The organism is Streptomyces sp. 5K101 (assembly GCF_046506645.1).
Lineage (GTDB): Bacteria > Actinomycetota > Actinomycetes > Streptomycetales > Streptomycetaceae > Streptomyces.
The window spans coordinates 229,794-286,736 of record NZ_JBKFFO010000011.1 but is presented as its reverse complement, the minus strand read 5'-3'; the positions used below and the strand labels follow the sequence as shown (position 1 = coordinate 286,736).

The window sequence follows — 56,943 nt, the reverse complement described above, 5'->3', positions numbered from 1 at the left end:
GAGAACGGCCTGAACGGCTGGAACATGCCGTGGTCGGAGTGGATCGCGTAACGCGGACATCCGCGGGGCCCGGCGCTGTGAGGCTGTGCTTTTTGGGGGATCCCCCCAAACCCTCATGCGCCGGGCCCCGCGCCGTTAACGGCGGCTAACCTTCCCTCCATGACCGTTTCCCTCGAAGTCTCCGAAGGCGTCGGCACCATCCGCCTGGACCGGCCCCCGATGAACGCCCTCGACATCGCCGTGCAGGACCGGCTGCGGGAGCTCGCCGAAGAGGCGACCCGCCGCGAGGACGTCCGCGCCGTCATCCTCTACGGCGGTGAGAAGGTGTTCGCGGCCGGCGCGGACATCAAGGAGATGCAGGCGATGGACCACACGGCGATGATCGTGCGCTCCCGTGCCCTGCAGGACTCCTTCACCGCCGTCGCCCGCATCCCCAAGCCCGTCGTCGCCGCGGTCACCGGATACGCGCTCGGCGGCGGCTGCGAACTCGCGCTCTGCGCCGACTACCGGATCGCCGCCGACAACGCCAAGCTCGGCCAGCCCGAGATCCTGCTCGGCCTGATCCCGGGCGCGGGCGGCACCCAGCGGCTGTCCCGGCTGATCGGCCCGTCCCGGGCCAAGGACCTGATCTTCACCGGCCGGATGGTCGCGGCGGACGAGGCGCTCACGGTCGGCCTGGTCGACCGTGTCGTCCCGGCCGCCGAGGTCTACGAGCAGGCTCGCGCATGGGCGGCGAAGCTGGCCAAGGGCCCGGCGCTGGCGCTGCGCGCCGCGAAGGAGTCGGTGGACGCGGGCCTGGAGACGGACATCGAGACGGGCCTCGCCGTCGAACGGAACTGGTTCGCGGGCCTGTTCGCGACCGAGGACCGCGAGCGCGGCATGCGCAGCTTCGTCGAGGAGGGCCCGGGAAAGGCCAAGTTCCTCTGAACCGCCAGCAGTTGAGATCCGTGGCACGCCCGCGTCAATCGCGTGCCCGGATCGTCCCGGCCGGGGGAGGGAATCCGTGAGGATGCCCGGCCGAGTGCGCCGAACACCTTCACAGAAGTGCCATCGGTGCAGGTCACGCCGGGTATGGAGAGCTGGATGACGTCAGTGGCATATGCCGGGCCGGCCCCCTGGAACCGAGTGTTCCGGGGGGCCTGTTCCCCGGGAGCGGCCACGTGAACGTCTCATTGCGGCCATGATGGAGACATGGCGGGCCTGGAGGGTGTGGGACAACCGCGGCAGCGCGCCGGCGCGACCGCCGCGCGGTGGATGCCGGCCGTGGACGACGAACAGGCGCTCAAGGCGCTGGAGTTGTACGGCAATCCGACGGAGGAGGAAGTCCGGCTGCCGTCGCGCCCGGAATCCGCGGGCACGGCGCGTCGGCTCACCCAGTGCGTGGTGCTGCGCCAGTGGGCGCTGCCGGCCCAGACCTGTGAGCACGCGGTGCTGCTCGTCTCGGAGTTGGTGGGCAACGCGGTCCGTCACACCGGGGCGCGCGTCTTCGGCCTGCGGATGCTGCGCCGCCGGGGCTGGGTCCGGGTGGAGGTGCGCGACCCGTCGCGCGGACTGCCCTGTCTCATGCCGGTCCACGACCTCGACACCAGCGGCCGCGGCCTGTTCCTCGTCGACACCCTCTCCGACCGCTGGGGCGTCGATCTGCTGCCGCGCGGCAAGACCACGTGGTTCGAGATGCGCGTCGTCGACCGCTGAGGCGTGCCTGCGGCCGATGGTCCGGCCGCGAGAACGCACAGAAGCCCCCGTGCGCCGTCGTGCGGCGCGTCGGGGGCTTCCGTGGGGAGCGCCGTGGATCGGGGGGGTGTCATCCACGGCGGCTGGTGACGACCTGGCCCGGGTCAATGGGGGTCGTGTCGTCGACTATGACAGACGGACGCCTCGTCGCCAAAACTCCAGATGCCGTCAAAAACAGTAATTAATCGGATGTTCCGCGCGTGAATCGTAGGTGAAACAGGGCGCCGTCCTTGTGATGGCCGTATAGATATCGACATCAGGGCGTATTTCATCGGCCGTCGCCGCTACTGGTGGGCGTGTGCCCCGCGACCCGTGGTGCGAGTGAATTGGGTCAATCATTACCTTTTGCCTCATCCACCCCTACTGTGCATCTCCGTGACCCCGAACCGCCGCGGATCGCCTGCGGTGATCACCACGGAGCTGCCGATGCATCCGACGACCTCCCTCACCCAGCGGACCACGGCGCTCCTCGTCGGCGCCCTCCTCCTTCTGCTCGCCGGCTGCGGCTCGGGCGGCGAGAAGGCCGGGGCACGCGGCACCGAGCAGGCCGCCCCGCCCGTCGAGCAGAAGAAGATCGCGGCCACCCCGGCCGGGCTGCCCGGCATGCCACCGGTCCAGGACCCCGAGGACATCTACGCCGCCGACCGGCCCGGCATGCTCTCGCCGGTCGTCAAGGGCTTCCCCTCGCGGGTGTACGTCCCCAACACCAACTCCAACACGGTCTCGGTCATCGACCCCGCGACGTACGAGGTCATCGACACCATCCCGGTCGGCGTGCAGCCGCAGCACGTCGTCCCCTCCTGGGATCTGAAGACGCTGTGGGTCAACAACAACCGCGGCCACACGCTCACGCCGATCGACCCCGCCACGGGGAAGGCGGGCAAGCCGGTCGACGTCCACGACCCGTACAACCTGTACTTCACACCCAACGGCAAGTACGCCGTCGTCATGGCCTCCCTCGACCGCGAACTCGTCTTCCGCGATCCGCACACCATGGCGACCAGGCACACCGAGCCCGTCTCCTGCTACGGCGTCAACCACGCGGACTTCTCCGCCGACGGCCGGTACTTCATCGTCTCCTGCGAGTTCTCCGCCGAACTGCTCAAGGTCGACACGGAGAAGATGAAGGTCGTCGGCCAGCAGCGGCTGCCCTACGAGGGCGCCATGCCGCAGGACGTCAAGCTCTCCCCGGACGGCAAGACCTTCTACATCGCCGACATGGTGGCGCACGGCGTGTGGGTCCTCGACGGAGAGAAGTTCACCGAGCCCGCGCTGCTGCCCACCGGCAAGGGCGCCCACGGCCTCTACGTCAGCCGCGACTCCAAGGAGATGTACATCTCCAACCGCGGCGAGGGCTCGATCTCCGTCTTCGACTTCGCCCGCAACAAGGTGACGAAGAAGTGGCAGTTGCCGGACGGCGGCAGCCCGGACATGGGCGGCGTGTCCGCCGACGGCAAGGTGCTGTGGCTCTCGGGGCGTTACGACGCCGAGGTGTACGCCATCGACACGAGGACCGGCGAGCAGCTCGCCCGCATCCCCGTCGGCAGCGGCCCCCACGGGCTCGCCGTCTACCCGCAGCCCGGCCGCTACTCCCTCGGCCACACCGGCGTCTTCCGGTAGGCCCGCGAACTCGGCCACGGGCGGGTGACGTTGCACGGGCGGTGCCACGGGGACCATGAGCAGCCGGGGCGGGGCTGCGTCCCCGCTCAGTACGCCGCGAGGACCGCCTCCGAGCCGACGGGCCGGTACCCGGCCGCCTGGAACGCCCGTACGCTGCGGGCGTTGCCCGGCGCCTGCTGCGACCACACCACCGGCCCCGGCACCAGATGACGGGCGGCACGGGCCAGTGCCTGGCCGAGGCCCTTGCCGCGCGCCTCCTCGTCGACCTCGACCGACACCTCCCAGCGGTCCGCCACCCCGCGGCCGAGGATCAGCACTCCCGCGTCGGCGGCCCACACCCGCACGTCCCGGCGGCGCTTGAGGGCACTCGCCACGCGGGGATGGTCCGGGTCCACCAGCTCACGCAGCCGGAGGCCGGGGTCGCCGGGCAGCGAGCCGGCGACGGTCACCAGGTCGATGGTGTCCATACGGCGGCCCGTTCGGGCCATCAGGGCCCACAGGAACCCCGGATTCATCGCCGCCGCGAGCGGATCGGCCGCCGTCGCCGCCAACTGCTCCCGTACCCATGCCGGATCCTCGTCGGTGAAGACCACCGAGTGGGCGGTGAAGGCCACCACGCCCGCGTCCCGGGCGTCCGGTTGCCCGACCACCGTCACCGATCCGTCCGGCGGCGGAAACCGTCCCTCCGCCGCGGCTTTGAGAATCTCCGCCAGTGTCCCGCTCATCGCACGCCTCCCCGTGCCCGTGGTCCCGGGCTCCCCTCCATGATCACCCGAACGGGCCGATAATCTGACCCCCGTCAGTAATGCACCAAGAAGGGGTGGACTGTGGCGGACATCGAGGAAGCACGCAAGGCGTTCGACCGTTACGACGCGGACGGCGACGGCTTCATCACTGCGGCCGAGTACAAGACGGCGATGGCTCAGATGGGTGACTGGAACGTCACCGAGTCGGTCGCCGAGGCCGTGATCGCCGCGCAGGACACCGACAAGGACAAGCTCCTGTCGTTCGACGAGTTCTGGGACCACCTGAACAAGGCCTGAGGCTGCGGCGCGGGGCCCGTCGGCGGCACCCGCGCGTAGGTCCGCAGAAACGACGAGGCGCCCCCCGGGATCCCGGGGGGCGCCTCGCCCGTGTCGGACGCTCAGCACTCGATGATGTTCACCGCGAGACCGCCGCGCGCCGTCTCCTTGTACTTCACCGACATGTCCGCGCCGGTGTCCTTCATGGTCTTGATGACCTTGTCCAGGGACACCTTGTGGGTGCCGTCGCCGCGCATGGCCATCCGGGCGGCGGTGACGGCCTTGACCGCCGCCATGCCGTTGCGCTCGATGCACGGGATCTGGACGAGGCCGCCGACCGGGTCGCAGGTCAGGCCCAGGTTGTGCTCCATGCCGATCTCCGCGGCGTTCTCGACCTGCTCCGGAGAGCCGCCGAGCACCTCCGCGAACGCGCCCGCGGCCATCGAGCAGGCGGAGCCGACCTCGCCCTGGCAGCCGACCTCGGCGCCGGAGATGGAGGCGTTCTCCTTGAAGAGCATGCCGATCGCGCCCGCCGCGAGCAGGAAGCGGACCACACCCTCCTCGTCGGCGCCGGGCACGAAGTTCACGTAGTAGTGCAGGACCGCCGGGATGATGCCGGCCGCGCCGTTCGTCGGGGCGGTGACGACCCGGCCGCCGGCCGCGTTCTCCTCGTTCACGGCCATCGCGTACAGCGTGATCCACTCCATGGCGAGCGCCTGCGGGTCGCCCTCGGAGCGCAGCTTGCGGGCCGTGGTGGCCGCGCGGCGGCGGACCTTGAGGCCGCCGGGCAGGATGCCCTCGCGGGACATGCCGCGCGCCACGCACGCCTCCATGACCCGCCAGATGTCCAGCAGTCCGGTGCGGATCTCCTCCTCGGTGCGCCAGGCCTTCTCGTTCTCCAGCATCAGCGCGGAGATCGACAGGCCGGTCTCCCTGGTGAGGCGCAGCAGCTCGTCACCGGTGCGGAAGGGGTACTTCAGCACGGTGTCGTCGAGCTTGATCCGGTCCTCGCCGACCGCGTCCTCGTCGACCACGAAACCGCCGCCGACCGAGTAGTACGTCTTCTCCAGCAGCGTCGTGCCCTCGGCGTCGTGGGCCCGCAGCGTCATGCCGTTGGCGTGGTAGGGCAGGGCCTTGCGGCGGTGCAGGACCAGGTCCTTGCCGAAGTCGAAGCCGATCTCGTGCATGCCCAGCAGAGAGATCCGCTTGTCGTGCTTGATCCGCTCGACCCGGTCGTCGGCGGTCTCGACGTCGACCGTGCGCGGCGAGTCGCCCTCCAGGCCCAGCAGGACGGCCTTGGGCGTGCCGTGGCCGTGGCCGGTCGCGCCGAGGGAGCCGTACAGCTCGGCGCGTATCGAGGCGGTCGGGGCCAGCAGGCCCTCGTTCTTCAGCCGCCGGGCGAACATCCGGGCGGCACGCATCGGGCCCACCGTGTGGGAGCTGGAGGGGCCGATGCCGATCGAGAACAGGTCGAAGACCGAAAGGGCCACGGAAAACTCCTTGTGGGGTGGTAGACGCCGGTGTCTGCCAGGTGGTGCAGAGCGATGCGGTGGAAACGTGGTGCGGGGCACCGCGCTCACTGTCCAGTGTGCGCGGTGCCCCATTTGTTTGGCTCCGGGCCGTTACGGGAGATCCGTCACAGTCCGGGGTAGAGGGGGTGCTTGTCGGCGAGGGCGGTGACCCGGGCGCGCAGGGCCTGCGCGTCGTAGGTGGGCTTGAGGGCCTCGGCGATGATGTCGGCGACCTCGCGGAAGTCCTCGGCCGCGAAGCCGCGGGTGGCGAGGGCCGGGGTGCCGATCCGCAGGCCCGAGGTGACCATCGGGGGCCTCGGGTCGTTCGGGACGGCGTTGCGGTTGACGGTGATGCCGACCTCGTGGAGGCGGTCCTCGGCCTGCTGTCCGTCGAGCTCGCTGTTGCGCAGGTCGACCAGGACGAGGTGCACGTCGGTGCCGCCGGACAGGACGGAGACGCCGTGCTCGGTGACGTCCGCCCGGACCAGGCGCTCGGCGAGGATCCTGGCGCCTTCGAGGGTGCGCTGCTGGCGCTCCTTGAACTCGTCGCTCGCGGCGACCTTGAAGGAGACGGCCTTGGCGGCGATGACGTGCTCCAGCGGGCCGCCCTGCTGGCCGGGGAAGACCGCGGAGTTGATCTTCTTGGCGAGCTCGGCGGTGGACAGGATGACGCCGCCGCGGGGGCCGCCGAGGGTCTTGTGCGTCGTGGTGGTGACCACGTGGGCGTGCGGCACCGGGTTGGGGTGCAGACCCGCGGCGACCAGGCCCGCGAAGTGGGCCATGTCGACCATGAGGTAGGCGCCGACCTCGTCCGCGATCCGGCGGAAGGCGGCGAAGTCGAGCTGCCGGGGGTACGCGGACCAGCCGGCGACGATGAGCTTGGGCTTGGACTCCTTGGCCAGGCGCTCGACCTCGGCCATGTCGACCTGCCCGGTGGCGTCGTCGACGTGGTAGGCGACCACGTTGTAGAGCTTGCCGGAGAAGTTGATCTTCATGCCGTGGGTCAGGTGACCGCCGTGGGCCAGGTTCAGACCCATGATCGTGTCGCCCGGCTTGAGCAGCGCGAACATGGCGGCGGCGTTGGCCTGCGCGCCGGAGTGGGGCTGCACGTTGGCGTGCTCGGCGCCGAACAGCTCCTTGATGCGGTCGATCGCGATCTGCTCGACCACGTCGACGTGCTCGCAGCCGCCGTAGTAGCGGCGGCCGGGGTAGCCCTCGGCGTACTTGTTGGTCAGGACGGAGCCCTGGGCCTCCATGACCGCGACCGGGGCGAAGTTCTCCGACGCGATCATTTCCAGGGTGGACTGCTGACGGTGGAGCTCGGCGTCGACAGCGGCGGCGACATCCGGGTCCAGCTCGTGAAGAGGGGTGTTGAGAAGCGACATCACTCGGTCCCTAACGTCGTGGGTCAGCCCGCGAAATCGGTGTACTCGTCGGCGGAGAGCAGGTCCTTCGGCTCCTCGGCGACGCGCACCTTGAAGAGCCAACCGCCCTCGAAGGGCGCGGAGTTCACCAGCGACGGGTCGTTGACGACATCCTCGTTGGTCTCGGTGACCTCACCGCTGACCGGCGAGTACAGGTCGCTGACCGACTTGGTGGACTCCAGCTCGCCGCAGGTCTCGCCCGCGGTCACCGTGTCACCCACCTCGGGGAGCTGGACGTACACCACGTCGCCGAGCGCGTTCGCCGCGTGCTCCGTGATGCCGACCGTCGACACGCCGTCCTCGGCGGCCGACAGCCACTCGTGCTCCTTGCTGTAGCGCAGCTGCTGGGGGTTGCTCATGACCTGAATTCTCCTGTACGCGGGGGAGTGGTGGTGAACGAAGAGGGGGTGCGGACGATCACTTCTGGCGCTTGTAGAAGGGCAGCGCCACGACCTCGTACGGCTCGTGCGTGCCGCGGATGTCGACGCCGACGCCCGGCGTGCCCGGCGCGGCATGGGCAGCGTCCACGTACGCCATGGCGATCGGCTTGCCGAGGGTCGGGCTCGGCGCGCCCGAGGTGACCGTGCCGATGACCTTGCCCTCGGCGACCACGTCCATGCCGGCCCGCGGCACCCGGCGGCCCTCGGCGACCAGGCCGACGAGCTTGCGCGGCGGCGCCGTCTGGGCGCGCTCGGCGGCGGCCGCGAGCGCCTCGCGGCCGACGAAGTCGCCGTCCTTCTCGAACTTCACGACCCGGCCGAGACCCGCGTCGAACGGGGTGAGCGCCGTGGTCAGCTCGTGCCCGTACAGCGGCATGCCCGCCTCCAGGCGCAGCGTGTCGCGGCAGGACAGGCCGCAGGGGATCAGCCCGGCCGGGGCACCCGCCTCGGTCAGCGCCTGCCACAGCTTCTCGGCGTGCTGCGGCTCGACGAACAGCTCGAAGCCGTCCTCGCCGGTGTAGCCCGTACGGGCGATGAGCGCCGGGACGCCCGCGACGGTGCCCGGCAGGCCCGCGTAGTACTTCAGGCCGTCGAGGTCGGCGTCGGTGAGCGAGGCGAGGATGCCGGGGGACTGGGGACCCTGGACCGCGATCAGCGCGTACGCGTCGCGGTCGTCGCGCACCTGCGCGTCGAAGCCGGCCGCGCGCTCGGTGAGCGCGTCGAGGACGATCTGGGCGTTGCCGGCGTTGGCCACGACCATGTACTCGGTGTCACCGAGGCGGTAGACGATCAGGTCGTCGACGATGCCGCCGTTCTCCTGGCAGATCATCGTGTAGCGGGCCCGGCCGGGGCCCACCGTGTCGATGTTGCCGACGAGCGCGTAGTTCAGCACGTCGACGGCCTGCGGGCCCGTGACGGTGATCTCGCCCATGTGCGAGAGGTCGAAAAGACCGGCGGTCGTGCGGACGGCGTGGTGCTCGTCGCGCTCGCTGGCGTAACGCAGCGGCATGTCCCAGCCGGCGAAGTCGGTCATGGTCGCGCCCAGCGAACGATGCAGGGCATCGAGCGCTGTACGACGGGGGGCGTTGCTCATAGGTAGGGCTCCCAGGGCATGGCTGCGAGGACAATCCTCCCCATCTGTCATCGGAACCTGAGAGGTTCGCCGCGACCCCGCGTATGGATGGTCGTGGCTTGCACCTTGGGTGGAGCCGTCCGGGCGACTCTCTTTTCAGATCTGCCTCATCGCACGCGGTACGGGGCCTGAGAGATTCAAGGGAGGAACTTGCTCCTTCGGCGCCCCGCCACACCAGGTGGCCGGGACTCTCCCGCGCGGATTCAAGCGGCCGGTATGCAGTTGGCGCGCACATCATTGCACGCCTGCGGCGGGAGTGGGGCGCGCGGACCGTGGCAAAGTCGGTTGTCCTGTATTACCAGTTCTTTACACTTCATGGGCAAGGGTGGGGTGACCCGACTTGGGGGAGCGTGATGATGTTGCAGCGGTCCGGCGCATACGCCGCCACAGCTGCGGGGATGCCCGTCCAGCAGGGCGCCTCCGTCAGTGGCCTGCTCGGGGCGCCCGCGCCCGTCCTGCGCGACCTGCGGGCCCGCGCGGGCCGCGGCCCGCGCGCCCTGGAGTTCGCGGCCGGTGACGTGGTGGTCGTCTCGGGGCTGCCCGGGAGCGGCAAGACGACGATGATGAAGCGCGCGGTGACCGGGCGCGGGATCGACTCGCAGGACACCCGTGACCGGTGGGACGCGCGCACGCCCCGCCTTCTGCCCTACGCCGTCTACCGCCCCCTCGTGCGCCTCGCGCACTACGCGGGCCTGTGGCGCGCCCTGCGCTCGGGCGAGAGCGTGGTGGTGCACGACTGCGGCACCCAGGCCTGGGTGCGGCGCTGGCTGGCGCGGGAGGCGCGGCGGCGCGGGGCGTCGCTGCATCTGGTGCTGCTGGACGTGCCGCCGCGGGTGGCGCGACAGGGCCAGCGGGAGCGGGGGCGCGGGGTGTCGGGGTACGCCTTCGCCCGCCACCGCCGGGCGGTGGGCCGCCTGATCGCCGACGCCGAGTCGGGCCGCCTGCCGCGAGGCTGCACGTCGGCGGTCCTTCTGGACCGGGAGGCTGCGGGCCGCCTCCACGTCCTCGGCTTCACGTCCCGCTGACCCTGGGGGCGGGTGAGGTCGGGGGCTCCGCCCCCACGGGTCGCCGGCGGCGCCGGTCGGCAGGGGCCGACGGCCCCGTGAGGTGCGCGCCTGTCGGGGCCCTGCCCCGCGCCCCCATGGCGCGCTTGTCGGGGCACTGCCCCGGGCCCCCATGGCGTGGGCTTGTCGGGGCGCTGCCCCGAGTCTCAAGCGCCGGCGGGGCTGGTTGTGGCGGGCGGCGCCGGTTGACCGTGCGGGCCCGGGCGCAGTACGCGGCAGGGGCGGACGGCCATGAGGCCCGGCGCACTCACCGGGGCTCCGGCCCCCGTGCCCCGCGGGTCGGGGCGGACGGCCCGGTGTGGTGGGCGCGCTTGTCGGGGCGCTGCCCCGAGCCCCGCGCCTCAATCGCCGGCGGGGCTGGTTTGTGGTCGGCGGCGCCGGTTGGCCGTGCGCGGCGGGGGCCGACGGCCCGGTGAGATGAGCGCGCTCATCGGGGACCCGCCCCCGGGCCCTCGTGGGGCATCGACGGCCCTCGCGCCCGCAGCGCGCATTCCCGGGCGCTGCCCCGACCCCCGCGCCTCAAGCGCCGGCGGGCAACGGGGGCCGGGGCGGAGGCCCGGGGTCGGGGAGGGGCGGGGTGGGGGAGGCCCCGCGCAGCGGTCCCGAGGCCCGGCCACTATCGTCGACGCCGCGAACACGCACGGCGCCGGGGCGCGCGCCCCGGGGAGGAAGAGACGAGCGCATGGAGAATCCGTACCGCGGCTGGCCCGGGAACGAGCTGGAGGAGGTCCTCGGCGCATCCGTCGGCACCCCCTCCGCCGGAGCCCGCATCGTCGAGGTGCTCGGCCGCAGCAGTGTCTGGGTCCCCCTGCCCAACGGCGGCGGGCCCGACAGCCTCGATCTCGACCTGCCCACCATGGAGATCGAGGGCGCCGCCTACGTACCCGTCTTCAGCTCCGAGCACCAGTTCCTGACCGTCGTGGGCTCCCACATGTCGTTCACCGTCGCCCCCGCGCGCGAGTTCGCCCGCGGGCTGCCCCCGCAGCTCGGCATCGCCGTGAACCCCGGCGGCACCGTCGGCGTCCCCCTGCCGCCCCCCGCCGTCGCCGAGCTGTGCCGCGTGGGGCGCACCCCGCTGGATGGTGCCGCGTCCGGCGGGCGGGTGCGGCTCTTCGAGCCGGACTGGCAGGAGGAGCCCGTCGACTTCCTCGCCGCCGCGGCCGGCGAGTTCGAGGCCACCGGCGTCGTGCTCACGGCGCGCCGGGCGCTCGCCTCCGTCGAGGGCGAGGCGCCGGTCCTCTTCGTGGGCGTCCAGCTCTCCTCGTGGGAGGGCGACCGCAACGCCCCCATGGACGCGCTCGGTCGCGCGCTCAGTCGCGTCCACGTCCCCTGGCCGGTGAATCTCGTCCTGCTGGACGTCGCGCAGGATCCCGTGGGCGACTGGATGCTGGAGCGCGTACGCCCCTTCTATCAACGACATCACGCGTAGAAGTCAAGCCGGTGCCAGGACGGCCGCTTAAGCTGGTTTGATGGCCTGGCCGGAGGTCCCCTGACACAGGGACGGACCACTCGGGCACGGGTACGGATCGAAGAGGGGCGGAATCCAGGGTGAGCGCGTCAGGCACCGCGGCGACCGGGCAGGTCGAGCACATGCTGCGCCAGGTGACTCCCGGGCGCTACGACGCGTACGAGGCACTGCTGCACGCCCTCGCCGACCCCGCCGGTGGCCGGATCTGGATGCTGCTGTGGCACGGGCAGCCCGGTTCCCCCGACGCGCAGTACGGGCACATGGAGGTCGACGGCGTCGGCTACGCCCCGTGCGTGACCTCGGCGCAGGAGCTCGCCGTCTCCGGCTGGAGCCGCGCGTACGAGGTCGTCACCGGCCGGGACATCGCCCGCGCCCTGTATCCCGAGCGCTGCGGCATCTGGCTCAATCCGCACGCCCAGGGCGGCGGCGTCGGCATCCCGTGGCTGGACCTGCGCCGTATCGCCACCGGCCTCGACCGGATGCCCGCGGGACCGCTGCGGCTGTCGGACCCGGCCGTCGAGATCCCCCAGTTCTACGCGCTGCTCACGCAGAACGCGCACCGCACGCCGGCCGTGCGCTCACTGCGCCGCGCCTGGGTGCAGCCCACCGTCGGTCCCGCGTACCTCGCCATCGGGCTCGATCTGTACGACACCGGACCGCAGGCGGTCGACGCGGCGCGGGCGATGATGCAGCAGTCGATCGGCGCGGTCCCGGACGGGCTGCCGGTCTCCACGGTCGCGCTGTCGGACGAGTACGACCCGGTGACGATGTGGATGCGGGCGAACGCCCGGCCCTTCTACGACCGGGAGGCGCACGGCGGGGCCCAGCCGGCCGGCGGTTACGGCTACCCGCCGGTGGGCGCTCGCTGACCGTTCGTCGACTGCCGCGGATGCCGGGGAGGTTCGGCCCCCGGCGTGGGGATGCCCCGTATCAGTCCGGTTTGTTGAGCGTCCGGGTCTCGACTAGGTATCACCGTTATCCGGACCGTTCTCCCTGGTGTCTCCCGTCTGTAGTGTTCGGCCGGTCAAGACTCCACATGGTGAACCAGGGGTGGACCCATGCGAATTTTCAAGTCCGGGCCTGTCCGGGCGATCACGGCGGCGGTCGCCGTCGGGCTGATCGCGACAGGTTGCGCCAGCGAGCGGGACAAGGGCGGTGACAAGACGGCGAAGGACACCTTCGTCTTCGCCGGCGCCGGCGACCCTGGTTCTCTGGATCCCGCTCTCGCGAGTGACGGTGAGACCTTCCGCGTCACGCGCCAGGCCTTCGAGGCGCTGCTCGAGCACGAGTCGGGCGGCAGCAAGCTCGTCGGCGGGCTCGCGGAGAAGTGGTCCAGCAACCCGGCCGGCACCGTATGGACGTTCAACCTCCGGAAGAACGTGAAGTTCCACGACGGCGAGGCGTTCAACGCCGCCGCCGTCTGCGCGAACTACGACCACTGGTTCAACTGGAAGGGCACGTACCAGTCCAGCGCGGTCTCCTACTACTGGCAGACCATCATGGGCGGGTTCGCGAAGAACGAGGACCCCGAGGCTCCGAAGGCGAACTACAAGTCCTGCACCGCCAAGGACGAGAACACCGCCGTCATCGAGGTCAACGAGCCCTCCGCCAACCTGCCCGGCGGCTTCTCCCTCCAGGCCCTGGCGATCCACTCGCCGAAGGCGATCAAGGAGTACGCGAAGCAGGACGCGACCGCCAAGGGCGACGCGATCACGTACCCGAAGTACAGCCAGGAGGCCGGCACGGTCGCCGGCACCGGCCCGTACAAGATCGTGAAGTGGAACAAGGGCAACAAGGAAGTATCCCTCGAGCGCTTCGACGACTACTGGGGCGAGAAGGCCAAGATCAAGAACCTGGTCTTCCGCACGATCGACACCGAGGAAGGCCGTCGCCAGGCCCTGCAGGCCGGTGACATCAACGGCTACGACCTCGTCGCCCCGGCCGATGTGAAGACCCTGGAGGGCGAGGGCTACCAGGTCCCGACCCGTGACGTCTTCAACATCTTCTACGTCGGCATGACGCAGTCGAAGAACCCGGCGCTGAAGAAGCCCGAGGTCCGCCAGGCCCTCACGCACGCCATCGACCGCGAGCACCTGGTCAAGACGCAGCTGCCCGAGGGCGGCAAGGCCGCGTCCCAGTTCATGCCCGACACGGTCGCCGGCTTCTCGGACAAGGTGAAGACCTACCCGTTCGACACCAACAAGGCCAAGGAGCTCCTCAAGAAGGCGGGCGAGGAGAACCTCAAGATCGAGTTCTGCTACCCGACCGAGGTCACCCGCCCGTACATGCCCGCCCCGCAGGACATGTTCGAGCTGATGAAGGCCGACCTGGAGAAGGCCGGCATCACCGTCACCCCGAAGGCCATGAAGTGGGCCCCGGACTACCTGGACGCCACCGAGGCGGGCTCCTGCGCCCTGCACATGCTCGGCTGGACCGGTGACTTCAACGACGGCTTCAACTTCATCGGCACCTGGTTCGCCGGGCCCGACAAGCAGTGGGGCTTCGAGGACAAGAAGGTCTTCGACGCGGTCAACGCCGCCTCGAAGGTCACCGACCCCGCCGGCCGCGTCGACGCGTACAAGAAGGCCAACGAGGCGATCATGGAGTACGTCCCGGGCATCCCGATCTCGTCCTCCCCGCCGGCCATCGCCTTCGGCAAGAACATCAACCCGCCGAACGTCTCCCCGCTGACGCAGGAGAACTTCGCCGAGACCTCGTTCAAGTAATCGCACACCAGCGGGTCCGCCCGGCCACCGCTCCAGGTGGCCGGGCGGAGTCGCATCGACGCACGTAAGAAAGGGGCATGCGGGGTGCTGCGACTTGTCATACGACGACTGCTTCAGCTCATTCCCACCCTGCTCGGCCTGTCGGTTCTCCTCTTCCTCTGGCTGAACCGGCTGCCCGGCGGACCCGCCTCAGCGATCCTGGGCGAGCGGGCGACCGAAGCCGAAGTGGCACGCATCAACCGGGCGCTGGGACTCGACGAGCCCGTCCACATCCAGTACTGGCGCTTCCTCAAGCGCATCGTCGAACTGGACCTCGGCACCTCCACCCAGACCGGCCAGCCGGTGTGGGAGGAATTCACCCTGCGCTTCCCGGCCACGGTGGAACTCAGCATCGCCGCGATCCTCATCGCGGTCGCCGTCGGCATCCCGCTCGGCTACCTGGCGGCCAAGCGCCGCGGAGGCTGGCTCGACGTCGCCTCGGTGTCGGGATCGCTGGTCGGCATCTGTATCCCGGTGTTCTTCCTCGCCCTGCTCCTCAAGGGCGTCTTCGCCGTCCAACTGGGCATCTTCCCGAGCTACGGGCGGCTGTCGACGGGTATCGACGCCACGGACGTCACCGGATTCGCGGTTCTCGACGGTCTGCTGACCGGCGAACTCGACGCCAGCTGGGACGCGATCATGCACCTGGTGCTCCCCGCCGTCGCGCTCGCCTCCATCCCGCTCGCCGTCATCGTGCGCATGACCCGCGCCAGCGTCCTGGAGGTCCTCGGCGAGGACTACATCCGCACCGCCGAGTCCAAGGGTCTGGACAAGCGCGTCGTGCGCGGCCGGCACGTCCTGCGCAACGCGATGCTGCCGGTGGTCACCGCCGTCGGTCTGCTGACCGGCAGCCTGCTGTCGGGTGCGGTGCTGACCGAGTCGGTGTTCTCCTTCGGCGGCATCGGCTCCTTCATCCGCACCTCTATCGACGCCCGGGACTACCCGGTGCTCGTCGGGTTCATCCTCTTCATCGCGATGGTGTACGTCCTCATCAACCTGCTGGTCGACCTCGCGTACAGCATCATCGACCCGAGAGTGCGGGTGCACTGACGTGACGACCATGACCAAGAAAGTCGACAAGATCGACCGGCTCGCCGAGTTGATGCAGCAGACCGAGGTCACCTCGGGCGCCAGTCTCTGGCGCGAGGCGATGCGGCGCCTGAAGTCCAGCAAGATGGCCGTCATCGGTGTGGTCATCATCGCCGCGTTCGTCGTCCTGGCGGTCATCGGCCCGTGGATCGCCCCGCACGCTCCCACTGCCCAAACCTGGCGCGACGAAGTCCTGACCAACCAGGGCAAGTTCGTCGGCATGCGCGGCGAGAACTGGTTCGGCCTGGACCACCTCGGCCGTGACATGTTCTCCCGCATGCTCGTCGGAGCCCGGCAGACCCTGCTCGTCGGCGTCGTCTCGATGCTCATCGGCCTCGTCGTCGGCGCTGTCGTGGGTGTGCTGTCCGGTGCCGCGGCGACCCTCGGCGGCAGGCCCGGCCAGCGCCTCGACACCGTGATCATGCGGATCACCGACATCATGCTGTCGCTGCCGTCGCTGCTGCTCGCGGTCTCCATCGCCGCGGTGATGGGTCAGTCCCTGACGACCGTGATGATCGCCGTGGGTGTTGTCCAGATCCCCATCTTCGCCCGTCTGCTGCGTGGTTCGATGCTCGCCCAGGGCGGCGCCGACTACGTCCTCGCGGCGAAGGCGCTCGGCGTACGCCGCAAGCGGATCGTCCTCACCCAGATCCTGCCGAACTCGCTGAGCCCGGTCATCGTCCAGGCGACGCTCAGCCTCGCCACCGCGATCATCGAGGCCGCGGCCCTGTCGTACCTGGGCCTCGGCAACCCCGACCCGGCGATCCCGGAGTGGGGCGTCATGCTCTCGCAGGCGCAGCGCTTCTTCGACAACGAGCCGATGATGGCGGTCTATCCGGCGGTCGGCATCATCATCACCGCCCTTGGCTTCACCCTGCTCGGCGAGGCCATGCGCGAAGCCCTCGACCCGAAGCTGCGAGGCTGAAGTCCCATGGCACTGCTTACTGTTGACGAACTCAGCGTCACCTTCGGCGGCCGCGGCCGCAAGGAGTCCACGGCGGTCGACGGCGTCTCCTTCGACGTCGACCAGGGCCAGGTCGTGGGGCTGGTCGGCGAGTCGGGCTGCGGCAAGTCCGTGACCTCGCTCGCGCTGATGGGCCTGCTGCCGGCCAAGGGCGTGAAGATCGGCGGACGTGCCGACTTCGACGGCGAGAACCTGCTCACCATGAGCCCGCGCAAGCTGCGCGACATGCGCGGCAGCCGGCTGGCGATGATCTTCCAGGACCCGTTGTCCTCGCTGAACCCGGTGGTTCCCATCGGCGTCCAGGTCACCGAGATCCTCCAGCGCCACCGCGGACTGAAGGGGGAGGCCGCCCGCAAGGAGGCCGCTCACCTGCTGGACAGGGTCGGCATCCCCGACCCGAACCGGCGGCTGAAGGAGTACCCGCACCAGCTCTCCGGAGGCATGCGCCAGCGCGCGCTCATCGCCATGGCGGTGGCCTGCGCGCCCCGGCTGCTCATCGCCGACGAGCCGACGACCGCGCTCGACGTGACCATCCAGGCGCAGATCCTCGAACTGCTCAAGGAACTGGTCGACCAGGAGGGCACCGCCCTGCTGATGATCACCCACGACCTGGGTGTCGTCGCCGGCCTCTGCGACCAGGTCAACGTGCTGTACGCGGGCCGGGCGGTGGAGTCGGCGGGCCGCCGCGAGCTGTTCGCGCACCCCACCCACCCGTACGCGCACGGTCTGCTCGGCTCCATCCCGCGGCTCGACGCGCCGCGCGGCGAGCCGCTCAACCCGATCCGCGGATCCATCAACGACAGGATCGCCTGGGCCGACGGCTGCGCCTTCGCGCCCCGCTGCGACTTCTACACGATGGAGTGCCTGACCGGCACACCCGAACTGACCGAACCACGCGCGGCCGGCCACCAGGTGCGCTGCGTCAACCCGGTCCTTCCCAAGCCCAAGGCGGAGGTCTCGGCATGAGCTTGCTCGAACTCGACGATGTGAAGGTCCACTTCCCGGTCAGGAAGGGCGTCTTCTTCGACCGCACCGTGGGCCACGTGTACGCCGTCGACGGTGTCTCGCTCAAGGTCGAGGCGGGGCAGACGTACGGTCTGGTGGGCGAGTCGGGCTGCGGCAAGACGACGCTGGGCAGGGCGGTCCTGCGGCTGGTGGACATCACCGACGGCGAGGTCGTCTTCGACGGCACGGATCTGGCGAAGCTGCCGAACGAGGAGATGCGCGGCTTCCGCCGCCGGCTGCAGATGGTCTTCCAGGACCCGCTCGGCAGCCTCAACCCGCGGCAGAACATCGAGTCGATCCTGAGCGAGGGCATGGCCGCGCACGGGATCGGCAAGGACCAGAAGGAACGCCGCGAGAAGATCAAGGAGATCCTGGCCCAGGTCGGTCTCCCGGCCAACGCGCTCTCCCGTTACCCGCACGAGTTCTCCGGCGGCCAGCGCCAGCGCATCGGCATCGCGCGTGCGCTGGTCCTCGAACCGGACCTGATCATCTGCGACGAGCCGGTGTCGGCGCTGGACGTCTCCATCCAGGCGCAGGTCATCAACCTGCTGGAGGAACTGCAGGAGTCGCTCGGGCTGACGTACCTCGTCATCGCCCACGACCTCGCCGTCGTCCGGCACATCTCGGACGTCATCGGGGTCATGTACCTGGGCGGCCTGGTGGAGGAGGCGCCGAGCGACGCCCTCTACGCGGGACCCAAGCACCCGTACACCAAGGCGCTGATGTCCGCGGTGCCGGTGCCGGACCCGGAGGTGGAGGACCGGCGGGAGCGGATCCTGCTCCACGGCGACCTGCCCTCGCCCGCGAACCCGCCGGCCGGCTGCCGCTTCCACACGCGGTGCCCGTGGGCGCAGGACACGCTCTGCGCCACGGACCGGCCGAAGCTGACGGACCTGGGCGACGGGCACAAGGTGGCCTGCCACTTCGCGAAGGAGATCGAGGAGGGAACGGTCGCACAGACCCGCGCGACCGGGATCGAGGCGGTCGTGGGCACGGAGTCGGTCGCCGCCGAGGGCCCCGACGCGGTGGCCTCCGAGGAGGACGCTGCGCCGGAGCAGGCAGCGGCGGAGAAGCCGGCGACGACGCCGGGTGCCGTCGCCGTCGCCGCGTCCGACGAGGCGGCCGGTACCGAGCCGGTGGCCGGAGAGCCGGACGACGAGCCAGCCGCGGAGGCGGTGGGCGCGGAGGCGGACGACGAGCCGGCCGCTGAGGCGGTGGGCGCGGAGGCGGAGGGCTCTGCGGGCGAGGCGCCCGCGGAGCAGAAGCCGGTTGGGGACGAGCCCGCGGCGGATGACGCGGCCGCGCCCGCGGACGCGGTATTGCTCCCGGAACAGCCCGCGGACGACGACACGACCGCGCCCGCCGGTGACGACACGACCGCGCCCGCCGGGACCGCGGCGAAGGGGGCCAGCGCGTCCGACTGACGGGCGGGACCACCGGACACGGCACAATCGTCCGGTGTTCCAAGAACTGTTCACGCCCTCCGTCCAGCATGCTCTCGACCTCGCGGGGATCTTCGTCTTCGCGATCTCCGGGGCGCTGCTCGCCGTACGCAAGAACTTCGACGTGTTCGGCATCGCCGTGCTCGCCGAGGTCACGGCGCTGGGCGGAGGGCTGCTGCGTGACCTGATCATCGGGGCCGTTCCGCCCGCGGCCTTCACCGATCTCGGGTACTTCGTGATGCCGCTCGTGGCCACGGTCATCGTCTTCTTCCTGCATCCGCACGTGGAGCGTATCCAGGCCGGCGTCAACGTCTTCGACGCGGCGGGCCTCGGGCTGTTCTGCGTGTCCGGGGCGACCAAGGCGTACGAGTACGGTCTCGGCCTGACGTTCTCCGCGGCCCTCGGGCTGGCCACGGCGGTCGGCGGCGGTGTGCTGCGCGACGTGCTCGCCAACGAGGTTCCGTCGCTGCTGCGCTGGGACCGGGACCTGTACGCCGTGCCCGCGATGGTCGGGGCGACGATGGTCGTCGTGTGCATCGAGTTCAACGCCCTGAACGCGGTGACGAGCGGACTGGCGGCGGCGACCGCGTTCGTGCTGCGGCTGCTGGCGATGCGCTTCCACTGGCGGGCGCCACGCGCCTGGAACCGGCGGTCCGAGGCGACCGAGGAAAAAGCTACCGCTCAGTAATTGTTTGTTGTACGGTACCGCCATGGCTGAGGCAGTACAGACGGCGCGCGCGACCGTCGGGGACAGCGAGTTCGACCGCGACACCGCGGTCACCCTGCGCGAGACCGGTGTCTACGACGCCGAGCTCTCGGCGGGCTGGACGATCATCCACGCGGTGAACGGCGGCTACCTGCTGGCGATGCTGGGGCGGGCGCTCGGTGACGCGCTGCCGCACCCGGACCCGTTCACGGTGTCCGCGCACTACCTGACGGCGTCCCGGCCGGGCCCGGCGGTCATCCGTACCGAGGTGATCCGCGCCGGCCGCACGCTCTCCACCGGTCAGGCGTCGCTCTTCCAGTTCGAGGAGGACGGCACGGAGGTCGAGCGGATCCGGGTGCTCGCCTCGTACGGCGACCTGGACGCGCTCCCGGACGATGTACGCACCTCGGCGAAGCCGCCGGCGATCCCGCCGATGGAGCACTGCCTCGGCCCGTCGGACGGCCCTGCGCCCATCCCCGGCAGCTCGGCGATCACCGAGCGCCTGGACATCAGGCTGGACCCGGCGACGGTCGGCTGGGCGATCGGCGCGCCGTCGGGCAAGGGCGAGATGCGGGGCTGGTTCGGGCTGGCGGACGGGCGCGACGCGGACCCGCTGTCGCTGCTGCTGACGGTGGACGCGCTGCCGCCGACGTCGTTCGAGCTGGGTCTGACGGGCTGGACGCCGACTGTGGAACTGACGACGCACGTCCGCTGCCGCCCGGCCCCGGGCCCGCTCCGCGTGTCGATCACGACGCGCAACCTGGCGGGCGGGTTCCTGGAGGAGGACGCGGAGGTCTGGGACACCTCGGACCGCTTGGTGGCCCAATCCCGCCAACTGGCCAAGGCCCCGCGCGCCTGACGTCCCCGTCGTGCTGACTGGGCGCTGCGGCGCTCCGGGGCCGGGGCGCAGGCCCCCGGGGGCGCAACCGCGGCGCGGAGCTGCCGCTTGGGGGTGTAGGGGCGTCAGCCCCCACGTCCCACGGGGCCCGGGGCGGAGCCCCGGTTTCGGGAAGGGGCGGGGTGGGGGGAAAGCCACCCCCGCCAGCCGCACCGCACGCAGGAGCCCCGCACCCCCGCAACGCCTCGTAGAATCGAGGCCACCATGGCATACCTCGACCACGCCGCGACCACTCCGATGCTTCCGGAGGCGGTCGAGGCGATGACCGCCCACCTCGCCGTCACCGGCAACGCCTCCGCTCTGCACGCCGCCGGGCGACGAGCCCGCCGCACCGTCGAGGAGGCCCGCGAGACGCTCGCCGAAGCCCTCGGCGCACGGCCCAGCGAAGTCGTCTTCACCTCCGGCGGCACCGAGGCCGACAACCTCGCCGTCAAGGGCCTGTACTGGTCGAGGCGCGACACCGACCCGGCGCGGACCCGCGTGCTCGCCAGCCCCGTCGAGCACCACGCCGTCCTCGACGCCGTCGACTGGCTCGCCGAACACGAGGGCGCGACCGTCGAGTATCTGCCGGTCGACACGTACGGCAGGGTCCACCCCGAGGCACTGCGCGAGGCGATCGCGCGCAACCCGGACGACGTCGCGCTGGCCACCGTGATGTGGGCCAACAACGAGATCGGCACGGTCTTCCCCGTCGCCGAACTGGCCGAGGTGGCCGGTGAGTTCGACATCCCGCTGCACGCCGACGCCGTACAGGCAGTCGGCCAGCTCGACGTCGACTTCGCCGCCTCCGGGCTCGCCGCCATGACCGTCTCCGCCCACAAGATCGGCGGCCCGTACGGCATCGGGGCGCTGCTGCTGGGCCGCGAGTACAGCCCCGTTCCCGTCCTGCACGGCGGCGGCCAGGAGCGGCACGTGCGCTCCGGCACGCTCGACGCCCCCGCCATCGCGTCGTTCGCCGTCGCCGCACGGCTGGCCGCCGAGCGCCGCGAGGACTTCGCCCGGGACATCGGCGCGCTGCGCGACGAGCTGGTCCGCGCGGTGCGCGCGGCCGTGCCGGACGCGATCCTCGGCGGCGACCCGGTCGACCGGCTGCCCGCCAACGCCCACTTCACCTTCCCCGGTTGCGAGGGCGACTCCCTGCTCCTGCTCCTCGACGCGCAGGGCATCGCATGCTCCACGGGCTCGGCCTGCACGGCGGGCATCGCCCAGCCCAGCCACGTACTGCTGGCCGCCGGCATTGATCCGGACCTGGCCCGCGGGACGCTGCGCTTCAGCCTCGGCCACACCTCCACGAAGGCCGACGTGGACGCGGTGGCGGAGGCGATCGGACCGGCGGTCGAACGGGCCCGTACGGCGGGACTCAGCTAGCGGACCCAGCTGGCGTGACCCGACCGACGCGCGCCGGCGCGGGCGAACAGCGGGGCGCGCACGCTTCAAGCCGCGCTCCCGTCAGCCCGCGCACCCCTCAAGCCGCGCACCCCGCAGCCCGCGTACCCCTCACGCCGCGCCCTGCCCGGCCGCCGCCTCCCGCACCAGCTTCATGTAGCGCTTCCAGTCCCAGTGCGGGCCAGGGTCCGTGTGGTCGGTGCCCGGGACCTCGACGTGGCCGATGATGTGCTCGCGGTCGACAGGGATCCCGTACCGCGCGCAGATGCCCGCCGTCAGCCGGGCGGACCCCCGGTACATCGCGTCCGTGAAATCCTGCGGGCGGTCCACGAAGCCCTCGTGCTCGATGCCTATGCTGCGCTCGTTGAACGAGCGGTTGCCCGCGTGGTAGGCGACGTCCAGCTCGCGGATCATCTGCGCCACATGGCCGTCCTTGCGGACCACGTAGTGCGTCGCCGCCCCGTGCAGCGGATCCTTGAACACCTTCAGCGCCGTCGGATAGCTGCCCTGGACGACATGGATGATCACGCGGTCGATCGTGTAGTCGTCGGGGCGGTCGGCCAGCCGCCAGTTCGCCGCGTTGGCCGCGATCCACTGCGCCCCGGCGTGGTCGATCTCGCCCGGCTTGCGCGGCGTGCGCACCCACGGCATACCGCGCCAGATACGGCGAATCTCCTCGCCGGCCACCACGCCGCCGCCGACGATCACCGCCCCGCCCCCGATCAGCACGGCCCGCCGGCTCACGCTGCCCTTGCGCTTGCCGTGCTTCTTCTCACTCCCCATGACGACCACAACGCATACTCAGCAGTCATCGGTTCCCGGGGCCCGTACCCTGGTAGGGCTATGACTGAGACTTCCCCGCGCCCCCTCCGTGTGCTCGCCGCCATGTCCGGCGGTGTGGACTCCGCTGTCGCCGCCGCCCGCGCCGCCGAGGCCGGGCACGACGTCACCGGGGTCCACCTGGCGCTCTCCGCGAACCCGCAGTCGTTCCGCACGGGCGCACGCGGCTGCTGCACCATCGAGGACTCGCGCGACGCCCGCCGCGCCGCGGACGTGATCGGGATCCCGTTCTACGTGTGGGACCTCGCCGAGCGCTTCCGCGAGGACGTGGTCGAGGACTTCATCGCCGAGTACGAGGCGGGCCGGACGCCCAACCCGTGCCTGCGGTGCAACGAGAAGATCAAGTTTGCCGCGCTGCTCGACAAGGCGCTCGCGCTCGGCTTCGACGCGGTGTGCACGGGCCACTACGCGACCGTGGTGGTCAAGGAGGACGGCACCCGCGAGCTGCACCGCGCCAGTGACATGGCCAAGGACCAGTCGTATGTGCTCGGCGTCCTCGACGAGAAGCAGCTCGCCCACGCGATGTTCCCGCTCGGCGACACGCTCACCACCAAGGACGAGATCCGCGCCGAGGCCGAGCGGCGCGGGCTCGCGGTCGCGAAGAAGCCCGACAGCCACGACATCTGCTTCATCGCCGACGGCGACACCCAGGGCTTCCTGGCGGACCGCCTGGGCGCGGCGGAGGGCGACATCGTCGACGAGGCGGGCAACAGGCTGGGCAGCCACGACGGCGCGTTCGGCTTCACGATCGGCCAGCGCAAGGGCCTGCGCATCGGCCGGCCGGCCCCGGACGGCAAGCCGCGCTACGTGCTGGACATCTCCCCGGTGAACAATACGGTGACGGTCGGCCCGGCCGAGGCCCTGGACGTCACCGCCCTCACGGCGATCAAGCCCCGCTGGTGCGGAGCGGCCCCGTCCGGACCGGGCACGTACACGGCGCAGCTGCGGGCTCACGGCGGCGAGACGGAGGCGACGGCGGAGCTGGTGGACGGCGAGCTGCACGTCACCTTCACCGAGCCGGTCCGCGCGGTCGCGCCGGGCCAGGCGATCGTGCTCTACGACGGGACACGCGTGGTCGGCTCGGCAACGATCGCAACGACGCGCCGAGCGACAGCGGCCGCCTGACGCGGCGGCCGGCCGGCCCTGAGTATCCGGGACACCGCGGCTGAGTACGCGGACCCGTGTGCCCGGCCGGGCGGCGTTGTTGGATCAAGGGCATGAACCGGACTGATCCCCTGCCGCAGCCCGATACCACCGGAGCCACGGACCGCACCCGCTTCTGGTCCGTACTGGCCGCCGTTCTCTTCGTGCCGGCGGCGTTGCGGTCGGCGTCCTGACCCTTGCATCCGAAGGGGCGTCTCGCTGCCTGACGTACGGCGAGCAGTGCGGCACGCCGCTGCCGGGCCGGCTCTTCGGCTGGGGCATCGGCCTGGCGTTTGCGGCGTGGGTCGTCGCGCTGGCGGCACCTGCGGTACGCGTGCGGCGGATGGCGTTCGCCGTGCAGCTCCTGGCGGAGTGCGCGCCGCTGGCGGTGATCCTCAGCCACGCGTGACGCGCGGGGGGGCGCGAGATCAGCGCGCCGAATGAACCCGGCAGGTAAGGGTGTCAGGCGCCGGAGCGTGCTGGCCCGCCGCTGCGCCCCGTGCTCGCGACGAAGGCCGCGAAGGCACGGCGGCCGATGGTGAACATGCGGTGCGGGAACACGCTGTCCCGGATGGCTATGTCGGCGTCGGAGACGGCGACCTCGACGCAGTTGTTGCCGCCGCCACCGCAATAGGATGAGCGCTTCCAGTCGAGTGGCCCGTTCACCCGCAGTCCCCTCACAGTTCGCTTGCGATGGACCGGATGAGCTCCTGGGAATCGTCCGAAGAGAGCGCCGATGCTTCCATCAGGTCCAGCAGGGAACGATAGTTGGCCAGCGGAGTAGGCGCATCCACGAAGTTCGCGCCGAGTGCGGTGTCCAGCTGGACGGTGTCCAACTGGGGGACGGCACCTTCCGCGTACAGGACCGACTGCCCTGCGCCATGGAACCCTCCGACACTGAACGGGATGACGAGCAACGTGATGTGCGGCTGGTCCGCGGCATCCGCAAGACGCTCCAGTTGGGCGCGTGCGACGGAGCGACCACCGAACCTCAATCGAAGCGCTGCTTCATGGATGATGCCGACGTACGGCGTGGGATTCGGCCCCGTGAGTACGCTCTGCCGCTGCATCCGGTGCGCCACGCGCAGCTCGACCTCCAGGCGAGGCAGCTTGGGTACGGTGAGTTCGAAGATCGCTCGCGCGTGTTCCTCGGTTTGCAGGAGGCCGGGCAAGTGCACGGTCTGGGCCGTCCGGATGCGCGTGGCGTAGTGCTCCAACTCTGAAACGTCCAGGTGTCCTTCGGGGAGTTTTTCTCGGTACTCCGTCCACCAGTGACGTGCTCTCCGCCCGCCGGCAATGGCGGCGAGTGCATCCACAAGGGCTTCATCAGGACACCTGTAGTGACATGCGAGCTGCCGAACCCGGTCCTCGCTGACGCTCGTTCGTCCTGCCTCGATGTTGGACACCATGGTCCGGTCTGCGCCGAGCATCGCGGCCGCTTCCTGAATGGAGACGCCGGCGTGTTCACGCATGCGGCGCAGCTCTGTTGCCAGACGGCGCTGGCGACCGGTGGGGGCGCTCCGTGGGGCCATAAGTCCTCTCTCGTGGGCGCGCACATCTTGGCAGATGCGTTTTGGGCGGTCTACTGAGTCGACAGTTGGTTCACTCATTCGTGAAATGTGACTCACGTGTGAGTCAATATGCCCTACGGTGTGAGCTGAGCCACTCGCTGACCGGCCTCGTTAAAGCGCAGGAAGCGCACCGTCGCCCAAATGGGCCACCGTTACGGGCGAATCGGCAGGCCACCCGCATAAGAACGGCCCGACCCGGCGCGTGTCACCACAAGACCAACCCACACGCCGCACAAGGAGGTGCCCGCGTGAAGTCCGAACCACCCACCACCGCGCAGGACACGCAGAGCAGGTCCGTCCCTGCTCCGATTCCCTTCACCGACCCCTGGGAGTACGAACTCTGCTTTCCCCGCGACCCTCGCGGTCCCGGGATTGCCCGGACGACCTTGCGTACGATCCTCACCGCTCATGGACTCGACGAACTCACCGACCGGGCCGAGCTGTTGGCCTGCGAGCTGGCAACCAACTCCATCCGCTACACACCCGGCCCCGCGTCCGTCCGGCTGTGCTGGACGCACCCTGTGCTACGCGTGAGCGTCATGGACCCCAGTCCTGTCTTCCCCGTCCAACTCGTGCCGCCGGGGCCCGAGGACGACGGCGGGCGGGGGCTCCTGATCCTCGACATGGTCGCCGACCACTGGGGTGGCTGCTGCCTGGACGATACGCTGTTCGGCGAGGGCGGCAAGGTCATCTGGTTCGAGCTGTGCCTGGGGGCAGGCCCGCCGACACCGACCACGGCCACGCTGGTGGCCTGAGTCCCAGCCGCCCCCGCGCCTGGCGGCGTTCGCCCCCGTCACTGCCCAGGCGGGGAAGGGGCCGGCCGCCGGGCTCTGCCAGGCAATCTGGCTGAATGCGCGTGCACTTTGGCCGCGTTGTTCCTGTGAACCCTCATCGGCCCTCGGCTTAGAATGATCGCTGGGGTTTTGGCCGTACGGGGAGGGCGCTGTGGCGCACGGGGGAGACGGGCGGCTGCGTCGCCGGACACGGGGAAGTCGTTCGACAGTCTGTACGCGGTGAATCCGCAGCAGGCGCTGGCGATCGAAGCCCAGAAAATGAAGACCTTCAAGAAGAGGGTCGACGACCTGCTCGTCGTGCTCGACGGCTCGGAGGCCGCTCCGTCCCGGATGGGCAACGATCGTATGACACGAGGGCAGTTGGGATCGGCCGACTTCGGTGAGGCGCAGTTCCTGTACGACTCGTACACGATCGTGCATGACGAGCTGGAGAAGCTGTCGAAGGCGCTGGGAGCCCAGATCGAGGGCATGGGCCTGGCAGTGCACTCCTCCCAAGTGGGCTACGAGAACGTCGACCAGGACATCCGCGACCGCATGAAGGCGGTCAACGCCGAGGTGGAGTCGTACTACGACCGTGAGCGCGATCCGTTCGTGGAGGACGCACCGAAGGAGAAGAAGGCGGACAAGGAAGCCGGCTTCTGATGGGTGGGAAGAAGCCGCAGCCCCAGCACACGGACTTCGAGTCGATGTCGCATCAGCAGCTCGTCGCGCTGATCGCGTCGGCCAGCCCGGCAGGCGCGTCGACCCTGTCGACGAAGTTGTCCCAGGCCTCCTCGGCGATCACGAAGATCGGCGAGGACCTGAAGGAGTACGTGACGGGCCTGCCCTGGCACGGCGAGGGCGGCGACGCGTTCCGCGAGTGGGGCGGGCAGACGGCGAGCGCGACGCTGCACCTGGGGGAGTACAGCAAGGGTGCGTCGCGCTGGATGGAGCTGGTCGCGGAGGCGATCACCGAGGCGAAGGCGGCGATGCCGCCGGTCTCGGAGACGACGCGGGCGCAGGCGGACCTGCGCAAGGCGGAGTCGGCGTACGGGGTCGCCACGGACCCGGCCAACCGCAACGACCCGGACGCCCGCGGCGCAGCGCAGTCGGCGCAGTCCGACGCGGCGGCGGCACAGGGCCGGATCGACGCAGCGCGGTACGAGGCGGCGCAGCGGTTGCGGAAGCTGGCGCAGACGTACGAGTTCAGCGCGCAGCAGGTGAACGCGACGCCGCCGCCGACGTTTCCGCCGCCGGCGAAGTTCATGGGGGAGGGGTGGGTCAAAGAGGATTCGTACAAGTCGGTTCCGGGTGAGGGCGCGCCGGCGCCCGCGAGGCTGGTGACTGGCGTGGAATCCCCGACTCCCTCCGCCACTCCTGTACGCCCCGACACGGCGGCTGGTGTTCCGCAGCCAGGTTTGAGCACAACTCCGGCGCAGCCCCCGAGGGCAGAACCTCCAACGCGTATGGAGATTGACGGCCTCTCGGCCTTGCCGCCTTCCTCGCCATCGCCTCCGGCCGCGCCCCCGGTCGGTCCGCCGTTGGGCGGCAACCCTGATCCCCGGGGCATGCCGCCCGCGATGATCCCTCCTGCGTTTGGCAAGGGTGAGGTCAAGCCTTCCCTGCCGTCTGCGCCTCCCGTGACGGGGCGTCCGGGCCAGGGTGGCGTGCGGCCACCGGCGCTGCCCAATCAGGGGTTGCCGGGGTCCGGTGGCCCAGGGCACCTGCCGCGTGACAGCGGAATCATCGGCGGACGACCGGTCCCGCCGAGCACGACAGCGCCTGCGCGTGGGATCTCGCGTGGTCTGGTCGTGGGCGGGGAAGGGACGCCGACCGCCCGGGGCCCGATGGGCCACCAGCCTGCGATGGGGACAGGAAACGGCACCTCACGACCGGGTGCAGCTGCTGGTCGCCGTTACGCCGCCGAGGGGGGCGGAATCGTCGGGGGTAATCCCCAAGCCGGCCGGCCGGGTGCCCGTCCGATCGCACCGGGCGGTTCCGGCCCCGTACCCGGCTCCTCATCCCGGCCCGGTACGCCTGGTGCCGCTGCGAGTCGGGGAGGAGCGGCCACCATGCCCGCGGGCTCGAACCCGTCGGGAGGCCGCCATGACAGGCAGGCCGGCGACCGGCCCGACTACCTCGCCGAGGACGAGGACACCTGGAAGCAGAACGGACGCCGTATCGTCCCCCCGGTCGTCGAGTGACATCCATGCACCGAATCCGTAAGAGGTACGAGATGCACGCCAGCAGGCAGCCCGCCAGACTCCGGCACGCCCTGACGGCCGCCATGAGCCTGCTACTGGTAGGCATTGCGACGGTCCCCGCGCATGCCGAAACGGTCCGGGAACAGCAGTGGCACCTCGACGCGATGCACGCCGAGGAGATGTGGAAGGCCAGCACCGGAGAGGGCGTGACGGTCGCTGTGATCGACTCTGGCGTCGACAAGAGCATTGCTGACCTTCGTGGCCAGGTCCTGGACGGCGTGGACTACTCCGGCAAGGAAGGCGACGAACACACGGACCAGGAGGGACACGGCACCGGCATGGCCGCGCTGATCGCGGCAACTGGAGCCCGTGGCGAGAGCAGTGGATCTCACGGGTTGGCTCCCGGCACCAAGATCCTTCCCATCAAAATGCCATACGGGAAGCCGGGAACGCTGTGGACCAAGAGCCAGGCGAAGAAGTATGCAGCGGACATGGCCAAGGCTATCCGCTTCGCTGCTGGCTCCGACGCGAAGGTCATCAACATCTCCATGGCGAATCCGGATGCGGACTATCCAGAGTTGACCGCTGCCGTGAAGCACGCACTGGAGAAGGGTAAGTTGATCTTCGCGGGGGTTGGCAACAAGGGTGACGTCCACAACGAGAAGGAGTATCCGGCCGCGACCTCGGGTGTCGTCGGCGTATCGGGAGTGGACCAGGATGCCAAGCCGATCAAGGAGTCCCAGTGGGGTCCCCAAGTCGACATCGCTGCTCCTGCCAAGGACATCGTCAATGCCTGCTCCGGCGGGACGCAGCTCTGTGAAGGAACGGGCACCAGCGCGGCAACCGCCCTCGCCTCTGCCTCCGCCGCCCTCCTCTGGTCGAAGCACCCCGACTGGACCAACAACCAAGTCCTCCGCGTCCTGTTGCAGACGGCCAGCGGCAACGAGAAGGGCCTCAGCCGCGACGACGTCATCGGCTACGGCGTCGTGCGCCCCCGGATCGCGCTGAAGGACCCGGGCGATCCCGGCCCGGCCGACGAGTACCCGATCCCGGACTTCAGCTACGAGGATGCCGAGCCCGTGCAGCCTTCACCGACGCAGCCTGCGCCTTCAGCGGCAGAGGCGGCCCCTGCTGCATCTGGGAGTGAGGACTTGACCTCAGCCACTCTCTGGGGCGGAATCGGCGTTGCGTCTGCTGTGGTGGCCGGAGTGATCGCCACACTCTTCGTGTTCCGCCGTCGACGGCAGACATCTGCGTAGCCACTCGTGCCGCCGCTCGCGGTGACACAGCGTCAGGCGGTAGTCGGCGGTGCTGATGTACTCAAGAGGATCTGAGTACATCAGCACTCCTGTGGTCCGGGCAGGGTGACTTGGATGGTCACCATGCCTACGACACCCGCACCGGAGTGCCCGGCTCGCGCCCAGTCCCGTCACGACAGTCGAGCTGCGTTCCTGACGTTCACCGCCCTGGTCCTGGCCGTTGGGTGCATAGCCCTGCTCGCACGGGGATGTGAATCGATGGCCGGTGGTCCGGTGATGTCGGCTTCCGAGTACCGGCAGCACGTGAGCAAGACCCGGGAGTCGGGGGAGCAGGCGGTCGTTCAGCTGGGATTCCTGCCGGATGAGACGGCAGTGGGGGAGGACGAGGACACCTCGTCGTGCAAGGACGGGTTCGGCTTCGACGACGAGGGCATCACCCGTGATCAGCCCAGTGCCACGTGGCGGCTGCACTTCGACAGCCGCGCCGACTACAGGGCTTCGGTCGAGGACCTGCGGAGGGCATGGACGGCGAGCGGGCTGACAGTCGAGGACATTCCGGCACCGGGGAAGGGGGAACCGGGCGAGGGCATGCCCGGAATCAAGACCTCCGACGACGCCGGCATCGAGCTGTCGTTCGGGCCGGCCTGGCTCTCGGGTGACCCTGAGCTGGTCGCGGACGGGGGGTGCGTGCGGCACAGGTATTACTGAAGGCCGCAACGCTGAGGCCGGAATGATCCCGTAACCGCGGCACCTGACGCACGTTTTGATATCGCTTGCCGGGGAGGGGATCACGGCGGCGCCTCGGCTGAGGGGCGGCCGGAGAACACAGGCGCGGGGTTACGGACTTACGGGGTCAACGGGGAGGACACACGGGATGGCGTGGGACGAGTGGGAGCAGCTCAAGACCGAGGCTGCTGAGCGGCATTCGACGCAGATGCAGTTGAACCAGTACCCCGCCGAACAAGGTGGGGGCGAGCTAGGTGCGACTTCGGAAAATCTGAAGTCGGACAAGAGGGCCTGGGTGAAGGCGGGCGACGGCATCAAGCGTCTGGATGAGCCGATTGGTGGTGCACTGACCAAGCTGCAGGACGGACAAATGGGGCTGGGTGAGACTACCGGATGTCAGAGCGCAGCAGCTCAGCTGGAGTTGTACGACTCCTGGAGCAAGTACGTGAAGAACGTGCGCGGGCGCTGCAGGTCCCTGGGCGGAGCACTGGAGTCCTCGGGGCATGATCTGGCGAAGACCGACGAGTCGCTGAAGACCGAGTTGGACGCGCTCAAGGGTACGTACAAGGACACCGAGGCCGTTGGCGGCCAGGCGAAGGAGCGCTGATCCGGGGCATGGATCTTGCGACGTTAAAGACTTTCAAGCCGACGGAGTTCGAGGACGCCGCGGACGGGTACCGGGCGACGGGTGACATGGCCAGTGCGGCCAAGGACACGATCGACAATGTGATCTGCTCCGGGATCCGCAACCAGCTAAAAGGTGAGGCTGCGGACGCCGCGCTGCGCGAGCTGGAGGAGGTGTCGAAGAACTTCCACTACGTGCAGACCGAGTGCGGCCTGATCAGTACAGCGCTGAACGGTTTCGCCTTCGACATGGCGGTGGCCAAGAGGAAGCTGGACGCGGCCATCGCGGACGCGCAGGCGAACCACTGCACTGTGAATGCCAACGGCTCGGTCAACTACCCAGCAGGCAGAAAGCCCGGTGCCGAGAAGGATGCCGATGGCGGCACGGTGACCGGGAGCGCCGGCGGGAGCGCGACGTCCGACGCCTTGGAACGCCAGGCCGTGAACATCCATCCGAATCCGTACTACGGCGCGGCACTGGAATACGCCAACCGGATCGCGGACGCCGTTCAGGCGGCCACAGAGGCCGACGCGAAGTGGGCTCCGAAACTGCGGGCGCTGAAGGCGGACGACGACCTCGTGGTCTCCGGCCGGGACTGGTCCGATGCGCAGTCCGACATGCACGGTGTGCGTGACGCCGGCAAAGGTTATATGGATTCGCTGCCGGAGCTGCCCAAGAGCGGAAGCCCGGCGGACAACGCTGCCTGGTGGAAGGAACTCAGTCCGGAGGAACAGGCAGCGTGGGTCTCCCTCCACCCCGATGTCGTGGGCGCACTCGACGGAGTTCCATCCACGATCAGGGACGAGGCCAACCGCATCGTATTCAACGAGAAGCGGGGCCAGCTTCAGATGGAACTGGACTCCATCCCGAAGGCACCTGCCAACGAGTGGACGTGGATCACCGCAGGTATGTACCCGTCCAAGGTGCACACCGACGAATGGATGGAGTGGCACAACAAGTACGGCGACCGGTACGAGCAGCTCGACAAGTCCCTCAAGGGCATGCAGAGCATTCAGGACCGCTTCGACAGGACTGGTGTGCAAGGCCTGCCAGAGGCATATCTGCTGGGGTTCAACGCGGAGGGGAACGGCCGGGCGATCGTCGCCAACGGGAATCCGGACACGGCCGATCACCAGGCGGTCTATGTGCCGGGTACGACGTCGAACCTGGGCAGCATCGGTGAAAACATCGGCCGGATGGAGAATATGTGGCGCGTGGCCACCGACGAGGCGGATGGTAAGTCGGTTTCCACGATCACCTGGCTCGGGTACGACGCTCCGCAGGACATCGTCAAGGATTCACCGTTCAGCCACTACGCAGATGACGGCGCGCCCGCCTACAACCGGTTCATGGACGGACTCGAAGCATCGCACTCGGGTGAGGCGGACCCACACCGCACAGCGATCGGCCACTCATACGGCACGACCCTCATCGGCTCCGCCGCCCGGCAGGGGGACCTGAACGCCGACGACGTGATCCTGGCGGGCAGCCCGGGCGTGCAAGTGCCCAAGGCCGAGGACCTGGACTTGCCCAAGGGACATGTCTGGAATCTGGAGGCGGAGGGGGACGTCGTTCCGGACGTCGGCCGATTCGGTCACGGCGGAACCGACTGGGACGGCCCCTGGACGATCCCGAGCGACGAACGCTTCGGCGCCAATCAGATGGCCACTGGCAAGATCGAGGGCCACAGCGATTACTGGAAGATGGACACCAACAACACCAGCCTGCTGAATCAGGGCCTGGTCGTAGCGGGGCATGGCGACGAGGCGCAGCTGGAACAGCGGCGCCCCGCATACGAAAGGACGCGATAGCGGTGTCGACGGTCTCCGATGTGTGTCAGAGTCACCGGTCCACGAGACGCCCTGGTGACTGATCCAGTGAACGCCAGAAGAATTGACCGGCTCATGTCCCGGTCCGACCTATCGAGGCTCCTCGACTTGAAGATCAAAATCGGCGCACAGGCACTCTTCGTGTCCCTCGCTCTCACACTCACCGGATGCAGCATGACTGATTCGAGCAACAGCGACGAGATCCCCTCGGCAGGCACCAGCACCTCGCAGGACGCCGCCGATGAAGCGGAGAAGGTCTCCAGCGAGATCTATGACCTGATCGGCATCAAGGGGAAGGCTTCCGACACTGGCCCAGGGGTCAAGGAATGTGGGGACAAGGACCCGGAGAAGTACTTCCAGATCTTTCACAAATGGAGCTTCTACCCCGCGTCGGCGAGCCAGCTCAGTGGGGTCATGGAACGGCTCAAGGAGGTACTACCCAAGCACGGATGGAAGGTCGTCGACTACGGGCCTGACACGAGTAAGAACCAGAACCTCAACCTCACGGCGGACAACGACGAAAAGAAGCACAGCGTCAACATCGCCCACTTTGCCAAGCGAAATCCGCCGAAGTTGAGCCTGATGGTCGTTTCCGGCTGCTACCAGGTGCCGGAAGGCCAGAAGGTCGAGCGCTTCTGAACCTTACGCTCCGGGGGTTCCGGTGACGACCTGGACGTTGTGTCCAGGGCCTCCAGCCCGGGCGGAGGCGACATCCAGCGAAGGGGATCGTCAGGTCCGGCGGCGCCGGCGTTCTCCATGAGAGGGCAGACCGGACCCGCCGGGCACCGCTCATCGGTCGCGGCAAAGGAATTCCGGGAGACCTCCCGCGGCCCGTACGGTGGGGCGCATGAACATCTGCGTCTTCCTCTCCGCCGCCGATCTTGACGACCGCTACACGCGACCCGCCCGCGAGTTCGCCGAGCTCATCGGTAAGGGCGGCCACACCCTGGTGTGGGGCGGCTCCGACGTGGGGCTGATGAAGGTCGTCGCGGACGGCGTGGAGGAGGCGGGGGGCCGGCTGGTCGGTGTGTCCGTGGAGTTCCTGCAGTCCAAGGCGCGGGCCACCGCCGACGGGATGGTCGTCGCCAAGGACCTCGCCGAGCGCAAGGCGTTGCTTCTGGCCAAGTCCGACGCCGTCGTGATCATGGTCGGCGGCACCGGGACGCTGGACGAGGCCACCGAGATCCTGGAGCTCAAGAAGCACGGTCACCACACGAAGCCCGTGGTCCTGCTCAACGCGGCCGGCTTCTACGACGGGCTGAAGCAGCAGTTCCAGCGGATGGAGGACGAGGGTTTCCTGCCGCTGCCCCTGACCGACCTGGTGTTCTTCGCCGAGGATGGAGTGGCTGCCATGGCCTACCTGGAGGAGAGCCTGGGCATCCGCTAGTGCGAGCATGGCGGGCATGGCTACACATCTGATCACCGGCGCGGGATCCGGCATCGGCGCGGCGGTCACCCGCAGGCTGCACGAGCGGGGCGACGAGGTCATCCTCGTGGCACGGGACGCGGGCCGCGCCAAGGAGCTCACGGCGCGGTTCCCCCGTGCCCGCACCCTCGTCGCGGACCTGGCCGAGCCCGACCGCATCTCCTGGGCGCTCGGCCACCAGACCCTGCCCGAACGCATCGACTCACTGCTGCACATCGCCGGCGTCGTCGACCTCGGCCCGGTCGGGGAGCTGACCACCAAGACGTGGCGCCACCAGCTGAACGTCAACCTGATCGCGCCCGCCGAGCTGACCCGCCTCTTCCTGCCCCAGCTGCGCGTGGCCCGGGGCCACGTCGTCTTCGTCAACTCCGGCGCCGGCCTCAACGCCCACGCCCAATGGGGCGCCTACGCGGCCTCCAAGCACGGCCTCAAGGCGCTCGCCGACTCGCTGCGGCACGAGGAGCACGCGGCCGGGGTGCGGGTGACCTCGGTGTACCCGGGACGCACGGCGAGCCCGATGCAGGCCAAGGTCCACGCCCAGGAGGGCAAGGAGTACGACCCGGAGCGCTGGATCGACCCGGAGTCGGTCGCCACGACGATCCTCACGGCCCTCGACCTGCCGCGCGACGCCGAGATCAACGACCTGACCGTGCGGCCGGGCCGCTGACGGGGGCGGGCTTGCGCTCAGGCAGGGCCGCTGACGGGGGCGGGTCCGCGCCAGAAGCAAGCCGGGCCGCTGAGGGGACGGGGCCGCGCCGGGGTCCGGCCGGGCCACGTACGCTTCCCGGGTGAGCGAGAAACAGCACTTCACCTGGGGAGCGGCGACCGGCGTCGGGTCCATGCCCGGCTCGGACGCCCGCGAGAGCGCGCGGACCGTCACCGGGTCCTTCGAGGACTTCCCGTACCTCGCCGAGCTGCCCGCCCGCGGGCCCGGTGCCGACATGATCGGGCGCACCATCGGGCTGCTGGTCGAGATGTACGCCCATGTCGAGCCCAGCGGGTGGCGGGTCAGCGACCGGCCGGGGCGGGACACCCGCCGCGCGCACTCCTGGCTCGGCGAGGACCTGGACGCGCTGGAGGAGTTCACGCAGGGGTACGAAGGTCCGCTCAAGGTCCAGGCCGTCGGCCCCTGGACGCTCGCCGCCTCCCTCGAACTCCGCGGCGGCGAGGCCGCGCTGGGCGACCCCGGTGCCTGCCGCGATCTCGCGGCCTCGCTCGCCGAGGGACTGCGCGGGCACCTGGCCGACGTCCGCCGCAGGGTGCCCGGCGCGCAGGTCGTGCTCCAGCTCGACGAGCCGTCCCTGACCGCCGTGCTGCGCGGGCAGATCCGCACCGCGAGCGGCTACCGCACCCACCGCGCGGTGGACCGCCAGATCGTCGAGAGCGCGCTGCGCGACGTCGTCGCCGTCACGGACGGTCCGGTGGTCGTGCACTCCTGCGCCCCCGAGGTGCCGTTCGCGCTGCTGCGCCGCGCAGGGGTGCAGGGGATCTCGTTCGATTTCGGGCTGCTCACCGAGCGTGAGGAGGAGGCGATCGGCGAGGCCGTCGAGGGCGGCACCACGCTCCTCGCGGGCGTCGTCCCGTCCACCGATGCCGCGTCGGCCGCGTTGTCAGTGGGCGCCGATATCGTCAAGGGTGTACGGACACTGTGGCGCAGGCTGGGGCTGAATCCGGGGACTCTCGCCGAGTCGGTCGTGATCACCCCCGCCTGCGGCCTCGCAGGCGCGTCCCCCGCGTACGCACGCGCGGCGCTCGCCCACTGCGTCCGGGCCGCGAGATCGCTCGCGGACAACCCTGAGTAACGGGCGCACGGCAGACGGAAGGACGAAACGGTGGCTGGCGAACAGCAGACGGCACTGCCCGCCGATGTGCGGGAGCAGCACGCGGGGCTCGCCGAGCAGATCGAGGAGCACCGCTTCCGGTACTACGTGAAGGACGCCCCGATCGTCTCCGACGCGGAGTTCGACCGGCTCATGCGCGAGCTGGAGGCGATCGAGGAGCAGTATCCGGCGCTGCGCACCCCCGAGTCGCCGACCCAGAAGGTCGCGGGGGCCTATGAGACGGAGTTCACGGCCGTCCAGCACCGCGAGCGGATGCTGTCGCTGGACAACGCCTTCGACGACGAGGAGCTGGCCGCCTGGGCGGACCGCGTCGCCAAGGACGTCGGCACCTCGGCGTACCACTTCCTGTGCGAGCTCAAGGTCGACGGCCTCGCCGTCAACCTGACGTACGAGAAGGGGCGCCTCACGCGCGCGGCCACGCGCGGCGACGGCCGCACGGGCGAGGACATCACGCCGAACATCCGCACCATCTCGGACGTGCCCGACCGGCTGAAGGGCGACCGCATCCCGGACCTCGTCGAGGTCCGCGGCGAGGTCTACTTCCCGATGGAGAAGTTCGAGGAGCTCAACGCCCGCCTGGTGGAGGCCGGTGACAAGCCGTTCGCCAACCCGCGCAACGCGGCGGCCGGTTCGCTGCGCCAGAAGGACCCGAAGATCACCGCCACCCGACCGCTGCACATGGTGGTGCACGGCATCGGCGCGCGCGAGGGACTGGAGATCAGCCGGCTGTCGGAGGCGTACGGGCTGCTGCGCGAGTGGGGCCTGCCGACCGCCCGGCACAACAAAGTGGTCGACGGCATCGACGACGTACGGGAGTTCATCGCGTATTTCGGCGAGCACCGGCACTCGGTGGAGCACGAGATCGACGGCGTGGTCGTCAAGCTCGACGAGATCCCGCTCCAGGGCCGGCTCGGCTCCACCTCGCGGGCGCCGCGCTGGGCGATCGCGTGGAAGTACGCGCCGGAGGAGGTCAACACCAAGCTGGTCAACATCCGGGTGGGCGTGGGCCGGACGGGCCGGGTGACGCCCTACGCGCAGGTGGAGCCGGTCACGGTCGCGGGCTCGGAGGTCGAGTTCGCCACGCTGCACAACCAGGACGTGGTCAAGGCCAAGGGCGTCCTCATCGGGGACACCGTCGTGCTGCGCAAGGCCGGCGACGTCATCCCGGAGATCCTCGGGCCGGTCGCGGACCTGCGGGACGGCACGGAGCGGGAGTTCGTGATGCCCGCCGAGTGCCCCGAGTGCGGGACGCCGCTGCGGCCGATGAAGGAGGGCGACGTCGACCTGCGCTGCCCGAACGGCCGCACCTGCCCGGCGCAGCTGCGTGAACGTCTCTTCTACCTCGGCGGGCGCAAGTGCCTGGACATCGAGAATTTCGGCTATGTGGCCGCGGCCGCGCTGACCAAGCCCCTGGAGCCGGCGGAGCCGCCGCTGGTGGACGAGGGCGACCTCTTCGATCTCACCATCGAGCAGCTGCTGCCCATCAAGGCGTACGTCCTGGACCAGGACAGCGGCCTGCCCAAGCGTGACCCCAAGACGGGCGAGGAGAAGATCGCCACCGTCTTCGCCAACCAGCAGGGCGAGCCGCGCAAGAACGCCCTGTCCATGCTGGAGAACATCGCGGCGGCCAAGCAGCGGCCGCTCGCCCGGATCATCACCGGCCTGTCCATCCGGCATGTCGGCCCGGTGGCGGCGGAGGCGCTCGCGCGCGAGTTCCGCTCGATCGACCGCATCGAGCAGGCGAGCGAGGAGGAGCTGGCGGCGGTCGAGGGCGTCGGCCCGACCATCGCGGCCTCGCTCAAGCAGTGGTTCGAGGAAGACTGGCACCGCGAGATCCTGCGCAAGTGGCGTGCGGCGGGCGTCCGGCTGGAGGCGGAGACGACCGGCGAGGACGAAGGCCCGCGCCCGCTGGAGGGGTTGACGGTCGTCGTCACCGGCACTCTGGAGCACCACACGAGGGATGGCGCAAAAGAGGCGCTCCAGAGCCTCGGTGCGAAAGTGGCCGGTTCCGTTTCCAAGAAGACCAGCTTCGTCGTGGTCGGTGACAATCCCGGGTCGAAGTACGACAAGGCCGTGCAGCTGAAGGTGCCCGTGCTGGACGAAGCGGGCTTCGCGGTCCTCCTCGAACAGGGCCCGGATGCGGCCCGTGAGGCGGCTGTGACCCAAGTGGCGTGACACGCGGGGAAACGGGCGGTTTCTCCCGGGGGCGCACGAGGAGCCCGAAAGGGGCGCGCGGGGCCGGAAAGCGACGCGTGAAGCGCCGGTGGAACAGCCAGTACAGGTCACCCGTTCAGCGCATACCAGAGGGATGAGGATGGCCGGGTCTCATTCGGGCAAGAGCTGTAGAGCGCTGCCCGTTGGAGCCTCCTGCGGCCTACTGTTGAGATGTGCGCCTGTCGTGCACGGCTGCGTGGTGGGATTTCGGTCGTGGTGGCATGTCAACGGGAGCCATCGCCCGGCCCCGTCCTGTTCGAGCAGGCCCGGCAGGATCGACGGGGCAGGACCGCATCGGCACGCCGGCTGTGAGAGGGACGGGAATGAAACCGACCGAGAGCGCCGCCCCGGCCCCGCGTCCGCGTGCGTTCGCGGCCCTGGTGGGCCGGACTCCCGGGCTGCCCGCGGCCGTCGTCGCCGGCGCCGCGCTCGTGCTCGTCACCGGAGTCGTCACTACCGTACGAGAAGGACACGCCCTGTTCCCCGGTTCCACCGGGGGCTGGTCCCTCGCGCTGCTCACCGGGATCATCGTCGGCCATCTCGTCGCGCTCGGCCGCGACCGCTGGTGGGGCGGGACCGGCTCGGGCGCCGCGCTCACCCTGGCCGTCCTGCTCCTGTTCGGCTGGGTCCCCGCCGGGCTCGTCAGCCTCTCGGTCGTCGCCCTCGTCGGCGCCGCCTGCCGGGGCCGATGGCGCCAGGGCCTGGTGCACGGCGCCGTCGACATCCTGGGGATCGGCGCCGCGGCGCTCGCCCTCGCCGCCTTCGGGGTCGTCCCCACCGTCGAGGAGCCATGGGATCCGCTGGCCTGGGAGCTCGAGGCAGCGCCCGAGGTCATGCTCGCCGCCACCGCGTATCTCGCCGTCACCCGGCTGCTGTTGTGGTACGTGCTCGCCCCGCAGGGCGGCGGACTGCCCGCCGTCGCACGCACCGCCCTGCTTCGGCAGGGCCTGGTCGCGCTCGCCCTCGTCGGCATCGCCCCGCTCATCAGCGTCGTCACCGTGGCCATGCCGGTGCTGCTGCCGCTGTTCGCCGTGCCGCTGATCGCCCTCGACTACACCCTGTGGATCGCCAGGGCCCGGGCCGAGGAACAACTGCGGGACCCGCTCACCGGGCTGCCCAACCGTCAGTGGCTGCTGGAGCGCACCTGGTCCGCGCTGGAGGACGCCGAGAGCTCCGGAGCGCGCTCCGCCCTCGTCCTCATCGACCTCGACCGCTTCCGGGCGGTCAACGACACCCTCGGCCATCTAGCGGGGGACCGGCTGCTGCTCCAGATCGCCGAGCGGCTGCGGCTGGCGCTGCCGCGCGGGGCCGAGGCGGCACGGCTCGGCGGCGACGAGTTCGCCGTCCTGCTGCCCACGGCCGACTCCACGACCAGTGCCCAGCGCGTCGCCCGTCATCTCGTCGCCGAGCTGTCCTCGCCGCTCGACCTGGACGGGCTCACCCTCGTGCTGGAGGCGAGCGCCGGCCTCGCCGTCTTCCCCGACCACGCCCTCGACGCCGAGGGACTGCTGCGCCGCGCGGATGTCGCGATGTACCAGGCGAAGCGGGACCGGACGGGCGTCGAGGTGTACGAGTCCAAGCGCGACAGCAACACCCCCGACCGGCTCGGCCTCCTCGGCGACCTGCGCCGGGCGCTGGACGCCGGCGAGGTCGAGCTGCACTACCAGCCCAAGGTGCGCTTCGACGGGCACGTCTCGGGGCTGGAGGCGCTGGTGCGCTGGGTGCACCCGGAGCGGGGGCGGGTGCCTCCTGACGAGTTCATCGCCATAGCGGAGTCCTCGGGCCTGATGCCCCACCTGACGGAGTACGTCCTGGAGACGGCGCTCGCGCAGGTCGCGCAGTGGCGGGCGCAGGGGCTCACGGTCCCGGTCGCCGTCAACGTCTCGCCCCGCGACGTCCACACCCCCGGCTTCGCCGGGGCGGTCGCCGCGCGGCTCGCCCGGCACGGGGTCCCGCCGGGGGCGCTCCAGCTGGAGATAACGGAGCACGTGCTCCTGGAGGACCCGCAGCGGGCCGCCGACACGCTGGCCGGGCTCGCCGACCACGGCGTGAAGATGTCCCTCGACGACTTCGGCACGGGCTACTCCTCGCTGGTGCACCTGCGCCGGCTCCCGGTCAGCGAGCTCAAGATCGACCGGTCGTTCGTGGCGCGGCTCGCCGTGGACGCCGAGGACGCGGAGATCGTCCGCTGCACCGTGGACCTCGCCCACTCGCTCGGCCTGCTCGTCGTCGCGGAGGGCGTCGAGGACGACGAGACGTGGGAGCGGCTGCGGGACCTGGGCTGCGACGCGGTGCAGGGGTGGCTGGTGGCGGCGGCGATGCCGCCCCAGGAGACGACGGCGTGGCTGCTGGCCAGGGGCGAACGGGGCTGGCACCGCCCGGCACTCCCGGCGGGCGAACGCCCCCCTTCCCCGTCCCCGAACGGTGCGAACCGCACACCGGGCCACGCAATCCCGTAGCCCGCGGCGCGCGGGCCGCACGCGGCGGACGGCGGCCTGCCCCGCGTGGCGGTGGGCTGGGGTCACGCCACGTGGCGGGCAGCGGGACCCGCCGTGGCGGTGTCACGCCACGTGACGTGGCAGGACCCGGGCAGCCCCGCCGTGGCGGTGTGGCGTCGCGCCGCATGGCGCGGGAGCCGTCTACTGGCCGGCCCCACTGTGGTGGTGTCGTGTCATGCCACGTGCCGAGTGGGACTCGGCGGCCCTCGCCGTGGCAGTACGTGCGACTGGCCGTTGCCGTGGTGGCTGTACGCCGCAGGCGCGTGGCCCGTCCGCCGTGGCGGTGGGCTGCGGGCATGCCACGTGGCGGGGCAGCGGGACCCGCCGTGGCGATGTCACGCCAGGTGACGTGGCAGAGGAACCGGGCATGTCACGCCACCTGACGTGGCAGAGGGCCCGGGCAGCCCCCCGTGGCGGTGTGGCCTCGCGCCCCGTGGCGGCCCGGGCGCGCGGCCTGCCCCTGCGGCGGCGTCGTGTCGTGCCGTGTGACAGTCAGCCGGGTACTCGCCCGCCCCCGCCGCGTACGGCGCGCGCGACGGGCCGCGGCGTGACAGCCGTACGCCCCGGCGCGCAGCCCCCCACCCCCGCGACGGCGTCGCGCGGGCCAGGGGCGGGTGCCGTCCGAGGCAAACCGTTTCACGGTCACCCCGCCCCGCCCCATAGGATTGGGCCAAAACCATCACACTCACCCCTGAGGATCGCTGCATGCCTGGCATCACGCGCGAGGAGGTCGCCCACCTCGCCCGGCTGGCGCGTCTCGAGCTGAAGGACGAAGAGCTCGACCACTTCGCCGGACAGCTCGACGACATCATCGGCGCGGTCGCCCGCGTCTCCGAGGTCGCCGACCAAGACGTACCCCCGACCTCCCACCCGCTGCCGCTGACCAACGTCATGCGCGCGGACGAGGTCCGTCCGTCGCTCACCCCCGAGCAGGCGCTCTCCGGCGCCCCGGCCCAGGAGCAGCAGCGTTTCAAGGTGCCGCAGATCCTGGGGGAGGACTAATCACATGACGGACATCATCAAGCTCACCGCCGCCGAGACCGCCGAGAAGATCGCCGCGGGCGAGCTCACGGCCGTCGAGGTCACCGAGGCCCACCTGGCCCGTATCGACGCCGTCGACGAGAAGGTCAACGCCTTCCTCCACGTCGACCGCGAGGGTGCCCTCGCCCAGGCCCGCGCCGTCGACGAGAAGCGGGCGAAGGGCGAGAAGCTCGGCCCGCTCGCCGGCGTGCCGCTCGCGCTCAAGGACATCTTCACCACCGAGGGCATCCCGACCACCGTCGGGTCCAAGATCCTCGAGGGCTGGCTCCCGCCGTACGACGCGACGGTGACCAAGAAGCTCAAGGCCGCGGACGTCGTCATCATCGGCAAGACCAACATGGACGAGTTCGCCATGGGGTCCTCGACCGAGAACAGCGCGTACGGCCCGACGGGCAACCCCTGGGACCTGACCCGTATCCCGGGCGGCTCGGGCGGTGGTTCGGCCGCCGCGCTGGCCGCCTTCCAGGCCCCGCTCGCCATCGGCACGGACACCGGCGGATCGATCCGCCAGCCCGCAGCCGTCACCGCGACCGTCGGAGTCAAGCCGACCTACGGCGGTGTGTCGCGCTACGGCATGGTGGCGTTCTCCTCGTCCCTCGACCAGGGCGGCCCCTGCGCCCGTACGGTCCTGGACGCGGCCCTGCTGCACGAGGTCATCGCCGGTCACGACCCGCTCGACTCGACGTCCATCGACGCCCCGGTCCCGCCGGTCGTCGAGGCCGCCCGCAACGGCTCCGTCCAGGGCATGCGCGTCGGCATCGTCAAGCAGTTCCGCGGCGAGGGCTACCAGGCCGGTGTCCTGCAGCGCTTCGACGAGTCCGTCGAGCTGCTCAAGGAGCTCGGGGCCGAGGCCGTCGAGCTGGACTGCCCGTCGTTCGACCTGGCACTCGCCGCGTACTACCTGATCGCGCCCTCCGAGTGCTCCTCGAACCTCGCCCGCTTCGACGCGATGCGCTACGGCCTGCGCGTCGGCGACGACGGCACGAAGTCCGCCGAGGACGTCACCGCGCTCACCCGCGAGGCCGGCTTCGGCCCCGAGGTCAAGCGCCGCATCATGCTCGGCACGTACGCGCTCAGCTCCGGCTACTACGACGCGTACTACGGCTCCGCGCAGAAGGTCCGCACGCTCATCACGCGCGACTTCGAGAAGGCGTTCGAGAAGGTGGACGTCATCGTCTCCCCGACGACGCCGACCACGGCCTTCCCGATCGGCGAGCGCGCCGACGACCCGATGGCGATGTACCTCGCGGACCTGTGCACCATTCCGACCAACCTGGCCGGCAACGCGGCGATGTCCCTGCCGTGCGGTCTCGCGCCCGAGGACGGCCTGCCCGTCGGCCTGCAGATCATCGCCCCCGCCATGAAGGACGACCGGCTGTACAAGGTCGGTGCCGCCGTCGAGGCCGCCTTCGTGGAACGCTGGGGTCACCCGCTGCTGGAGGAGGCTCCGTCGCTGTGAGTGCCATGGCAAGGAAAGCCAAGAACTTCAAGAAGTCCAAGACCGGGCTGTACGTGTCGCTGGCAACCACCGCCTTCGGTGCGATCAGCGTCGCCAAGCAGGCCAAGCTGGCCCGCGAGGACGGTGACGTCCTGCGGCTCGTCGACGCCGCCGTGTCCGCCGCCGCCATCGTCACCGGCCTGGCCATCCTCTACCGCGAGCTGAAGCGGCTCGGCGACGACGACGTCCTGCTGGGCTGAGAGGGAAAGTTTCATCGTGACCGTCACTGAACTGGTGTCGTACGAGGACGCCCTCGCGTCCTACGACCCCGTCATGGGCCTGGAGGTCCATGTCGAGCTCGGCACAAAGACCAAGATGTTCTGCGGGTGCTCCACGGAGCTGGGCGCCGAGCCCAACTCGCAGACCTGCCCCACCTGTCTCGGCATGCCCGGCTCCCTCCCGGTCGTCAACGCGACCGCCGTCGAGTCGGCCGTCAAGATCGGCCTCGCGCTGCACTGCGAGATCGCCGAGTGGTGCCGCTTCGCCCGGAAGAACTACTTCTATCCGGACATGCCGAAGAACTTCCAGACCTCGCAGTACGACGAGCCGATCGCCTTCAACGGCTACCTGGACGTCCAGCTGGAGGACGGCGAGGTCTTCCGCGTCGAGATCGAGCGCGCGCACATGGAGGAGGACACCGGCAAGTCGACGCACGTCGGCGGGGCCACGGGCCGCATCCACGGCGCGTCCCACTCCCTGCTCGACTACAACCGCGCCGGCATCCCGCTGATCGAGATCGTCACCAAGCCGATCGTCGGCGCCGGTGAGCGTGCCCCCGAGGTCGCCAAGGCGTACGTCGCCGAGCTGCGTGAGCTCATCAAGGCGCTCGGCGTCTCCGAGGCCCGCATGGAGATGGGCCAGATGCGGTGCGACGTGAACCTGTCGCTGCGGCCGCACGGCACCGAGACGTTCGGTACGCGTTCGGAGACGAAGAACGTCAACTCGCTGCGCAGCGTGGAGCGGGCCGTACGGTACGAGATCAGCCGCCACGCGGGCGTGCTGAACGCGGGCGGCACGATCGTCCAGGAGACCCGCCACTTCCACGAGGACGACGGCTCCACCACGTCGGGCCGTGTGAAGGAGGAGGCGGAGGACTACCGCTACTTCCCCGAGCCGGACCTCGTGCCGGTGGCCCCGGCCCGCGAGTGGGTCGAGGAGCTGCGTGCCGCACTCCCCGAGCTGCCGCGCGTCCGCCGCAACCGGCTGCGCGAGGAGTGGGGCGTCTCCGAGCACGACATGCAGTCGATCCTCAACGCGGGCGCGGTCGACCTGATCGTCGCCACGACCGACGCGGGCGCCGACGCGGCCGCGGCGCGCAAGTGGTGGATGGGCGAGCTGGCGCGCAACGCCAACGAGCAGGGCGTGGACCTGTCCTCGCTCCCCATCACGCCGGCGCAGGTCGCCCGCGTGACGGCGCTGGTCGCGGCCGGTGAACTCAATGACAAGCTGGCCCGCCAGGTCATCGAGGGCGTGCTCGCCGGCGAGGGCGACCCGGACCAGGTCGTCGAGAAGCGTGGTCTGAAGGTCGTCTCGGACGAGGGCGCGCTCGGCGCGGCCGTCGACGAGGCGATCGCGGGCAACGCAGCGATCGCGGACAAGATCCGCGGCGGCAAGGTCGCGGCGGTGGGCGCGCTGGTGGGCGCTGTCATGAAGACCACCCGCGGCCAGGCGGACGCGGCGCGCGTCAAGGAGCTGATCCTGGAGAAGCTGGGCGTCGAGGCCTGACGCCCCTGTCCACCGTGAGGGCGGCACGCACGGCGTGCCGTGCGTGCCGCACGCACGGCGTGCCGCCCTCACGCGTGCCTGGGCGCGGAGGCCCAGCCACCTCGCCGGCGCCCTCGAACTCGGGGCCGCCGCGCCGGGCCCGCCAGCCGCGCCGGGACGTTGTGGCCGCGGGCCGCGTCTCGGGGACTGGGGCCCGGAGCGCGGACCGGGGCCGTGCCCACGGGGGGCGAGCTGCGGACCGGTGGTCGCGGCACCGCCCTGCAGGCTGTGTCCTCAAGCGCCGGACGGGCTGGACATGCGCCCTCGTTCGGCGGTGGACCCGGTCCGGGAAAATGTCAGCCTCGCCGGCGTTTGAGGCGGGGGGTCCGGGGCGGAGCCCCGGCGGACCACGCAGCGGTCCGGTGTCGCGGCACCGCCTCGCAGTGGACCGCACTGAACGCCCTGGACACGCCCTCGCCGGAGCCGCACCGCACGGGTGAGCGGAGGGGCGGGCCGTGACCGATGGTCTCCCGTCGCGTTGCTCACGGCATGACCACCGCACACCGCGTACTCGCCGCCCTCGCCCTCGCCACCGGTGCCTCCGCCCTCGCCGCACCCGCCGCGAGCGCCGCTCCCCTCGACGGCCCGACGTCCCTCTCGGTGACGGACGAACTCGACGCCCTCGCCACGGACTCGGTCGCACCCGAGCACCGCCGGCACCTGCCCGCCCCCTCCGAGCAGCTCGCCGGGCTCAACCGGCTCGCCGGCGTGCCGAACGACCTCCAGCCGCTGACGGGCCGGCTCCACCCGGTCACCGGGCCTCTCGGCGCCTGAGGCCGCCGGGGCCCGTCAGTGACGTATGCCGAGGCCCGGCAGCCACATCTCGCCGCGGTCCTTGCAGCTGACGTCCCGGGCCCGCAACTCCTCCGGCTCCGTCGTGCCACGGGCCCGCAGCTCGGCCACCACCAGGTGGGCGAGCGCGGCCGCGTGCTCCCGCTCCGGCTCGGCGAACTCCGTCTGCCACCAGCCCCGGTCGCGGGACTGCCAGCCGCGGGCCCGCATCAGCCCGGCCCGCTGCTCGCCGTCCTCCCCGTCGCGGTCGTCGACCGACGCGTACAGCCCGTCCTCGATGCTGTACGACAGGAGGATCCGGCGGCCGCGGTCGGCGGAGCTGGTCACGCAGAAGCTGGCCCAGTCGGTGCCCACCTGCACCGGCAGCTGTTCCACCCATGCCGCGAGGAGCAGCTCGAGCCCGGTCCCGAAGTGCTCCAGGGTCGGGGCGAGCCGGCCGCCGGGCCGCGCGAGAGGGCGCTCGCCCGGGCCGCTGCGGTCCAACTGCCATACGTACGGCAGGAAGCCGAGCCCGTGCGGCTCGTCGCCCGACCAGGCGCCGCCCCACTCGAAGGCACGCTGCTCCTCGTCCTCCAGGGCCTCCGTCTCGTGGACCGACAGCCCCACCTGCCGGTGGTCCCCGGCCAGCAGCACCAACCGGTGGCTGTCCCGCCAGCGGACGCTCGGCCCCTGTGACGACCCGCCGTAGAGCGTCGGCTGGCCGATCCGGCCGGTGATCGCCTCGTACACCCCGCGGAACGCCTCCCGGCGCTCGGCGAGCGGGGCGCCGGGTCCGTGCACGAGCACCGGGACGGGGGCACGGCCCAGATGAGGGCCGGGCGCGTCGTGGAGCATGCGGGCGAACTCCGCCGCGTCCGCGGGCGTCAGTGCCGTCTGATCGATCCCCCTGTAGTCCATGTCGGCCATGGTGCCAGGGCCCACCGACAATTCCGGCGGTCTTGGCGACCGAGGCCGATTTCCGCCGCAGCCCCGAGACCAGGTGCCTGCGCGGTTCCTCGCGGACCGGTTCCCGCTGGCCGGATCTCGCTTGGACTCCCGGCGAGGCTTCTTGGACGTTCACCACGGGGTCGTCACCGGGTCTTCTCGCCGACACCCGTTCTCACTACCGTCCCCGCCGTAACCATTCAATGGATCGCAGCCGAACCATTGGTCGTCGACGAAGAGGTCGGGCATGTCACCGGAAATCTCACGCAGAAGGATGCTCGCGCTGGGGGGAGGCGCCGTCGGTGCCGCCGCCGTCGGCTCGTTGCTGCCGCCGTCCCTCCGGGCCGCACTGGCCGCCGAACCGCCGTCGGGTGGCCTGCGCGCCGTGAAGCACGTGGTGATCCTGATGCAGGAGAACCGTTCCTTCGACCACTACTTCGGCACCCTGCGCGGTGTGCGTGGCTTCGGTGACCGCAACGCCGTCGAACTGCCCTCCGGCAAGCCCGTCTTCGAGCAGCCGGGACCGAAGGGCACCGTCCTGCCCTTCCCCGTCCGCGACGCGGCCGAGGCGCAGAAGAAGGACCTCCAGTACATCGGCGACCTCGACCACTCGTGGACCGGTGGCGCGAAGGCGTGGCGGAGCGGCTGGATGGACGGCTGGATCACCGCCAAGACCGCGGCCACCATGGCGTACTACGACCGCCGTGACCTGCCGCTGCACTACGAGCTCGCGGACACCTTCACCATCTGCGACGCCTATCACTCCTCCACCCACACCTCGACGAGCCCCAACCGCAACCACCTGTGGAGCGGCTGGACCGGTTACGAGGCCGACGGCCGCCGCGCGGTGACGAACGCCGCGTACGCCGAGGGCACCCACCCCGGCTACCCGTGGCCGACGTACGCGGAACGGCTGGAGAAGGCGGGCCGCACCTGGAAGACGTACACGGAGTGGGAGAACTTCACCGACAACAACATCGAGTTCTTCACCACCTTCAAGAAGATCGCGCGCAAGGCGCTGGCGAAGGCCGGTGACTTCACCTACATGGAGGCCTTCTACGCGAAGGTGCGCGAGACCGAGGACGCCGCCGAGCGCGACCGGTTGCTCGCCGCGCTGGAGGAGGGCGTCACGACGCTCACCGACGCCGAGCGCTCCCTCTTCGAGCGCGGACTGCGCCGTGTGGAGAGGGGCCGGCTCGCCGACGCCTTCCGCGCCGACGTCGCCGCGGGCACCCTGCCCGAGGTCTCCTACCTCGTGCCGTCCGCCGTCGACTCCGAGCACCCGGGCTCCTCCTCGCCGATCGCCTCCGCCTCGCTCGTCTACAAGGTGCTCGACGCGCTCGCCTCGCACCCGGAGGTGTGGCGGCACACCGTCCTCCTGATCAACTACGACGAGAACGACGGCTTCTTCGACCACGTCCCGCCGCCCGTGCCGCCGGCCGACAACACCGAGGAGCGCTGGCAGGGGCTGCCCACCGGCCTCGGCATCCGGGTGCCGATGCTCGTCGTCTCGCCCTGGTCGGTCGGCGGTTACGTCTGCTCCGAGGTCTTCGACCACACGTCGGTCATCAGGCTGCTGGAGAAGTGGACCGGCATCATGGAGCCCAACATCACGCGCTGGCGGCGCACTGTCACCGGCGACCTCACGTCGGCGTTCGACTTCGGGCGCGGCAGGCCGCAGCCGGAGGTGGAGCAGCCGGGACCGATCCCGCCGTTCACCGGGCGCTGGCGTCCGGTGCCGCCGGCGGAGCAGCACATGCCGGTCCAGGAGCCGGGCACCCGCCCGGCGCGCCCGCTGCCCTACCAGCCCGACGCGCACGCGACGACGGACGGCACGGCGGTCACGGTGGCGCTGCGGAACACGGGGCGCGCGAGCGCGCACTTCGTGCTCTACCCGTACGCCGGTGAGTTCGACGTCCCGCAGCACAAGGACGTGAAGGGCGAGGCGCAGTGGAGCGTGCCCCTCACCGGTGACCACTACCGCTTCACCGTCACCGGCCCGAACGGCTTCCGCCGCGAGTTCGCCGGCCGGGCCCGCGGAGTAGCCGAGGTCACCTCGCACATCGACCACCACGACCGCGATGTGCACCTCACGTTCCGCAACCGCGGCAGCGAGCCGGTCACCTTCACCGTCCGCCCGCTCGGTTACGTCGACGAGGCCGACCTCCACACGTGGACCCGCAAGGTCACGGTCAAGGCGGGCCGCAGCCGTACGGTGGTGCACTCCGCCGCCGACGCGCACGGCTGGTACGACGTCGAGGTGACCGTCGACGGCGACGAGGGGTTCCGCCGCCGGCTGATGGGCCACATCGAGAACGGACGCGCCAGCGTCTCCGGCTGACCCTCATGGTCACGGGCCGCCAGGCCCGTGCGCGACAGGTTCATGCCGCGGCGGTGCGCGGGAGTGACGTGATCACCCGCCTCCGCGCACCAGGGTCTCCTCCGCCGACGAGGCCGGCATCGCCGTCGCCGAGCGGCTGGGGACGACGTACGAGGGCGTGCTGCGCGAGAGCTACGCCTGCCGCGGCGTCCGGCACGACAGGGAGAGCCGCTCGGTCCTGGCGCCCGAATGGCGTGCGCGGGCTTCCGCCGCGTAGCGGCCGAGCCGTCGTCCGGCGGGGTCGCCCGACCGCACCCCGCCGGGCCTCGTGGCGCGGTAAAAGCGTTGGCGGCCGCAGACGGCCCGGTGCTCGAATACGCGCATGGACCACACAGCCGTACGCGCGCTCTTCGACCGCCAGTTGCGCCGCCGCACCACCATGCCCCGCGCCGCAGGACCCCTGACCGAACGCTCCGGCCGCGTCGTCCGGCAGGTCGGTGCGGGCGGCGACTGGAGCGGCGTGCTCTGGTCGGACCTGACGGCGGACACGGCGGACGCCGAGATCGCCGAACAGGTGCGGTACTTCGCCGAGCGCGGTCTCGCCTTCGAATGGAAGCTCTACAGCCACGACGAACCGCGGGACCTCGCCGGCCGGCTCCTCGCCGCCGGCTTCAGGCCGGAGCCCGAGGAGACCCTGCTCGTCGCCGAGACGGCCGCTCTGTCCGCCGTTCCCGAACTCCCGGACGGCGTACGGCTGGAGACGGTCACCGGACCCGTGGGCGTCGAGCTGACGATGCGGGTCCACGACCAGGCGTTCGGCACGGACGGCAGCCGGTTGCGGCAGCAGCTCCTCGCCCAGCTCGCGCAGACGCCGGACTCGGTCCTCATGACCGTCGCGATGGCGGGCGACCTTCCGGTGTGCGCGGCCCGGATCGAGTTCATGCCGGGCGCCGACTTCGCCGGCCTGTGGGGCGGCGGCACCCACCCCGACTGGCGCGGCCGCGGCATCTACCGCGCCCTGGTCGCCCACCGGGCCGCGGCCGCGGCGCGGCGAGGTGTCCGCTACCTGCAGGTCGACGCGTCCGACGACAGCCGCCCCATCCTCGAACGCCTCGGCTTCGCCGCCCTGGCGACGACGACGCCGTACGTGTACGAGCCGTAGGCCCCGCCCCGGCCGCCCGGCCTGCCTAGGCCCCCCGCCGCGCCGCCGCGCACGTCTAAGGTCCCCCGGCCGCGCAACATGGGGCAGTCCCGATGTGCGGGAGCCACCTGGGAGACGAGAGTCGAGGGCAACGGCAGACGCCGTGAACCACCCCGGCACCACGTCCCGAAGGAGCACCCCGTGCTGCACTACGCGATCCAGGAACAGCACCGCGCCGAACTGATCCGCGAGGCCGAAGCCCAGCGCCTCGTCCACCGGGCCCGCGCCGCCCGCCGTGCGGCGAGGCGGCGGGCCAGGAACAGGGAGGAGGACCGGCCACGCGCGGCCGACAGCAGCCGCTGCACACACGCCACCTGAACCGCGGTGCGGAACACGGCAGTACACCGTCCCGAGGCACCGGACGGCTGTGCGATGCTCGGCGGTGTGGAGACCAGGTCCGTCAGCCCCGTGTTCGTCGGCCGAGCCGGCGAACTGGCGCGGCTCACCGATGCCCTCACCCGCGCGGCGGGCGGCGAGTCCCCCGAGGGCACGAACCCCGGGGGAGAGCCGCAGGCGCTCCTCATCGGGGGTGAGGCCGGTGTCGGCAAGACCCGCCTCGTCGAGGAGCTGCTCGGCGAGGCGTGTCGCAGGGACGCGGTCGTCGCCGTCGGCGCGTGCGTCGAGATCGGCGCGGACGGGCTGCCGTTCGCCGCCTTCTCCACCGCGCTGCGCACCCTGCACCGGTGCCTGCCCGGCGAGTTCGCCGAGGCGGCCGCCGGGCAGGAGGACGAACTGGCCCGGCTTGTGCCCGAACTGGGCACCGCAGCGCCGATCCCAGGAGGCGGCCGCCACGACGAGGAGAGCATGGCCCGCCTCTTCGAACTGACCGTGCGCCTGCTGGAACGCATCGCCCGCGATCGCACCGTCGTCCTGGTCCTCGAGGACCTGCACTGGGCCGACGCCTCCACCCGGCACCTGCTCGCCTACCTCTTCCGCACCCTGCGCAGGGGGCGCCTCCTGCTCGTGGCCACCTACCGTTCGGACGACGTCCACCGGCGCCATCCGCTGCGCCCGTTCCTCGCCGAACTCGACCGCGCCCGCAGCGTCCAGCGCATCGAAGTCACCCGGTTCAACCGTGCCGAGGTCGGCCGTCAGATGGCCGGCATCCTGGCTCAGGAACCGGCCCCCGCCCTCGTCGACCGCGTCTTCGAACGCTCCGACGGCAACGCCTTCTTCGTCGAGGAACTCGCCGCCAGCATCAGCGACGACTCCTGCTCCGGCCTGCCCGACTCGCTGCGCGACATTCTCCTCGTCCGGATCGAGGCCCTGACCGAGGACGCCCAGCGCGTCGTCCGCATCCTCGCCGAGGGCGGCTCCACCGTCGAACACGGCCTCCTTCACGCCGTCGCCGAGCTGCCCGACGACGACCTCGACCAGGCGCTGCGCACCGCCGTCGGCGCGAACATCGTCCTGGCCGCACCGGACGGCGACGGCTACCGCTTCCGCCACTCGCTGGCACGCGAGGCGGTCAGCGACGACCTGCTCCCCGGTGAACGCTCCCGGCTCAACCGCCGCTACGCCGAGGCCCTGGAGGCCGACCCCGGCCTCGTGCGCGAGGAGGAGCGCAGCGCGCGCCTGGCCACGTACTGGTACCACGCGAACGACGCGGCCAAGGCCCTGCCCGCCGTGCTCGCCGCCTCCGTCGCCGCCCGCAGACGTCACGCCTACGCCGAGCAACTGCGGCTGCTGGAGCGGGCCATGGAGCTGTGGGACGGCACACCCGAAGAGGTGCGCGACCGGCTGCGGCCCGTCGACCACGTGGAGGTCTACCCTCCGTGCGGCTGCGACCCGGCCACCACGCCGCTGCGCTACCTCGACCTGATGGCGGAGGCGTCGGTCGCCGGCCGGCTGGGCGGCGCACGCGAGAGGGCGCTGAAGATCACCAAGCGGGGGCAGCGCCTCGCCGAGGCCGAGGGCGACCCGCTGCGGGCCGCCTGGTTCTCCGTGCAGCGGTCGCTGCTGGTGTCGGGCCTCGGCCGGGGCGACGGCTGGGCCGAACTGGGCACCGCCCAGGACCTCGTCCGCGGGCTGCCGCCGTCCGCCGTCCACGCCGAGGTGCTCGCCGAGGCGGCCCGCTGGGGCATGACCCACGACCCCGGCCCGAACAGCCTCGCCACGGCCGAACGGGCCGTGGCCTACGCCCGCATGGTCGGCGAGGAGGACATCGAGCTGCGCGCCCGGCTCACCTTCGGCTGCCTCCTGGCCGACTCCGGCGACGTGGACGGCGGGCTCGCCGAGCTGTACGCGGTCAAGGAGCGGGTCACCGCCCTCGATGTCGCCCACGCCGGCCGCGTCCACGTGAACCTGCCCTCGGTCCTGGAGGGCGTCGGCCGCTCCCGCGAGGCCGTCGAGATCCTGGAGGAGGGCATCGGCATCGCGCAGCGGTACGGCCTGCTGGACAGCGAGGCGTGGATCCGCCAGAACCTCGCCGAGTCCTGCCAGTCGCTCGGGCGCTGGGATGAGGCGGCCGAACACGCCCGGGAGGCGCTGCGGATCGCCCAGAGCCCCCAGTCCCGCGGGTCCGCCTGCCTGCGCCTCGCCCTCCTCGCGCTCGGGCGCGGCGACGCCGCCGAGGCGGCGGGGCGACTCCGCCTCGCGCGGGACCACTACGGCGCGAACGTCCCCGTGCCGAAGAGGACCCTGCCGCTCACCACGGCGGCGCTGGAGATCGCCGCGGCGGAGGGACGGCTGGCGGACGCCAGGGCCGAGTTCGCGCACGCCGGCGCCAAGGGCTTCCCGCCCGGGACGCAGCGCTACGTGTGGCCCCTGCTGCGCGCAGCCGCCACCGCCGAGGCCGACGCCCGCGGCCTGCCCTCGGCTGAGGCGGGCCGCGCCGAGGCGCTCCGGCGCATCCGCGAAGCCGCCCGCAGCCTGGTGAGCGCCGCCCCCGTCTGGTCCGCCCACGAACGGTGGGTGCGCGCCGAACTCTTCCGCGCGGAGGGCGAGGACACCGTCGAGCACTGGGCCGAGGCGGCGCACGCCTTCGCGTCGCTGGAGCGGCCCTGCGAACTGGCCCGCGTACGCCACCGCTGGGCCGAGGCCCTGCTGCACACGGCGGGACCAGGCTCCGGAGACGAGCACCGCGCCCAGGCGGCCGAGCTGCTGCGCCAGGCCCGCGCGACGGCCGCCGACCTCGGCGCGCGCCTGCTGGCCGAGGACGTCGAACTCCTCGCCCGGCGCGCCCGTATCACCCTCACCGACCAGGCCCGGGCCACCGCCGCCACCCCGCAGTCCGCGCCGCCGCCCCCGGCGCTCGGCCTCACCCCCCGGGAACACGACGTACTGCGCCTGGTCGCGGTCGGGCACAGCAACCGCCGCATCGCCGAGGAGCTCTACATCTCACCCAAGACGGCGAGCGTCCACGTCTCCCACATCCTTGCCAAACTCGGCGTCTCCGGCCGTGGCGAGGCGGCAGCCATGGCGCACCGCCTGCGGCTGTTCACCGATCTCCTGGACGGCACGGAGCCTCGTCCGCAGGGGACGGCGGTCCCTGCGGAACCCGGATCGTGACCTGACCCGACGCGAGGTCTATGGGGCCGCTGCCCGGGTCGCTGTCCCCGACGTCGACCCGGGTCAGCGCCAGGCGGTGCCGCTCCTCGTCGGTATGCCTGCGGCCCGGGGCGAAGAGCTCGTCGAAACCGTGGAACACGGACCGTCCACCTCCTACTTCACCTCCAGCCGGAGGATCCTGTCGTCACCCGGCTCGGGCGTGCCCCGGGTGTCCGTCTCGCTGGTGACGAGCCAGAGCTGGTCCCCGCCCGCCGACAGCACGGTGCGCAGACGGCCGTACTCCTCCTCGAGGAACGGCTGGGGCTCCGCGGAAGGTTCCGCGCCGGACAGGGGGATCCGCCAGAGCCGCTCGCCCCGCAGACCGGCCATCCAGATCGACCCCTCGGCATAGGCGATGCCGCTCGGCGAGGACTCCGCCGTCCGCCACTGCGCCACCGGGTCGACGAAGCCCGCCCGGCCCGCCTTGCCCTCGACCGCGGGCCAGCCGTAGTTCTTCCCCGGCTCGACCAGATTGAGCTCGTCCCAGGTGTTCTGGCCGAACTCGGCCGCCCACAGCCGCTTCTCGGAGTCCCAGGCGAGGCCCTGCACATTGCGGTGCCCGTACGAATAGACCACCGAATCGGCCTCCGGATTGCCGTGGACCGGCTGGCCGTCCGGCGTCATCCGCAGGATCTTGCCGCCCAACGACTCCTTGTCCTGCGCGAGACCCGTCTCACCCGTCTCGCCCGTGCCCGCGTAGAGCATCTTGTCCGGGCCGAAGGCGATCCGCCCGCCGTTGTGGATCACCCCCTTGGGGATGCCCCGGAGCACCGTGTCCGGCGCGCCCAGCTGCTGACCGGGAGGCTTCCGCTCGTCGTACAGCATGCGGGCGATGCGGTTGTCGGACGCGGTGGTGAAGTACGCGTAGACCTGCTGGTCCGAGGCGAACGAGGGGGAGACCGCCAGCCCGAGCAGACCGCCTTCCCCGCCGGGGGCGACGCCCGGCACGGAACCGATCTCGGTCTGCTTGCCCCCGTCCGCCGACACACGGGTGATCGTGCCCTCGTCGCGCGAGGCCACCAGCAGATCCCCGCCGGGCAGCGCCGCCAGACCCCACGGGGACTGCAGCCCTTCCGTCAGGGTCGAGAGCACCTTCACCGAGCCCTTCGCCGGAGGCCCGGAAGGGGTGGGGGAGGCGCTGGGGGAGCCGCCGGTGGGCGAGGCGGCCCGGTCCGACGACGGCTTGGCACTGCCCGCCGGATGCCGCCCGTCGCCGGAGGAGCACCCGGCCGTGAGAAAGAGCACGGCGGCGGCCACGACGGCCGTCACTGCAGGACGGTGCACGGTGGTGATCCCTTCGACGGCTGCTTGCGCTGCCCGGCGAGCCGGGTGAACTGCCCTACTACTGTTCTTACACCGCGGCCCGCCCAGAGGTTCCCGATCTCCGCCAGAACCTTGCCGGCCTCAGTCCCAGGACCCCTGTGCCGGCGGGAGCGCCGCGATCTCGGCCAGGTCCCGGGGCGTCAGCTCCAGATCCGCCGCGCCCGCGTTCTCCGTCGCCCACCGCGGCCGCTTCGTCCCCGGCAGCGGCACCACGTGCCGCCCCTGCCCGAGCACCCACGCGAGCGCCACCCGCGCCGGCGTCGTCCCCGGCGCGTGCCGCTCCGCGATGCGCCGCAGCCCCGCCACCACCGGCTGGTTGGCGGCCATCATCTCCGCCGTGAACCGCGGATGGCTCGCCCGTACGTCGTCCCCCTCGAAGCCCTGCCCGGGCGTCAGCGTCCCCGTGAGGAACCCGTTCCCCAGCGGCATCGCCGCCAGGAACCCGATCCCGCGCGCCTCGCACCACGGCAGCAGCAGCCCCAGAGCCTCCGGCGACCACACCGACAGCTCCGCCTCCACCGCGCTCACCGGGAACACCTGCTGGATCCGTTCCAGCTGCCGAATCGTTTGCTCATGCACGTCCCCGCTCGAGCGCCGCCCGGCGCGCGCACCGACGGCACACAGCCCGAGCGCCCGCACCTTCCCCGCCGACACCAGGTCGGCCATCGCGCCCCAGGTCTCCTCGACGGGCACCTCGGGGTCGGCCCGGTGCAGCTGGTAGAGGTCGATCACCTCGGTCTGCAGGCGGCGCAGCGAGGCGTCGCAGGCACGTTTCACGTAGCCGGGGCGGCCGTTGGCGACGATGTGCTGGTCCCCGACGAGGAGGCCCGCCTTCGTCGACACGAAGGCCTCCGCGCGCCGTTCCTTCAGCGCCCTGCCGATCAGGAGTTCGTTGGTGAACGGGCCGTACATGTCGGCCGTGTCGAGCAGGGTCGAACCGGCGTCCAGCGCGGCGTGGACCGCGCGCAGCGAGCGCTCACCGCGTTGCTCGGAGCTCGTGTAGGCCCAGCTCATCGGCATGCAGCCGAGCCCGACGGCGCCCACCTCAAGGGCGGCCGCACCGATTGTCCTGCGCTCCAACTCCCCGTACCTTCCCGTTGGGCCCCTGGCCGTCGTCAAAACTAACCAATGGCCCGCGCCGCCCTTCGCATAGCCTCCTGACCATGACTGCTGATGTGTGGCTGCCCATCCCGGCCGACGAGATCGACGGCCTTCCCGCGCCCGCCGAGTCGGGCCTCACGTACCGGTTCTGGGACGGCGGACGGGACTTCCCGGCCGACCCCGCCGACTGCGTGTACTACGTCGTCCCGTACATGAAGGGCATGGAGGTCGCCATACGGCCCCTGCCCGCGATGCGGTCCGTACGCGTCGTGCAGACCCTGTCCGCCGGCATCGACCATGTGGAGCCGGGCCTGCCGCTGCTGCCCGAGGGCGTACGCCTGTGCAACGCCAAGGGCGTGCACGAGGCGTCGACCGCCGAGCTGACGCTCGCGCTGATCCTCGCCTCGCTCCGCGGCATCCCCGGTTTCGTGCGCGGGCAGGATGCCGAGGAGTGGCGGGACGGCTTCTATCCGGCGCTCGCCGACAAGTCGGTGCTCATCGTCGGTTACGGCTCCATCGGCGCGGCCATCGAGGACCGGCTCGCGCCCTTCGAGTGCGCGCGGGTGGCGCGCGTCGCGCGCTCTGCCCGGGCAACGGAGCGCGGCGAAGTGCGCGCACTCGCCGACCTGCCGGAGCTGCTGCCGGACGCGGACGTCGTGATCGTCTCCACGCCGCTCACGGAGCAGACGAAGGGCCTGGTGGGGGCCGACTTCCTGGCCCGGATGAAGGACGGCGCGCTGCTGGTGAACGTCGCGCGAGGCCCAGTCGTCGACACAAAAGCCCTGCTCGCGGAGGTGGATTGCGGGCGGCT

The 56,943-nt window shown here is 71.0% G+C and carries 53 protein-coding genes, 1 pseudogene and 1 riboswitch (2 of these 55 running past the window's edge); of the genes and pseudogenes, 41 read left to right on the top strand and 13 right to left on the bottom strand.

Going from position 1 to position 56,943, the window contains the following annotated elements:
* The 4 genes from ACLB9X_RS22615 to ACLB9X_RS22600 form a co-directional block, all read left to right on the top strand.
* Nucleotides 1-51: the 3' end of an Ig-like domain-containing protein gene (locus ACLB9X_RS22615; RefSeq protein WP_410362192.1), read on the top strand. 1,200 nt of this gene lie to the left of the window's left edge; the window shows 51 of its 1,251 coding nt (coding positions 1,201-1,251); its start codon lies off the left edge, out of view; its stop codon occupies nt 49-51.
* A 108-nt stretch (nt 52-159) separates the two neighbouring features.
* Nucleotides 160-927 (top strand): enoyl-CoA hydratase/isomerase family protein, encoded by a 768-nt coding sequence (locus ACLB9X_RS22610; RefSeq protein ID WP_410362191.1) that lies wholly within the window; start codon nt 160-162, stop codon nt 925-927.
* Between the two features lie 264 nt (nt 928-1,191).
* Nucleotides 1,192-1,695 (top strand): ATP-binding protein, encoded by a 504-nt coding sequence (locus ACLB9X_RS22605; protein ID WP_410362190.1) that lies wholly within the window; start codon nt 1,192-1,194, stop codon nt 1,693-1,695.
* 465 nt (nt 1,696-2,160) lie between these two features.
* The gene (locus ACLB9X_RS22600; RefSeq protein ID WP_410362210.1) at nt 2,161-3,354 is read left to right on the top strand and encodes a YncE family protein; all 1,194 of its coding nucleotides are present in this window, start codon (nt 2,161-2,163) and stop codon (nt 3,352-3,354) included.
* Nucleotides 3,355-3,440: 86 nt separating this feature from the next.
* Here ACLB9X_RS22600 and ACLB9X_RS22595 read toward each other — a convergent pair whose 3' ends face one another.
* Nucleotides 3,441-4,079, bottom strand: a complete 639-nt coding sequence (locus ACLB9X_RS22595) for a GNAT family N-acetyltransferase (RefSeq protein WP_410362189.1) — start codon at nt 4,077-4,079, stop codon at nt 3,441-3,443.
* A gap of 102 nt (nt 4,080-4,181) precedes the next feature.
* Here ACLB9X_RS22595 and ACLB9X_RS22590 point away from each other — a divergent pair, with 102 nt between their 5' ends.
* Nucleotides 4,182-4,397, top strand: a complete 216-nt coding sequence (locus ACLB9X_RS22590) for an EF-hand domain-containing protein (RefSeq protein WP_410362188.1) — start codon at nt 4,182-4,184, stop codon at nt 4,395-4,397.
* Between the two features lie 101 nt (nt 4,398-4,498).
* Here the strand turns inward: ACLB9X_RS22590 and ACLB9X_RS22585 are convergent, their stop codons facing one another.
* From ACLB9X_RS22585 to gcvT, 4 genes are all read right to left on the bottom strand, one after another.
* Nucleotides 4,499-5,866 carry an L-serine ammonia-lyase gene (locus ACLB9X_RS22585; RefSeq protein ID WP_410362187.1) on the bottom strand — a complete coding sequence of 456 codons (1,368 nt, stop codon included), beginning with the start codon at nt 5,864-5,866 and terminating at the stop codon, nt 4,499-4,501.
* Nucleotides 5,867-6,012: 146 nt separating this feature from the next.
* Nucleotides 6,013-7,272: a serine hydroxymethyltransferase gene (glyA, locus tag ACLB9X_RS22580; RefSeq protein ID WP_410362186.1), complete on the bottom strand. Its 1,260-nt coding sequence runs from the start codon at nt 7,270-7,272 to the stop codon at nt 6,013-6,015.
* 23 nt (nt 7,273-7,295) lie between these two features.
* Nucleotides 7,296-7,670, bottom strand: coding sequence for a glycine cleavage system protein GcvH (gcvH, locus tag ACLB9X_RS22575; protein WP_410362185.1), 375 nt, complete (start codon nt 7,668-7,670; stop codon nt 7,296-7,298).
* Nucleotides 7,671-7,728: 58 nt separating this feature from the next.
* Entirely contained in the window at nt 7,729-8,844 is a 1,116-nt protein-coding gene (gcvT, locus tag ACLB9X_RS22570; RefSeq protein WP_410362184.1) for a glycine cleavage system aminomethyltransferase GcvT, read from the bottom strand.
* Between the two features lie 146 nt (nt 8,845-8,990).
* Nucleotides 8,991-9,089, bottom strand: a riboswitch (glycine riboswitch).
* Nucleotides 9,090-9,236: 147 nt separating this feature from the next.
* Between gcvT and ACLB9X_RS22565 the strand changes: the two genes are divergently transcribed.
* From ACLB9X_RS22565 to ACLB9X_RS22515, 11 genes are all read left to right on the top strand, one after another.
* Nucleotides 9,237-9,908 (top strand): AAA family ATPase, encoded by a 672-nt coding sequence (locus tag ACLB9X_RS22565; RefSeq protein ID WP_410362183.1) that lies wholly within the window; start codon nt 9,237-9,239, stop codon nt 9,906-9,908.
* Nucleotides 9,909-10,629: 721 nt separating this feature from the next.
* Nucleotides 10,630-11,376: an enhanced serine sensitivity protein SseB gene (locus tag ACLB9X_RS22560; RefSeq protein WP_410362182.1), complete on the top strand. Its 747-nt coding sequence runs from the start codon at nt 10,630-10,632 to the stop codon at nt 11,374-11,376.
* A 119-nt stretch (nt 11,377-11,495) separates the two neighbouring features.
* Nucleotides 11,496-12,284 (top strand): enhanced serine sensitivity protein SseB C-terminal domain-containing protein, encoded by a 789-nt coding sequence (locus ACLB9X_RS22555; RefSeq protein WP_410362181.1) that lies wholly within the window; start codon nt 11,496-11,498, stop codon nt 12,282-12,284.
* Nucleotides 12,285-12,473: 189 nt separating this feature from the next.
* Nucleotides 12,474-14,141, top strand: coding sequence for an ABC transporter substrate-binding protein (locus ACLB9X_RS22550; RefSeq protein ID WP_410362180.1), 1,668 nt, complete (start codon nt 12,474-12,476; stop codon nt 14,139-14,141).
* Between the two features lie 84 nt (nt 14,142-14,225).
* Complete coding sequence (locus tag ACLB9X_RS22545; protein ID WP_410362179.1) at nt 14,226-15,230, top strand: ABC transporter permease; 1,005 nt, start codon at nt 14,226-14,228, stop codon at nt 15,228-15,230.
* A gap of 10 nt (nt 15,231-15,240) precedes the next feature.
* Nucleotides 15,241-16,194: an ABC transporter permease gene (locus ACLB9X_RS22540; protein ID WP_410362178.1), complete on the top strand. Its 954-nt coding sequence runs from the start codon at nt 15,241-15,243 to the stop codon at nt 16,192-16,194.
* A gap of 6 nt (nt 16,195-16,200) precedes the next feature.
* Complete coding sequence (locus ACLB9X_RS22535) at nt 16,201-17,199, top strand: ABC transporter ATP-binding protein (protein ID WP_410362177.1); 999 nt, start codon at nt 16,201-16,203, stop codon at nt 17,197-17,199.
* Entirely contained in the window at nt 17,196-18,662 is a 1,467-nt protein-coding gene (locus ACLB9X_RS22530) for an oligopeptide/dipeptide ABC transporter ATP-binding protein (protein WP_410362176.1), read from the top strand. Before ACLB9X_RS22535 ends, ACLB9X_RS22530 begins: the two co-directional genes overlap by 4 nt.
* A gap of 34 nt (nt 18,663-18,696) precedes the next feature.
* Entirely contained in the window at nt 18,697-19,368 is a 672-nt protein-coding gene (locus ACLB9X_RS22525; RefSeq protein ID WP_410362175.1) for a trimeric intracellular cation channel family protein, read from the top strand.
* A 22-nt stretch (nt 19,369-19,390) separates the two neighbouring features.
* Entirely contained in the window at nt 19,391-20,245 is an 855-nt protein-coding gene (locus ACLB9X_RS22520) for a thioesterase family protein (RefSeq protein WP_410362174.1), read from the top strand.
* Nucleotides 20,246-20,488: 243 nt separating this feature from the next.
* Entirely contained in the window at nt 20,489-21,652 is a 1,164-nt protein-coding gene (locus tag ACLB9X_RS22515; protein ID WP_410362173.1) for a cysteine desulfurase family protein, read from the top strand.
* 129 nt (nt 21,653-21,781) lie between these two features.
* On the opposite strand, the gene ACLB9X_RS22510 is transcribed toward ACLB9X_RS22515, so the two are convergent.
* Entirely contained in the window at nt 21,782-22,453 is a 672-nt protein-coding gene (locus ACLB9X_RS22510) for an N-acetylmuramoyl-L-alanine amidase (RefSeq protein WP_410362172.1), read from the bottom strand.
* A 60-nt stretch (nt 22,454-22,513) separates the two neighbouring features.
* Between ACLB9X_RS22510 and mnmA the strand changes: the two genes are divergently transcribed.
* On the top strand, nt 22,514-23,635 hold the full coding sequence (mnmA, locus tag ACLB9X_RS22505) for a tRNA 2-thiouridine(34) synthase MnmA (RefSeq protein ID WP_410362171.1): 1,122 nt from the start codon (nt 22,514-22,516) through the stop codon (nt 23,633-23,635).
* A gap of 480 nt (nt 23,636-24,115) precedes the next feature.
* Here mnmA and ACLB9X_RS22500 read toward each other — a convergent pair whose 3' ends face one another.
* Both ACLB9X_RS22500 and ACLB9X_RS22495 read right to left on the bottom strand, forming a co-directional pair.
* Nucleotides 24,116-24,319 carry a DUF397 domain-containing protein gene (locus tag ACLB9X_RS22500; RefSeq protein WP_410362170.1) on the bottom strand — a complete coding sequence of 68 codons (204 nt, stop codon included), beginning with the start codon at nt 24,317-24,319 and terminating at the stop codon, nt 24,116-24,118.
* Nucleotides 24,320-24,330: 11 nt separating this feature from the next.
* Nucleotides 24,331-25,185, bottom strand: coding sequence for a helix-turn-helix domain-containing protein (locus ACLB9X_RS22495; RefSeq protein ID WP_410362209.1), 855 nt, complete (start codon nt 25,183-25,185; stop codon nt 24,331-24,333).
* Between the two features lie 287 nt (nt 25,186-25,472).
* Here ACLB9X_RS22495 and ACLB9X_RS22490 point away from each other — a divergent pair, with 287 nt between their 5' ends.
* Both ACLB9X_RS22490 and ACLB9X_RS22485 read left to right on the top strand, forming a co-directional pair.
* Nucleotides 25,473-25,979, top strand: coding sequence for an ATP-binding protein (locus ACLB9X_RS22490; RefSeq protein WP_410362169.1), 507 nt, complete (start codon nt 25,473-25,475; stop codon nt 25,977-25,979).
* A gap of 258 nt (nt 25,980-26,237) precedes the next feature.
* Entirely contained in the window at nt 26,238-26,660 is a 423-nt protein-coding gene (locus ACLB9X_RS22485) for a hypothetical protein (RefSeq protein ID WP_410362168.1), read from the top strand.
* Nucleotides 26,661-26,712: 52 nt separating this feature from the next.
* On the opposite strand, the gene ACLB9X_RS22480 is transcribed toward ACLB9X_RS22485, so the two are convergent.
* A complete protein-coding gene (locus tag ACLB9X_RS22480) occupies nt 26,713-27,282 on the bottom strand; it encodes a hypothetical protein (protein WP_410362167.1) in 570 nt (189 codons plus the stop codon).
* Between the two features lie 787 nt (nt 27,283-28,069).
* Between ACLB9X_RS22480 and ACLB9X_RS22475 the strand changes: the two genes are divergently transcribed.
* The 16 genes from ACLB9X_RS22475 (at nt 28,070) to ACLB9X_RS22400 (ending at nt 45,696) form a co-directional block, all read left to right on the top strand.
* Nucleotides 28,070-28,201 carry a hypothetical protein gene (locus ACLB9X_RS22475; RefSeq protein WP_410362166.1) on the top strand — a complete coding sequence of 44 codons (132 nt, stop codon included), beginning with the start codon at nt 28,070-28,072 and terminating at the stop codon, nt 28,199-28,201.
* Nucleotides 28,202-28,284: 83 nt separating this feature from the next.
* Entirely contained in the window at nt 28,285-29,460 is a 1,176-nt protein-coding gene (gene mycP / locus ACLB9X_RS22470) for a type VII secretion-associated serine protease mycosin (RefSeq protein ID WP_410362165.1), read from the top strand.
* A 303-nt stretch (nt 29,461-29,763) separates the two neighbouring features.
* The gene (locus ACLB9X_RS22465; RefSeq protein ID WP_410362164.1) at nt 29,764-30,168 is read left to right on the top strand and encodes a hypothetical protein; all 405 of its coding nucleotides are present in this window, start codon (nt 29,764-29,766) and stop codon (nt 30,166-30,168) included.
* Between the two features lie 166 nt (nt 30,169-30,334).
* On the top strand, nt 30,335-30,793 hold the full coding sequence (locus ACLB9X_RS22460) for a hypothetical protein (protein WP_410362163.1): 459 nt from the start codon (nt 30,335-30,337) through the stop codon (nt 30,791-30,793).
* An 8-nt stretch (nt 30,794-30,801) separates the two neighbouring features.
* Entirely contained in the window at nt 30,802-32,622 is a 1,821-nt protein-coding gene (locus ACLB9X_RS22455) for an alpha/beta hydrolase (protein WP_410362162.1), read from the top strand.
* Nucleotides 32,623-32,748: 126 nt separating this feature from the next.
* Entirely contained in the window at nt 32,749-33,279 is a 531-nt protein-coding gene (locus ACLB9X_RS22450) for a hypothetical protein (RefSeq protein ID WP_410362161.1), read from the top strand.
* Nucleotides 33,280-33,487: 208 nt separating this feature from the next.
* A complete protein-coding gene (locus ACLB9X_RS22445) occupies nt 33,488-34,027 on the top strand; it encodes a TIGR00730 family Rossman fold protein (RefSeq protein WP_410362160.1) in 540 nt (179 codons plus the stop codon).
* A 16-nt stretch (nt 34,028-34,043) separates the two neighbouring features.
* Nucleotides 34,044-34,733, top strand: a complete 690-nt coding sequence (locus ACLB9X_RS22440) for an SDR family oxidoreductase (protein WP_410362159.1) — start codon at nt 34,044-34,046, stop codon at nt 34,731-34,733.
* 121 nt (nt 34,734-34,854) lie between these two features.
* Nucleotides 34,855-35,868, top strand: coding sequence for a methionine synthase (locus ACLB9X_RS22435; protein WP_410362158.1), 1,014 nt, complete (start codon nt 34,855-34,857; stop codon nt 35,866-35,868).
* A gap of 30 nt (nt 35,869-35,898) precedes the next feature.
* Nucleotides 35,899-38,082: an NAD-dependent DNA ligase LigA gene (gene ligA, locus ACLB9X_RS22430; protein WP_410362157.1), complete on the top strand. Its 2,184-nt coding sequence runs from the start codon at nt 35,899-35,901 to the stop codon at nt 38,080-38,082.
* Nucleotides 38,083-38,444: 362 nt separating this feature from the next.
* Nucleotides 38,445-40,580: a putative bifunctional diguanylate cyclase/phosphodiesterase gene (locus ACLB9X_RS22425; protein ID WP_410362156.1), complete on the top strand. Its 2,136-nt coding sequence runs from the start codon at nt 38,445-38,447 to the stop codon at nt 40,578-40,580.
* A gap of 744 nt (nt 40,581-41,324) precedes the next feature.
* A complete protein-coding gene (gene gatC / locus ACLB9X_RS22420; RefSeq protein WP_016642027.1) occupies nt 41,325-41,621 on the top strand; it encodes an Asp-tRNA(Asn)/Glu-tRNA(Gln) amidotransferase subunit GatC in 297 nt (98 codons plus the stop codon).
* 4 nt (nt 41,622-41,625) lie between these two features.
* Complete coding sequence (gene gatA / locus ACLB9X_RS22415) at nt 41,626-43,119, top strand: Asp-tRNA(Asn)/Glu-tRNA(Gln) amidotransferase subunit GatA (protein ID WP_410362155.1); 1,494 nt, start codon at nt 41,626-41,628, stop codon at nt 43,117-43,119.
* A gap of 5 nt (nt 43,120-43,124) precedes the next feature.
* Nucleotides 43,125-43,358 carry a hypothetical protein gene (locus tag ACLB9X_RS22410; protein WP_410362208.1) on the top strand — a complete coding sequence of 78 codons (234 nt, stop codon included), beginning with the start codon at nt 43,125-43,127 and terminating at the stop codon, nt 43,356-43,358.
* A 16-nt stretch (nt 43,359-43,374) separates the two neighbouring features.
* Nucleotides 43,375-44,883: an Asp-tRNA(Asn)/Glu-tRNA(Gln) amidotransferase subunit GatB gene (gene gatB / locus ACLB9X_RS22405; protein WP_410362154.1), complete on the top strand. Its 1,509-nt coding sequence runs from the start codon at nt 43,375-43,377 to the stop codon at nt 44,881-44,883.
* A 528-nt stretch (nt 44,884-45,411) separates the two neighbouring features.
* On the top strand, nt 45,412-45,696 hold the full coding sequence (locus tag ACLB9X_RS22400) for a hypothetical protein (protein WP_410362153.1): 285 nt from the start codon (nt 45,412-45,414) through the stop codon (nt 45,694-45,696).
* A gap of 15 nt (nt 45,697-45,711) precedes the next feature.
* Here the strand turns inward: ACLB9X_RS22400 and ACLB9X_RS22395 are convergent, their stop codons facing one another.
* Nucleotides 45,712-46,611, bottom strand: a complete 900-nt coding sequence (locus ACLB9X_RS22395) for a hypothetical protein (RefSeq protein WP_410362151.1) — start codon at nt 46,609-46,611, stop codon at nt 45,712-45,714.
* A gap of 274 nt (nt 46,612-46,885) precedes the next feature.
* Between ACLB9X_RS22395 and ACLB9X_RS22390 the strand changes: the two genes are divergently transcribed.
* From ACLB9X_RS22390 to ACLB9X_RS22370, 5 genes and pseudogenes are all read left to right on the top strand, one after another.
* Nucleotides 46,886-48,979 carry a phosphocholine-specific phospholipase C gene (locus tag ACLB9X_RS22390; protein WP_410362150.1) on the top strand — a complete coding sequence of 698 codons (2,094 nt, stop codon included), beginning with the start codon at nt 46,886-46,888 and terminating at the stop codon, nt 48,977-48,979.
* A 112-nt stretch (nt 48,980-49,091) separates the two neighbouring features.
* Nucleotides 49,092-49,235 (top strand): annotated as a pseudogene (locus ACLB9X_RS22385) (RimJ/RimL family protein N-acetyltransferase); the annotation flags it as partial.
* Nucleotides 49,236-49,340: 105 nt separating this feature from the next.
* Nucleotides 49,341-50,120, top strand: a complete 780-nt coding sequence (locus tag ACLB9X_RS22380) for a GNAT family N-acetyltransferase (protein WP_410362149.1) — start codon at nt 49,341-49,343, stop codon at nt 50,118-50,120.
* Nucleotides 50,121-50,300: 180 nt separating this feature from the next.
* On the top strand, nt 50,301-50,477 hold the full coding sequence (locus ACLB9X_RS22375) for a hypothetical protein (RefSeq protein WP_410362148.1): 177 nt from the start codon (nt 50,301-50,303) through the stop codon (nt 50,475-50,477).
* A gap of 54 nt (nt 50,478-50,531) precedes the next feature.
* A complete protein-coding gene (locus tag ACLB9X_RS22370; protein WP_410362147.1) occupies nt 50,532-53,669 on the top strand; it encodes a helix-turn-helix transcriptional regulator in 3,138 nt (1,045 codons plus the stop codon).
* Here the strand turns inward: ACLB9X_RS22370 and ACLB9X_RS22365 are convergent.
* The 3 genes from ACLB9X_RS22365 to ACLB9X_RS22355 all read right to left on the bottom strand — a co-directional run bounded on the left by ACLB9X_RS22365 (nt 53,599) and on the right by ACLB9X_RS22355 (nt 56,111).
* Nucleotides 53,599-53,808, bottom strand: a complete 210-nt coding sequence (locus tag ACLB9X_RS22365) for a DUF6191 domain-containing protein (protein WP_410362146.1) — start codon at nt 53,806-53,808, stop codon at nt 53,599-53,601. The genes ACLB9X_RS22370 and ACLB9X_RS22365 overlap by 71 nt on opposite strands.
* 14 nt (nt 53,809-53,822) lie before the next feature.
* Nucleotides 53,823-54,992 carry a PQQ-dependent sugar dehydrogenase gene (locus ACLB9X_RS22360; RefSeq protein ID WP_410362145.1) on the bottom strand — a complete coding sequence of 390 codons (1,170 nt, stop codon included), beginning with the start codon at nt 54,990-54,992 and terminating at the stop codon, nt 53,823-53,825.
* A 120-nt stretch (nt 54,993-55,112) separates the two neighbouring features.
* Nucleotides 55,113-56,111, bottom strand: coding sequence for an aldo/keto reductase (locus tag ACLB9X_RS22355; RefSeq protein WP_410362144.1), 999 nt, complete (start codon nt 56,109-56,111; stop codon nt 55,113-55,115).
* An 83-nt stretch (nt 56,112-56,194) separates the two neighbouring features.
* Between ACLB9X_RS22355 and ACLB9X_RS22350 the strand changes: the two genes are divergently transcribed.
* Nucleotides 56,195-56,943 carry the 5' portion of a 2-hydroxyacid dehydrogenase gene (locus tag ACLB9X_RS22350; protein WP_410362143.1) on the top strand. 205 nt of this gene lie beyond the right edge of the window, so 749 of the gene's 954 nt are visible here — the first part of the coding sequence; the start codon lies at nt 56,195-56,197; the stop codon falls past the right edge of the window.

Excerpts from the sequence above, each read along its gene's own strand:
- ACLB9X_RS22610 (WP_410362191.1), top strand. The coding sequence starts at position 160 with ATGACCGTTTCCCTCGAAGTCTCCGAAGGCGTCGGCACCATCCGCCTG.
- mnmA (WP_410362171.1), top strand. The coding sequence starts at position 22,514 with ATGACTGAGACTTCCCCGCGCCCCCTCCGTGTGCTCGCCGCCATGTCC.
- ACLB9X_RS22530 (WP_410362176.1), top strand. The coding sequence starts at position 17,196 with ATGAGCTTGCTCGAACTCGACGATGTGAAGGTCCACTTCCCGGTCAGG.
- ACLB9X_RS22400 (WP_410362153.1), top strand. The coding sequence starts at position 45,412 with ATGACCACCGCACACCGCGTACTCGCCGCCCTCGCCCTCGCCACCGGT.
- ACLB9X_RS22460 (WP_410362163.1), top strand. The coding sequence starts at position 30,335 with ATGGCGTGGGACGAGTGGGAGCAGCTCAAGACCGAGGCTGCTGAGCGG.
- ACLB9X_RS22475 (WP_410362166.1), top strand. The coding sequence starts at position 28,070 with ATGCCCGCGGGCTCGAACCCGTCGGGAGGCCGCCATGACAGGCAGGCC.
- ACLB9X_RS22565 (WP_410362183.1), top strand. The coding sequence starts at position 9,237 with ATGATGTTGCAGCGGTCCGGCGCATACGCCGCCACAGCTGCGGGGATG.
- ACLB9X_RS22445 (WP_410362160.1), top strand. The coding sequence starts at position 33,488 with ATGAACATCTGCGTCTTCCTCTCCGCCGCCGATCTTGACGACCGCTAC.
- gcvT (WP_410362184.1), bottom strand. The coding sequence starts at position 8,844 with ATGAGCAACGCCCCCCGTCGTACAGCGCTCGATGCCCTGCATCGTTCG.
- mycP (WP_410362165.1), top strand. The coding sequence starts at position 28,285 with ATGAGCCTGCTACTGGTAGGCATTGCGACGGTCCCCGCGCATGCCGAA.
- gcvH (WP_410362185.1), bottom strand. The coding sequence starts at position 7,670 with ATGAGCAACCCCCAGCAGCTGCGCTACAGCAAGGAGCACGAGTGGCTG.
- ACLB9X_RS22455 (WP_410362162.1), top strand. The coding sequence starts at position 30,802 with ATGGATCTTGCGACGTTAAAGACTTTCAAGCCGACGGAGTTCGAGGAC.
- gatC (WP_016642027.1), top strand. The coding sequence starts at position 41,325 with ATGCCTGGCATCACGCGCGAGGAGGTCGCCCACCTCGCCCGGCTGGCG.
- ACLB9X_RS22535 (WP_410362177.1), top strand. The coding sequence starts at position 16,201 with ATGGCACTGCTTACTGTTGACGAACTCAGCGTCACCTTCGGCGGCCGC.
- ACLB9X_RS22560 (WP_410362182.1), top strand. The coding sequence starts at position 10,630 with ATGGAGAATCCGTACCGCGGCTGGCCCGGGAACGAGCTGGAGGAGGTC.
- ACLB9X_RS22495 (WP_410362209.1), bottom strand. The coding sequence starts at position 25,185 with ATGGCCCCACGGAGCGCCCCCACCGGTCGCCAGCGCCGTCTGGCAACA.
- ACLB9X_RS22390 (WP_410362150.1), top strand. The coding sequence starts at position 46,886 with ATGTCACCGGAAATCTCACGCAGAAGGATGCTCGCGCTGGGGGGAGGC.
- ACLB9X_RS22550 (WP_410362180.1), top strand. The coding sequence starts at position 12,474 with ATGCGAATTTTCAAGTCCGGGCCTGTCCGGGCGATCACGGCGGCGGTC.
- ACLB9X_RS22540 (WP_410362178.1), top strand. The coding sequence starts at position 15,241 with ATGACCAAGAAAGTCGACAAGATCGACCGGCTCGCCGAGTTGATGCAG.
- ACLB9X_RS22605 (WP_410362190.1), top strand. The coding sequence starts at position 1,192 with ATGGCGGGCCTGGAGGGTGTGGGACAACCGCGGCAGCGCGCCGGCGCG.
- ACLB9X_RS22380 (WP_410362149.1), top strand. The coding sequence starts at position 49,341 with ATGGACCACACAGCCGTACGCGCGCTCTTCGACCGCCAGTTGCGCCGC.
- glyA (WP_410362186.1), bottom strand. The coding sequence starts at position 7,272 with ATGTCGCTTCTCAACACCCCTCTTCACGAGCTGGACCCGGATGTCGCC.
- ACLB9X_RS22395 (WP_410362151.1), bottom strand. The coding sequence starts at position 46,611 with ATGGACTACAGGGGGATCGATCAGACGGCACTGACGCCCGCGGACGCG.
- ACLB9X_RS22370 (WP_410362147.1), top strand. The coding sequence starts at position 50,532 with ATGCTCGGCGGTGTGGAGACCAGGTCCGTCAGCCCCGTGTTCGTCGGC.
- ACLB9X_RS22510 (WP_410362172.1), bottom strand. The coding sequence starts at position 22,453 with ATGGGGAGTGAGAAGAAGCACGGCAAGCGCAAGGGCAGCGTGAGCCGG.
- ACLB9X_RS22410 (WP_410362208.1), top strand. The coding sequence starts at position 43,125 with ATGGCAAGGAAAGCCAAGAACTTCAAGAAGTCCAAGACCGGGCTGTAC.
- ACLB9X_RS22595 (WP_410362189.1), bottom strand. The coding sequence starts at position 4,079 with ATGAGCGGGACACTGGCGGAGATTCTCAAAGCCGCGGCGGAGGGACGG.
- ACLB9X_RS22520 (WP_410362174.1), top strand. The coding sequence starts at position 19,391 with ATGGCTGAGGCAGTACAGACGGCGCGCGCGACCGTCGGGGACAGCGAG.
- ACLB9X_RS22440 (WP_410362159.1), top strand. The coding sequence starts at position 34,044 with ATGGCTACACATCTGATCACCGGCGCGGGATCCGGCATCGGCGCGGCG.
- ACLB9X_RS22515 (WP_410362173.1), top strand. The coding sequence starts at position 20,489 with ATGGCATACCTCGACCACGCCGCGACCACTCCGATGCTTCCGGAGGCG.
- ACLB9X_RS22425 (WP_410362156.1), top strand. The coding sequence starts at position 38,445 with ATGAAACCGACCGAGAGCGCCGCCCCGGCCCCGCGTCCGCGTGCGTTC.
- gatA (WP_410362155.1), top strand. The coding sequence starts at position 41,626 with ATGACGGACATCATCAAGCTCACCGCCGCCGAGACCGCCGAGAAGATC.
- ACLB9X_RS22600 (WP_410362210.1), top strand. The coding sequence starts at position 2,161 with ATGCATCCGACGACCTCCCTCACCCAGCGGACCACGGCGCTCCTCGTC.